Origin of the sequence: Vibrio hangzhouensis, from assembly GCF_900107935.1 — a bacterium.
Classification (GTDB): Bacteria; Pseudomonadota; Gammaproteobacteria; order Enterobacterales; family Vibrionaceae; genus Vibrio; species Vibrio hangzhouensis.
The window spans coordinates 56,122-106,389 of record NZ_FNVG01000016.1 but is presented as its reverse complement, the minus strand read 5'-3'; the positions used below and the strand labels follow the sequence as shown (position 1 = coordinate 106,389).

The 50,268-nt window shown below is 48.6% G+C and carries 46 protein-coding genes (1 of these 46 only partly in view); 24 read left to right on the top strand and 22 right to left on the bottom strand.

Going from position 1 to position 50,268, the window contains the following annotated elements:
• Positions 1-297 precede the first annotated feature (297 nt).
• From C4S60_RS15935 to C4S60_RS15920, 4 genes are read left to right on the top strand one after another with little or no spacing between them, the layout of a single operon-like run.
• Positions 298-855, top strand: a complete 558-nt coding sequence (locus tag C4S60_RS15935) for an AAA family ATPase (protein ID WP_103881347.1) — start codon at positions 298-300, stop codon at positions 853-855.
• Positions 856-875: 20 nt separating this feature from the next.
• Positions 876-1,811, top strand: coding sequence for a virulence factor BrkB family protein (locus C4S60_RS15930; protein WP_103881346.1), 936 nt, complete (start codon positions 876-878; stop codon positions 1,809-1,811).
• Positions 1,783-2,217, top strand: coding sequence for a D-aminoacyl-tRNA deacylase (gene dtd, locus C4S60_RS15925; RefSeq protein WP_103881345.1), 435 nt, complete (start codon positions 1,783-1,785; stop codon positions 2,215-2,217). The genes C4S60_RS15930 and dtd overlap by 29 nt, the downstream gene beginning before the upstream one ends.
• Before the next feature lie 37 nt (positions 2,218-2,254).
• Entirely contained in the window at positions 2,255-3,175 is a 921-nt protein-coding gene (locus C4S60_RS15920; protein WP_103881344.1) for a bifunctional GNAT family N-acetyltransferase/hotdog fold thioesterase, read from the top strand.
• A gap of 51 nt (positions 3,176-3,226) precedes the next feature.
• Here the strand turns inward: C4S60_RS15920 and C4S60_RS15915 are convergent, their stop codons facing one another.
• The 4 genes from C4S60_RS15915 to hslR all read right to left on the bottom strand — a co-directional run bounded on the left by C4S60_RS15915 (position 3,227) and on the right by hslR (position 8,478).
• Positions 3,227-5,119 carry an AsmA family protein gene (locus C4S60_RS15915; RefSeq protein ID WP_160111373.1) on the bottom strand — a complete coding sequence of 631 codons (1,893 nt, stop codon included), beginning with the start codon at positions 5,117-5,119 and terminating at the stop codon, positions 3,227-3,229.
• 110 nt (positions 5,120-5,229) lie between these two features.
• Positions 5,230-6,858: a phosphoenolpyruvate carboxykinase (ATP) gene (gene pckA, locus C4S60_RS15910; protein WP_103881342.1), complete on the bottom strand. Its 1,629-nt coding sequence runs from the start codon at positions 6,856-6,858 to the stop codon at positions 5,230-5,232.
• A 342-nt stretch (positions 6,859-7,200) separates the two neighbouring features.
• Positions 7,201-8,076, bottom strand: coding sequence for an Hsp33 family molecular chaperone HslO (gene hslO, locus C4S60_RS15905; RefSeq protein WP_103881341.1), 876 nt, complete (start codon positions 8,074-8,076; stop codon positions 7,201-7,203).
• A gap of 15 nt (positions 8,077-8,091) precedes the next feature.
• A complete protein-coding gene (hslR, locus tag C4S60_RS15900) occupies positions 8,092-8,478 on the bottom strand; it encodes a ribosome-associated heat shock protein Hsp15 (protein WP_103881340.1) in 387 nt (128 codons plus the stop codon).
• 237 nt (positions 8,479-8,715) lie between these two features.
• On the opposite strand from hslR, the gene gspC reads away from it, so the two are divergent.
• The 12 genes from gspC to C4S60_RS15840 all read left to right on the top strand — a co-directional run bounded on the left by gspC (position 8,716) and on the right by C4S60_RS15840 (position 20,087).
• Positions 8,716-9,642: a type II secretion system protein GspC gene (gspC, locus tag C4S60_RS15895; RefSeq protein WP_103881339.1), complete on the top strand. Its 927-nt coding sequence runs from the start codon at positions 8,716-8,718 to the stop codon at positions 9,640-9,642.
• Positions 9,643-9,709: 67 nt separating this feature from the next.
• Complete coding sequence (gene gspD / locus C4S60_RS15890) at positions 9,710-11,695, top strand: type II secretion system secretin GspD (protein WP_425275142.1); 1,986 nt, start codon at positions 9,710-9,712, stop codon at positions 11,693-11,695.
• A gap of 2 nt (positions 11,696-11,697) precedes the next feature.
• Entirely contained in the window at positions 11,698-13,191 is a 1,494-nt protein-coding gene (gspE, locus tag C4S60_RS15885) for a type II secretion system ATPase GspE (RefSeq protein WP_167390988.1), read from the top strand.
• Positions 13,192-14,421 carry a type II secretion system inner membrane protein GspF gene (gene gspF, locus C4S60_RS15880; RefSeq protein ID WP_103881337.1) on the top strand — a complete coding sequence of 410 codons (1,230 nt, stop codon included), beginning with the start codon at positions 13,192-13,194 and terminating at the stop codon, positions 14,419-14,421.
• 59 nt (positions 14,422-14,480) lie between these two features.
• On the top strand, positions 14,481-14,924 hold the full coding sequence (gspG, locus tag C4S60_RS15875) for a type II secretion system major pseudopilin GspG (RefSeq protein ID WP_103881336.1): 444 nt from the start codon (positions 14,481-14,483) through the stop codon (positions 14,922-14,924).
• Positions 14,925-14,974: 50 nt separating this feature from the next.
• Positions 14,975-15,580 carry a type II secretion system minor pseudopilin GspH gene (gene gspH / locus C4S60_RS15870; protein WP_103881335.1) on the top strand — a complete coding sequence of 202 codons (606 nt, stop codon included), beginning with the start codon at positions 14,975-14,977 and terminating at the stop codon, positions 15,578-15,580.
• Entirely contained in the window at positions 15,564-15,920 is a 357-nt protein-coding gene (gene gspI / locus C4S60_RS15865; protein WP_103881334.1) for a type II secretion system minor pseudopilin GspI, read from the top strand. Before gspH ends, gspI begins: the two co-directional genes overlap by 17 nt.
• Entirely contained in the window at positions 15,907-16,602 is a 696-nt protein-coding gene (gene gspJ / locus C4S60_RS15860) for a type II secretion system minor pseudopilin GspJ (protein WP_103881333.1), read from the top strand. Before gspI ends, gspJ begins: the two co-directional genes overlap by 14 nt.
• The gene (gene gspK / locus C4S60_RS15855) at positions 16,599-17,624 is read left to right on the top strand and encodes a type II secretion system minor pseudopilin GspK (protein ID WP_103881332.1); all 1,026 of its coding nucleotides are present in this window, start codon (positions 16,599-16,601) and stop codon (positions 17,622-17,624) included. The genes gspJ and gspK overlap by 4 nt, the downstream gene beginning before the upstream one ends.
• The gene (gspL, locus tag C4S60_RS15850) at positions 17,593-18,825 is read left to right on the top strand and encodes a type II secretion system protein GspL (RefSeq protein WP_103881331.1); all 1,233 of its coding nucleotides are present in this window, start codon (positions 17,593-17,595) and stop codon (positions 18,823-18,825) included. Before gspK ends, gspL begins: the two co-directional genes overlap by 32 nt.
• Positions 18,826-18,833: 8 nt before the next feature.
• Positions 18,834-19,328 (top strand): type II secretion system protein M, encoded by a 495-nt coding sequence (locus tag C4S60_RS15845; RefSeq protein ID WP_103881330.1) that lies wholly within the window; start codon positions 18,834-18,836, stop codon positions 19,326-19,328.
• Positions 19,329-20,087, top strand: coding sequence for a type II secretion system protein N (locus C4S60_RS15840; RefSeq protein ID WP_103881329.1), 759 nt, complete (start codon positions 19,329-19,331; stop codon positions 20,085-20,087).
• Between the two features lie 30 nt (positions 20,088-20,117).
• On the opposite strand, the gene cysQ is transcribed toward C4S60_RS15840, so the two are convergent.
• The 4 genes from cysQ to C4S60_RS15820 form a co-directional block, all read right to left on the bottom strand.
• A complete protein-coding gene (gene cysQ, locus C4S60_RS15835) occupies positions 20,118-20,945 on the bottom strand; it encodes a 3'(2'),5'-bisphosphate nucleotidase CysQ (protein WP_103881328.1) in 828 nt (275 codons plus the stop codon).
• Position 20,946: 1 nt separating this feature from the next.
• Positions 20,947-21,504, bottom strand: a complete 558-nt coding sequence (gene nudE / locus C4S60_RS15830; protein WP_103881327.1) for an ADP compounds hydrolase NudE — start codon at positions 21,502-21,504, stop codon at positions 20,947-20,949.
• Positions 21,505-21,722: 218 nt separating this feature from the next.
• Positions 21,723-22,349 carry a Fe-S biogenesis protein NfuA gene (gene nfuA / locus C4S60_RS15825; protein WP_425275140.1) on the bottom strand — a complete coding sequence of 209 codons (627 nt, stop codon included), beginning with the start codon at positions 22,347-22,349 and terminating at the stop codon, positions 21,723-21,725.
• A gap of 66 nt (positions 22,350-22,415) precedes the next feature.
• A complete protein-coding gene (locus C4S60_RS15820; protein ID WP_103881326.1) occupies positions 22,416-23,003 on the bottom strand; it encodes a ComF family protein in 588 nt (195 codons plus the stop codon).
• 187 nt (positions 23,004-23,190) lie between these two features.
• Here C4S60_RS15820 and bioH point away from each other — a divergent pair, with 187 nt between their 5' ends.
• Both bioH and C4S60_RS15810 read left to right on the top strand, forming a co-directional pair.
• Positions 23,191-23,961, top strand: a complete 771-nt coding sequence (gene bioH / locus C4S60_RS15815) for a pimeloyl-ACP methyl ester esterase BioH (protein ID WP_167390987.1) — start codon at positions 23,191-23,193, stop codon at positions 23,959-23,961.
• A gap of 154 nt (positions 23,962-24,115) precedes the next feature.
• Positions 24,116-24,565 (top strand): ATP-dependent Lon protease, encoded by a 450-nt coding sequence (locus C4S60_RS15810; protein ID WP_103881325.1) that lies wholly within the window; start codon positions 24,116-24,118, stop codon positions 24,563-24,565.
• A gap of 48 nt (positions 24,566-24,613) precedes the next feature.
• Here C4S60_RS15810 and C4S60_RS15805 read toward each other — a convergent pair whose 3' ends face one another.
• Complete coding sequence (locus C4S60_RS15805) at positions 24,614-26,935, bottom strand: Tex family protein (protein WP_103881324.1); 2,322 nt, start codon at positions 26,933-26,935, stop codon at positions 24,614-24,616.
• Between the two features lie 272 nt (positions 26,936-27,207).
• Here C4S60_RS15805 and C4S60_RS15800 point away from each other — a divergent pair, with 272 nt between their 5' ends.
• Positions 27,208-29,088, top strand: a complete 1,881-nt coding sequence (locus C4S60_RS15800; RefSeq protein WP_103881323.1) for a putative ATP-dependent zinc protease — start codon at positions 27,208-27,210, stop codon at positions 29,086-29,088.
• A gap of 62 nt (positions 29,089-29,150) precedes the next feature.
• On the opposite strand, the gene C4S60_RS15795 is transcribed toward C4S60_RS15800, so the two are convergent.
• Positions 29,151-30,260, bottom strand: coding sequence for a CNNM domain-containing protein (locus tag C4S60_RS15795; RefSeq protein ID WP_103881322.1), 1,110 nt, complete (start codon positions 30,258-30,260; stop codon positions 29,151-29,153).
• A 320-nt stretch (positions 30,261-30,580) separates the two neighbouring features.
• On the opposite strand from C4S60_RS15795, the gene hupA reads away from it, so the two are divergent.
• Together hupA and C4S60_RS15785 are read left to right on the top strand one after the other, a co-directional pair.
• Positions 30,581-30,853 carry a nucleoid-associated protein HU-alpha gene (hupA, locus tag C4S60_RS15790; RefSeq protein ID WP_006073404.1) on the top strand — a complete coding sequence of 91 codons (273 nt, stop codon included), beginning with the start codon at positions 30,581-30,583 and terminating at the stop codon, positions 30,851-30,853.
• Positions 30,854-31,056: 203 nt separating this feature from the next.
• Positions 31,057-31,749, top strand: coding sequence for a DUF1481 domain-containing protein (locus C4S60_RS15785; RefSeq protein WP_103881321.1), 693 nt, complete (start codon positions 31,057-31,059; stop codon positions 31,747-31,749).
• A gap of 40 nt (positions 31,750-31,789) precedes the next feature.
• Here the strand turns inward: C4S60_RS15785 and purD are convergent, their stop codons facing one another.
• Together purD and purH are read right to left on the bottom strand one after the other, a co-directional pair.
• Positions 31,790-33,079: a phosphoribosylamine--glycine ligase gene (purD, locus tag C4S60_RS15780; protein WP_103881320.1), complete on the bottom strand. Its 1,290-nt coding sequence runs from the start codon at positions 33,077-33,079 to the stop codon at positions 31,790-31,792.
• Between the two features lie 85 nt (positions 33,080-33,164).
• The gene (gene purH / locus C4S60_RS15775) at positions 33,165-34,757 is read right to left on the bottom strand and encodes a bifunctional phosphoribosylaminoimidazolecarboxamide formyltransferase/IMP cyclohydrolase (protein ID WP_103881319.1); all 1,593 of its coding nucleotides are present in this window, start codon (positions 34,755-34,757) and stop codon (positions 33,165-33,167) included.
• 291 nt (positions 34,758-35,048) lie between these two features.
• Here purH and zntR point away from each other — a divergent pair, with 291 nt between their 5' ends.
• Positions 35,049-35,444, top strand: a complete 396-nt coding sequence (gene zntR / locus C4S60_RS15765; RefSeq protein WP_103881317.1) for a Zn(2+)-responsive transcriptional regulator — start codon at positions 35,049-35,051, stop codon at positions 35,442-35,444.
• Positions 35,445-35,549: 105 nt separating this feature from the next.
• Here zntR and C4S60_RS15760 read toward each other — a convergent pair whose 3' ends face one another.
• The 10 genes from C4S60_RS15760 to C4S60_RS15715 all read right to left on the bottom strand — a co-directional run bounded on the left by C4S60_RS15760 (position 35,550) and on the right by C4S60_RS15715 (position 47,178).
• Positions 35,550-37,193: a methyl-accepting chemotaxis protein gene (locus tag C4S60_RS15760; protein ID WP_103881316.1), complete on the bottom strand. Its 1,644-nt coding sequence runs from the start codon at positions 37,191-37,193 to the stop codon at positions 35,550-35,552.
• Between the two features lie 281 nt (positions 37,194-37,474).
• Entirely contained in the window at positions 37,475-37,771 is a 297-nt protein-coding gene (gene fis / locus C4S60_RS15755; RefSeq protein ID WP_006073423.1) for a DNA-binding transcriptional regulator Fis, read from the bottom strand.
• Positions 37,772-37,794: 23 nt separating this feature from the next.
• On the bottom strand, positions 37,795-38,763 hold the full coding sequence (gene dusB, locus C4S60_RS15750; protein WP_103881315.1) for a tRNA dihydrouridine synthase DusB: 969 nt from the start codon (positions 38,761-38,763) through the stop codon (positions 37,795-37,797).
• 200 nt (positions 38,764-38,963) lie between these two features.
• Positions 38,964-39,845 carry a 50S ribosomal protein L11 methyltransferase gene (prmA, locus tag C4S60_RS15745; RefSeq protein ID WP_103881314.1) on the bottom strand — a complete coding sequence of 294 codons (882 nt, stop codon included), beginning with the start codon at positions 39,843-39,845 and terminating at the stop codon, positions 38,964-38,966.
• A 106-nt stretch (positions 39,846-39,951) separates the two neighbouring features.
• A complete protein-coding gene (gene accC / locus C4S60_RS15740; RefSeq protein ID WP_103881313.1) occupies positions 39,952-41,295 on the bottom strand; it encodes an acetyl-CoA carboxylase biotin carboxylase subunit in 1,344 nt (447 codons plus the stop codon).
• A gap of 15 nt (positions 41,296-41,310) precedes the next feature.
• Positions 41,311-41,781: an acetyl-CoA carboxylase biotin carboxyl carrier protein gene (gene accB, locus C4S60_RS15735; protein WP_103881312.1), complete on the bottom strand. Its 471-nt coding sequence runs from the start codon at positions 41,779-41,781 to the stop codon at positions 41,311-41,313.
• A gap of 59 nt (positions 41,782-41,840) precedes the next feature.
• A complete protein-coding gene (gene aroQ, locus C4S60_RS15730) occupies positions 41,841-42,290 on the bottom strand; it encodes a type II 3-dehydroquinate dehydratase (RefSeq protein WP_103881311.1) in 450 nt (149 codons plus the stop codon).
• Between the two features lie 275 nt (positions 42,291-42,565).
• Entirely contained in the window at positions 42,566-44,515 is a 1,950-nt protein-coding gene (acs, locus tag C4S60_RS15725) for an acetate--CoA ligase (protein WP_103881310.1), read from the bottom strand.
• 187 nt (positions 44,516-44,702) lie between these two features.
• Entirely contained in the window at positions 44,703-45,329 is a 627-nt protein-coding gene (locus C4S60_RS15720) for a 3'-5' exonuclease (RefSeq protein WP_103881309.1), read from the bottom strand.
• 22 nt (positions 45,330-45,351) lie between these two features.
• Positions 45,352-47,178 (bottom strand): DUF294 nucleotidyltransferase-like domain-containing protein, encoded by a 1,827-nt coding sequence (locus C4S60_RS15715; RefSeq protein WP_103881308.1) that lies wholly within the window; start codon positions 47,176-47,178, stop codon positions 45,352-45,354.
• Positions 47,179-47,419: 241 nt separating this feature from the next.
• Here C4S60_RS15715 and C4S60_RS15710 point away from each other — a divergent pair, with 241 nt between their 5' ends.
• Positions 47,420-48,607, top strand: coding sequence for a 3-phenylpropionate MFS transporter (locus tag C4S60_RS15710; RefSeq protein WP_103881307.1), 1,188 nt, complete (start codon positions 47,420-47,422; stop codon positions 48,605-48,607).
• Positions 48,608-48,678: 71 nt separating this feature from the next.
• On the top strand, positions 48,679-50,268 hold the 5' end (the start) of the coding sequence (locus C4S60_RS15705) for a hybrid sensor histidine kinase/response regulator (protein ID WP_103881306.1). 1,839 nt of this gene lie beyond the right edge of the window; only the first 1,590 of its 3,429 coding nucleotides appear in the window; the start codon lies at positions 48,679-48,681; its stop codon lies off the right edge, out of view.

Genomic DNA, 50,268 nt, shown 5'->3' with positions numbered 1-50,268 from the left:
GGTGTGTCTTGCGGGTCGCCGCACCGCCCATGTGAGACTGGGACATCGCCAGACTTTATTTCCACGCCTCAGCATCTGCTGGGGCGTTTTCGTATTTAGCATATGTTAACTCTAATGTTTTACTTAAAAAGGCAGAGTGTGTCTTGCGGGTCGCCGCAGCGCCCATGTGAGACTGGGACATCGCCAGTTTTTGCTTCTTCCTAATTGCTACTTTTGTGAATCACCAAACTTATTGCAATCTCGCTACTCAGCGTTTAATGATAAACTTTACTTATACATTTGAATTGATTCTGATTTATGAGTAAACACTTTCCATTTATTGTTTCCGGGGGACCGGGATCGGGTAAAAGCACCTTGCTTGATGCCATCTCGCAACAAGGTTTCATGACTTATCCTGAAGTACCTAGATTGCTTATTGAGGAACAGTCACAACTTGATGATGGTATATTGCCCTGGCGGCAGTTAGGGCCTTTTGCTGAACTCTGTTTTGTAAAGATGTTGCAGCAGCGTCAATTAGCTCAGACCCATGCAGTTATGAGCTTCGTCGATCGTGCTATCGGCGATATTTGTGCCTACCTTTCGTTGGGTGAATTGGCGATACCGGAAACAATTCAGGTGCAGGCTCGTCAAGATTATCAGCCCATAGTTTTGTTCTGCAAACCTACAGTTCAGACTTACGTTCAAGATGAAGTACGTCCCTATCCGTTTGAACAAGCGCTAGTCATTCATGACGAGTTGTTGCGCCAATATCAGACGCTTGGTTTTCATGTGGTCGACATTCCTTTTATGGCGATAGATGAGCGAGTCGAGTTTGTACTACAACTGTGTCAGAATTACGTTGATTCATTGAGTTAGCATGGAGTGCTAGTGTATTTATGATTGAACATCTTCCCGAAAGGCTGACAGGTACCATAAACTCAGTCTTAGTTTTTTGTCGTTACCTGTTACAACGAATGGCGCATGACAGGATTAACGTGAATGCTGGCTATTTAGCCTACATTACGCTTCTGTCTATCGTTCCAATGCTGACGGTCTTATTGTCGGTATTGTCTTCTTTCCCTATATTTTCAAATGTTGGGGGAGTCCTGCAAGATTTCATCATTCAGCATTTCGTGCCTGCTGCAGGAGATGCAGTTTACTCAGCGCTTATCGAGTTTGTTTCTAACACAGGCAAAATGACGGCGATAGGGAGTGGATTTCTTTTTGTGGCTGCTTTGGCGCTGATCTCTAATATAGACAAAAATCTCAACTACATCTGGCGAGTAAGGCTAAAGCGTCGCGCCGTATTCTCTTTTTCAATGTATTGGATGATTCTCACCTTAGGTCCGATACTCGTTGGGGCTAGTATTGTCGGAACGTCTTATGTGACTTCTCTGAAGATATTGGAGCATGATGCGCTGAGTGGAGCCTACAGTCTGTTTATCAACTGGCTGCCTGCTTTTTTAGCCTTGTTTGCGTTTACGGGATTGTATTTGTTGGTTCCCAACAAGAAGATTTACCTGACTCATGCATTGGCAGGAGCCGCGGTGGCGACGCTATTGTTTGAGATTAGTAAGAAGGGTTTTGCGTATTACATTACACAGTTCCCTTCTTACCAGCTTATCTATGGCGCAATCGCGGCAATTCCTATTTTATTTCTGTGGATTTACTTATGCTGGATTATTGTTCTCATCGGCGCGGAGTTTACAGCGGCTCTGGGTGAGAAAGAGCACTGGAACCCAGAAAGTGCCGTGTTACAATCGACGACTGACAAGACACAAAGTAAAAATAAGGAACCGCTGAGTGATAGCACTGATACAGAGAGTGAGTGAGTCCTCTGTTAAAGTTAACGGGGATATTGTCGGTGAAATCGGCAAAGGTCTATTGGTGTTGCTTGGCGTGGAAAAAGAAGATGATGAAGCGAAAGCTAAACGTCTGGTAGAGCGCGTAACCACCTATCGTGTATTTGAGGATGACGCTGGTAAGATGAATCTCAGCGTTAAAGATGTCGGTGGGAGCGTGCTAGTGGTATCGCAATTTACTTTGCCTGCCGATACTAAAAAAGGGACCCGTGCAGGTTTTTCTCGCGGAGCACACCCATCGGATGCTGAACGCTTATATGATTATTTCTCCGATCGCTGCTTAGAGGTACTGCCGACAGAGCGTGGGCAATTCGCAGCCGATATGAAGGTCTCGCTGGTCAACGATGGCCCCGTGACCTTCTGGTTACAAGTGTAAAAGAGTAAAGCACCAGTTTACATGCGAAAGGATATCTATGTTTAAACTCATTACTCCAAAGACAGAGAATCAACTGACGAAATACTATCAGTTTCGCTGGCAAATGTTGCGTGAACCTTGGCGACTTCCAGTGGGCTCTGAGCGAGATGAATATGATGAAATGAGCCATCATCGAATGATCGTTGATGGTCGAGGCAGACCTATGGCCATTGGTCGCCTGTATATCACGCCGGATAACGAAGGTCAGATCCGCTACATGGCCGTGAAGAGCAGCCGTCGCAATAAAGGCATGGGCTCGTTAGTTCTGGTGGCACTTGAGTCGTTTGCTCGTCAGGAAGGGGTGAAGCGATTAGTCTGTAATGCGCGTGAAGACGCGATCTCTTTCTATGAAAAGAATGGCTTCAGTAGTCAGGGTGAGGTCAACGATCAACGCGGTCCAGTGCGTCATCAGCAAATGGTCAAACAGTTGGACCCGTTGGCCAAAGTTTTGAGGCGCCCAGAATGGTGTGCCGAGTTGCAAGAGCGCTGGGAGCAGCAGATCCCTATCAGTGATAAAATGGGGATAAAAATCAATCAGTATACGGGTTATCGATTTGAGTGCAGTGCACAACTGAACCCGAACCTCAATCCTCATAACACAATGTTTGCCGGTTCTGCGTTTACCCTGGCCACGCTGACCGGGTGGGGGATGACATGGCTGTTGATGCGTGAAAGAGGTTTGGTGGCAGACATTGTATTGGCTGATAGTCGAATTCGATATCGTCACCCCGTTGAGTCCAGTCCGGTTTCTGTCACTTCTTTGGATGGAATTAGCGGTGACTTGGACAGACTTGCGGCAGGTAAAAAAGCCCGCATTGTTATAAATGTGACGATTTACAGTGGTGATACACCGGCAGTCGAGTTCGTTGGCACCTATATGCTGTTGCCTAATTACCAGGACAAACTACTGTCTAGCTAATCATCGCAGACACCAGTTGACCATTGTTCAGGTCAACTGGTGGGAGTCGTTCTACTCAAAGCACGGTGCCGTTTTTGATGACGTTACCCTACCTGTCAACAGTTCTATGTTATAAGAAGCGCCGCATTCTTCATGGAGTGTTAACACCGCATCTGATAACGATTGTGTTCGCAAATCAACAACCGCCTCCGTATTGCCTTGAATTGTATCTCCGGCGACGGAGAATGGTGCGAGTGCAATAATGCCTCGGTCAGCACTCAGTTTAATGGGCGATACTTCCAGTTTATTTATCGAGTCATCGTGTTGAGTTTGCAGTGACGTGTCATACAGCGTGGCGGTCAGTTCTCCGGATAGCGTCTGTGATAGCGCGACTTTATCGGCGATCAGTGCGCTTATCGACAAGTTGAGATCAGCGAGGCCAGTGATGTTGAGGGTATCATCTGAGGTGACGAGGTTTGTTAGGGCTAATGGTAGAGAAAACGCTTTTGCTTGCAGAGTGAAGGGTTGGCTCGGTGCCGTGAAATCTAACGCTGCGGTGGCCGATAGATAACCATCACTAAAAGGAACAAACAGTTTGTTCAATTGCCATTTGCCTTCTCTGCTTTCGGTATCGAGCAAAAGTTGATTTGCCAGAATGTTGTCGATACTGGCGCTGTTCGCAGAGGCTATAGCTTTACCATGCCATAATCCCCATTGGTAGTTATCTTTGAGGACAAGCTGGCTTGCTTCCAGATTGACCCCCGTAATTTGCCAGAAGGGCTTTTCGATCAGCTGGATCCACTGAGTTCGATTGATGTTTAACTTATCAATCGAAATATGCTTAATATCCTCAAAATTGATCTGCTGCAACAAGGCCAGCAGTGAGGGTTGTTGTTGTTCCTGATACAGTTTCAGACCATCAATCATTACGCTGTTGAGTTTGATTTCGTTGGCCGTCAACTCACCGGATAACTGTATACGCCCTTGCTCAAGGTTGGTATCCATATCGCGAAGTTCTATTTTATCTTCCGAGATATACAGTTCGGCTGTTGGCTCGACAAAGGCCAGTCCCTGCCAAACCAGTTGATCGGCATCTACTGATATATAGGCTTGATTTTGAGCCCAGATAGGTTGGCCGAGATGGACATTTTCAATGGAAGCACTGACATTCTCTAGTACGGTATCCTGATACTTAAGTGTTGAGTTAAGGATATCGAGACTGTTTATATGACCAATCAATTGTTGAGTAAGCTCGAGAAGTTGGTCATCTTGTTGGGTAAAATCATAATCGAGCTGATTAACAGTTGCGTTGACCAGCGACCATTTACCCTCTTCAAGCTGTGCCTGGGTAGAGATCTTCGCGTTATTCCATCGAAAAGAGGCGCTATAGAGTTTGCTTTCACTACCATCGATGACGCCATCCACAAATAGGTCATCGATAGCGGAGCCCTTGTAGTAGAGTTGCGACGCCTCCAGTTGGAATGTAGCTTTAGAGTCCATGATTGAATGACTGGCCCGAAGCTCTCTGACTTGCAGACGAAGATCGTTGATGATCACATTGCCATCGCTGTAATCCACATGATCCAGAGCTAGATTTCGGATCGGCCATCTCTGAAGCCAATTTTGTGCCCCCGACGTATCGTTGATGGTGGTGCCGTCAATTAATAACTCGTCAATGGTAACGGGTGCCGAAACAGAGGGGGTGAAACCGAACCATAATGCCAGTTTGTTGGCGCGGAAAGGCGCAACGCCTGGCACATCAAAATGTGTGTTGCGAAATGTCAGTTGATTGGGGTAGTGATATTGGATTGACTCACTGGAGATCTGTATACCGAATACAGAGTGTAGAGTTTGAGTAATCATCGGCTTGGCATACTGAGTATGCAATAAACCAAACACGATGAGTACAGTGAGCAAACTCAGTGCGAGTAACGCGACAAACAGAGCAATGAACTTTCTTATCACGGCTTTCAGATCCAACCTTATAACATAAACAACAATTTAGCGTGAATAACACAAAAAAGCCCCTCAAAAAGAGGGGCCAGAGTTAAAAAGTTGGATTTCTATTCAACTTATTAGTCTAACTGAGGGCCAGCAGCAACCAGAGCTTTGCCTTCCGCATTATCAGTGTACTTGTCAAAGTTGTTGATAAAGCGTTTTGCCAGGTCTTCAGCTTTGCTTTCCCATTGCAGCGGATCTACATACGTTTCACGAGGGTCCAGGATGCCTGGATCAACACCTGGTAGCGATGTTGGGACCTCTAGATTGAAGACAGGGATATTTTTCGTATCGGCATCTTCAATTGACCCATCGAGGATAGCATCGATAATACCGCGAGTATCTTGAATAGAGATACGCTTACCACTGCCGTTCCAACCGGTGTTTACCAGATACGCTTCAGCACCTGCCGCTTCCATACGTTTGACCAACACTTCTGCGTATTTGGTCGGGTGAAGCGTTAGGAAGGCCGCACCGAAACAGGCCGAGAAGGTTGGTGTAGGCTCAGTGATGCCGCGCTCAGTACCGGCCAGCTTCGCAGTGAAACCAGACAGGAAGTGGTACTTTGTTTGCTCTGGAGTCAGTTTAGACACTGGTGGCAAGACGCCGAATGCATCAGCAGACAGGAAGATCACTTTGTTTGCGTGACCGCCTTTAGACACTGGCTTAACAATGTTCTCGATATGGTGAAGTGGGTACGATACACGAGTATTCTCAGTTTTTGAGCCATCGTCAAAGTCGATGGAGCCATCGTTGCGAACAGTAACGTTCTCCAGCAAGGCATCTCTGCGAATGGCATTGTAGATATCAGGTTCTGCTTCTTTTGACAGGTTGATGGTCTTCGCGTAACAGCCGCCTTCGTAGTTGAAGATACCGTCATCATCCCAACCGTGTTCATCGTCACCGATCAGTGCACGCTTAGGGTCGGTAGACAAGGTGGTTTTCCCTGTGCCTGACAGACCAAAGAAGATCGCGACGTCGCCCTCTTTACCCATATTGGCAGAGCAGTGCATGGATGCGATGTCTCTCAGTGGAAGGAAGTAGTTCATCATTGCGAACATGCCTTTCTTCATCTCACCACCGTACCAGGTACCGCCAATTAGCTGCATTCTTTCTGTCAGGTTGAATACCGTGAAGTTTTCAGAGTTCAGACCATGCTGTTCCCATTTTTGGTTGGTGCATTTTGCCCCGTTCATGACCACAAAATCAGGCTCAAATGTGGCGAGTTCTTCTTCGGTAGGACGAATGAACATGTTTTTAACGAAGTGTGCCTGCCATGCCACTTCCGTAATGATTCGGATACATAGGCGGGTGTCAGGGTTCGTACCGCAGTATCCGTCAATCACAAATAGGCGTTTGTTAGAAAGTTGACCTGTTACCAGTTGTTTCAGGTCATCCCATGCCTCTTTGGACATAGGTTTGTTGTCATTTTTAACTTTATCTGATGTCCACCACATTGTGTCACGAGTGGTGTCATCATTAACGATAAATTTGTCTTTTGGTGAGCGACCAGTAAAGATACCCGTATCTACAGCAACGGCGCCAAGTTCGGTGACCACGCCTTTTTCGTAGCCTTCCAGACCCTCGCGAGTTTCTTCCTCGAATAACTGTTCGTAACTTGGGTTGCGTACAATGTCAGTTACGCCAGTGATTCCGTACTTGGTAAGATCGATTTGTGCAGCCTTGTTAATGTCCATAACGGTCATAGGTGCTCCTTATTGGATTTTTGTAGGGATTTTAAAATTTTTGTAATTCGTTATTTATAATTTGTTTTTTATTTTGAACTCCATGCTAGCAACGGAAATCCGAGAAAACAGGGATGGAGCTCAAAAATTAGTCATCAGTTATTGATGGTTTTAAGTGTTTTGTCACATATTGGTTCGGGGGCCATTTCTCCTAGATGCAAACCTTTGCGTTAGATCAAATGTAACATAAGTATTAGTGAAATGGTTAGACGTTATGTTCAAAGGTATTGGTTTTTTGTTAAATAAATAATAAAAAAGCCAGACCGCAAGCGGGCTGGCTTTGTAACATATTTTTAACACTCGTTAGTGGACGGTTTTGTTCTCCGATTGAGCATCTGCAAACAGAGCTTTTACTTCCGGCTCATCAAACGCGTAGGTCGTACCGCAGTAGTCGCAGTGCAGTGCAACCTGACCTTCATGGGCAAGAATGTCGAAGATTTCTTCCTGGGCGACGGTGACAATCGCAGCCGCACTGCGTTCGCGCGAGCAGCTACAGTGGAATTCCACTTCTTTTGGTTCAAACAGTTGTACTTTATCCTGGTTATACAGGCGATAAAGCAGTTCGTTTGCACCCAGACCAAACAGCTCCTCGTCTTTGACGGTGTTGGTCAATTGTTCCAGGTGTTCGAAATCCTCTGGGGAACCCGTGCCATCAGGCATGACCTGCAGTAGCATGCCGGCAGCGTGTTGTTTACCCTCGTGTTCTCCGGTTCGGATCCACAAGCGCGTCTTCAGCTGTTCAGAACGCTCGAAGTAACCTTCAAGGATTTCGGGGAGGTTGTTGCCTTCTAAACCTACAACACCCTGGTAACGCTCACCTTTATCTGGTGTGATCGTGATGACCAGATAGCCTTTACCCATCATGTCGTGAATGGATGCATCATCGGCAATGTCGCCTTCCCAGCGCGCAACGCCACGAAGCTGTTGATTGTGGTCGCCATTGATCACCGCAAGAGATACCGGTCCGTCACCTTGCAGCTGCATGGTGATAGAACCTTCGAACTTCAGGGTAGCCGTCAAAAGGCTGGTGGAAACAAGAAGCTCACCTAGCAGAGTCTGTAGTGGTGCCGGATAATCTTTGCTGGATAGGATCTCCTGATAAGCAGTATCTAGCTGCACGAGCTCTCCGCGCACAGATAACTCTTCGAAAAGATAGCGATTTAGTGTGTTGTTAGCCATTTAGGAAGCTCCAGCTTATTGATGTTTAAACTTAATAATGTCTCGACGCTGTTTTTTATCAGGTCGACGTTCAGGGCTTGGGTTGTGCGCGTTTAGCTTTCTTTTCAAAGCATTATCTTCTCGTTTTGCAATACTCTCTGCCGTTTCGGTGTAGAGAGTCTGGGCTTCCGGTGCTCCTCTGCGTTGATCGGAGATACGCTCAATAGTGACGGTCTTCTCTTCGTTACCTTGACGAAGCGAGATGACCGCACCCAATTCCACAATTTTACTTGGTTTCGAACGCTGCCCATTATAGTGGACTTTACCGCCATCGACCATGTTGCGTGCAATGCTTCTGGTTTTGTAGAAGCGAGCTGCCCATAGCCATTTATCCAGGCGAACAGCTTTCTCTTCGGAACTCATAGGGAATCCTGCTTTCTAACTTGATATCAGCCTGCCCGCAAAGGCTTGCTGATAAGTTTATAGTGCGAATATCACAGTAAATGGTGTTTAGATCTAATATTTTCAACCCCATTACATGGATTGCATTACTGTGACTATAGTTATGATATAGTCTGTCAATTAACCCAATAAAAACTGTTGCTTATGATTAAACACAGCAACATGGAAAAAAACTAAGTAAGGCAGGAAGTTAGGAGAGTGAAAGGATTATCCATATCGGCGACGAGTATCAACGCTTCTTCTCTAACCTCATTTTTGCGTCGTTGCCTGCAGTATCAGTCTCAAATTAGTCTGGTGCTTACCTTATTACTGCTGGGACTGTCCGCATGGATAGCTGGTATCCTCCTGTGGCAGTTGTTCCCGCAAACTCACTCGGTCAGTCGTTGGGTTGCGCCCGTCGTCACCAGTACGGCCTCTTCGGTTCCGTCTAATACGCTTCAGTCGTCTGACATTAATAACGCCAACATTTTTGGTCTGTACAGCCGTGAGCAGAAAATCATTCAGGCTCCAGTGGTTAAAGACGCTCCCAAAACACGCCTCAATGTGGTGTTGGTCGGTTCTGTGGTCAGCAGCAACCCGAATCTGAGCTTGGCTGTGGTCGCGAATCGTGGCAAACAGGGCACCTACGGTATCGGAGAACAGATTGAGGGCACACGGGCAACCGTCAGTGCGGTGATGATTGACCGTATTATCATATCTAACTCGGGTCGTGACGAAACGGTGATGTTGGAAGGGCTTGAATATAAAAAACTTGAGTTGAAACAGCCTCCACAGGGCGCAGCATCGAACATTGCGGGCAATAACCCTGTTGATGTTGAAGAGAAGCTGGCTGCAATTCGTACTACCATCACTCAGGATCCCCAGCAAATATTCCAGTACGTTCGCCTTTCTCAGGTGAAACAAGACGGCGAAATCAAAGGGTATCGTGTAAGTCCGGGCAGAGATCCTGAGTTATTCAACGCTGTCGGGCTGCAAAATGGTGATATTGCCATAGCGCTGAACGGTGCAGATCTGACAGACCCGGCCGCAATGGGACAAATTTATCAATCCATTACTGAGCTTACCGAACTAAACTTAACGGTAGAACGCGATGGACAGCAACATGACATTTTTATTCAGTTTTAGTCATGCATAAAGCATTACAAGGGAGCAACAAGTGAAAAGTTGGCTAAGAACAAGTACCTGGTTATTGATGGGAAGCCTCATGGCGGCTCCAGCGGTATCAGCCAATGAATTTAGTGCCAGTTTTAAGGGTACGGATCTTCATGAGTTCATTAATATTGTCGGGCGCAACCTCGACAAGACCATCATTGTCGACCCTTCCGTCCGCGGTAAAGTCGATGTTCGCAGTTACGACGTGCTCAGTGAAGAGCAATATTACAGTTTCTTCCTTAATGTGTTAGAGGTGTATGGCTTTGCTGTCGTTGAAATGGACAATGGGATCCTCAAGGTCATTAAAGCGAAAGACGCCAAGACTTCGGCGATCCCTGTGGTGGGTGATGAAGATTCTGAGTCCGGCGACAGCGTGGTAACGCGTGTAGTCGCTGTGAAAAATGTATCGGTCAGGGAGCTCTCACCACTGCTACGACAACTCAATGACAATGCTGGTGCCGGTAACGTGGTGCACTATGATCCTGCTAACATCATCCTGATCACAGGTCGTGCCGCGGTGGTGAATCGTCTGGCTGATATTATTCGCCGAGTTGACCAGGCTGGTGACAAAGAAGTGGAAGTGGTGGAGCTTAAGAATGCCTCTGCAGCAGAAATGGTGCGTATTGTGGATGCCCTCAATAAGACCACGGATGCGAAAAATGTCCCTGCATTATTGCAGCCTAAGCTGGTGGCGGACGAGCGCACTAACTCTATCCTGATTTCTGGGGATCCTAAGGTACGGGCTCGCCTACGTCGACTGATCCGTCAGTTGGACGTAGAAATGGCCACCAAAGGCAACAATCGGGTGCAATACCTGAAATACGCGAAAGCGGAAGAGTTGGTCGATGTGCTCAAAGGCGTCTCTGACAACTTGCAAAAAGAAAAACAGGCGGGCTCTAGTGGTAGCGGAGCGAATCGCTCTGAAGTGATGATCAGCGCCCACCCTGACACCAACGCGTTGGTACTGACTGCACCGCCCGATATTATGAAAGCACTGCTGGAGATCATTCAGCAACTGGATATCCGACGCGCTCAAGTGCTGATTGAAGCATTGATCGTTGAGTTGGCTGATGTGGATGGTGCTAACCTGGGGGTACAGTGGGGATCGTTGTCCGGTGGTGGCGTCGTACAGTTCTCGAACACCGGTGCATCTGTCGGCAGCGTCATGCTTGGCATGGAAGAGGCGAAGGATAAGAAAACTACCGAGACGCGTGTCGATGCAGATGGTAATCCGTACAATGTAGAGACAACCACAACTGGTGATTTTTCTAAGCTTGCCAGTGCGCTGGGTGGTGTTCAGGGTGCCGCAGTCGGGATTGCGCTTGGTGACTGGACCGCGCTGATTACCGCTGTTTCAAGCCAGTCCAATTCTAATATTCTGTCTTCTCCAAGTATCACTGTGATGGACAATGGTGAAGCGTCATTCATCGTAGGTGAAGAGGTGCCGGTTCTGACTGGTTCTACGGCGGGCTCAAACAATAGCAACCCGTTCCAGACTGTTGATCGTAAAGAAGTGGGCATTAAGCTGAAAGTGGTTCCTCAGATCAACGAAGGGAATTCGGTGCAGCTGAATATCGAACAAGAAGTTTCGAACGTACTAGGTGCAAACGGGGCAGTGGACGTTCGCTTTGCTAAACGTCAGTTGAATACGTCCGTGATGATCCAGGATGGTCAGATGCTGGTTCTGGGTGGTTTGATCGACGAACGTGCTGCAGAAAGCGAATCGAAAGTTCCGTTTTTGGGCGACATTCCATACCTTGGTCGTTTGTTTACGTCCACCAGTACCACGGTTGAAAAGAAAAACCTGATGGTATTCATCAAGCCGACCATTATTCGTGATGGCATGACATCAGATGGGATAACTCAGCGTAAGTACAACTACATTCGTGCGGAACAGCTGTTTAAAGCTGATAAAGGTTTGAAGTTGATGGATGACGGTTACATTCCTGTTTTGCCGGAGTTCAACCAAACCAATCGCTATCCGTCGGAGATACAGGCGTTTATTGACCAAATAGAAGCTAAGTAGTCATGGAAAATATGGAACATCGCCCTTTGGTGAGTCGATTGCCCTTCAGTTTTGCCAATCGTTTTAAAGTGGTGTTTGAGCCCCATGATGAGGGCTCGGTGCTTTATTATGTTGAGCCACTGGCGTTAAATGCGCTGCAGGAAGTGAAGCGGGTTGTTCGTCAGCCCTTTTCATTGCAAGCGCTGGCTTCTGAGGAATTTGATACCAAGCTGACACAGGCATATCAACGAGATTCTTCGGAAGCACGTCAGTTGATGGAAGATATTGGCGCAGACAGTGATGACTTTTTCTCTCTGGCAGAAGAGCTGCCACAAGATGAGGACTTACTGGAATCGGATGACGATGCCCCAATAATCAAGTTGATCAACGCCATGCTAGGTGAAGCGATCAAAGAAGGGGCCTCGGATATTCATATTGAAACGTTCGAGAAAGTTCTCTCCATTCGCTTTCGTATCGATGGCGTTCTGCGTGACGTACTCGCACCGAGCCGTAAACTGGCTCCCTTGCTAGTTTCTCGTGTTAAGGTCATGGCGAAACTCGACATTGCGGAGAAGCGCGTGCCTCAGGACGGACGTATTTCATTACGTATTGGTGGACGGGCCGTTGATGTGCGTGTCTCAACGATGCCATCCTCGCATGGCGAGCGAGTCGTGATGCGTTTGTTGGATAAAAACGCGACCCGACTCGATTTGCACAGTCTGGGAATGACGGACGTTAACCACGCCAGTTTCCGCCATCTGATCCAACGGCCTCATGGCATTATTCTGGTGACCGGTCCAACCGGTTCAGGTAAGTCCACTACTCTGTACGCAGGGCTGCAGGAAATTAACAGTAATGAACGCAATATTCTGACCGTGGAAGATCCAATCGAATTTGACATCGATGGTATCGGGCAGACTCAGGTTAATCCTAAAGTTGATATGACGTTTGCGAGAGGTTTGCGTGCCATACTGCGTCAGGACCCAGATGTGGTGATGGTCGGTGAGATCCGCGATCTTGAAACGGCGCAGATTGCGGTGCAGGCTTCGTTGACTGGCCACCTGGTGATGTCGACTCTGCATACCAACACAGCAGTCGGGGCGATCACCCGAATGCGGGACATGGGCATTGAGCCGTTCTTGATTTCTTCTTCGCTACTGGGTGTGTTGGCACAGCGCCTGGTGCGTACTTTGTGTAATAACTGTAAGGCACCCTATCAGGCCAACAGTGCGACCAAGCAGTTGTTTGATGTCGATGAGCACCAGGAACTGGTGTTGTATAAAGCGGTAGGCTGTGAAAAGTGCAATCACAAAGGCTATCGCGGGCGTACTGGTATTCATGAGTTGCTGATGGTGGATGATACAGTTCAAACCCTGATTCATGATGAAGCTGGCGAGCAGGCGATTGAGAGAGCTATCCGTTCACACACACCAAGTATTCGAGATGACGGATTCCACAAAGTCAAAAGTGGTGTGACGTCGCTAGAAGAAGTCATGCGGGTAACCAAGGAAGCGTAAGTGGCGGCGTTTGAATACAAAGCACTGAATGCCAAAGGCAAACAGGTAAAAGGGTTAGTGGAAGGCGACAATGCACGTCAGGCTCGTCAGCGCTTGAAAGAGCAGGGCATGATCCCCGTCGATATTGTTGAAGCCAGAGGTAAAGCGACCCAACGTAGTAATGGTACTGTGGCCAGGCCCGGGTTTAAGCGAGGCATCAGTACGCCAGATTTGGCTCTGATCACCCGTCAACTGTCAACGTTGGTGCAGTCCGGCATGCCGCTGGAAGAGTGTTTAAAGGCCGTTTCTGAACAGTCAGAGAAGCCACGTATTCGCACTATGCTGGCAGCGATACGTTCTAAGGTCACCGAAGGTTATACCTTGTCAGACAGTCTGGCGGAATACCCACATATTTTTGATGAACTGTTCCGTGCCATGGTAGCCGCAGGGGAGAAGTCGGGGCATCTCGATTCCATTCTTGAACGTCTGGCTGATTATGCCGAAAACCGTCAGAAGTTACGCTCCAAACTGCAACAAGCGATGATCTACCCAGTAGTGCTGGTGGTGTTTGCCGTGGCAATTGTGGCGTTCCTATTGGCGGCGGTAGTCCCCAAAATCGTCGGTCAATTTGTACAAATGGGTCAGGAACTACCGAAATCGACGCAGTTTTTGTTGTCCTCCAGCGACTTCATTCAACAATGGGGACTTATCCTGCTGGGGCTGTTTCTGATGATGATGTACCTCTTTAAGGCGGCGTTGAGAAAGCCGGCGATACGGATGAGCTGGGACACGAAAGTGCTGAATATGCCCCTGATAGGCAAAATTGCCCGAGGCTTGAATACCTCACGCTTTGCCAGAACACTCGCCATTTGTACTTCCAGTGCCATTCCCATTCTTGAAGGGATGAAGGTGTCTGTGGATGTCATGACTAACCATTTTGCTAAGAAGCAGGTTTCCAACGCAGCCGACAATGTTCGAGAAGGTGCAAGTCTGAGAAAGGCACTCGAGCAGACCAAACTATTTCCACCAATGATGTTGCATATGATTGCCAGTGGCGAGCAAAGTGGAGAGCTTGAGAATATGCTGACCCGTGCAGCGGATAATCAGGACCAGAACTTTGAGTCCACGATCAATATCGCCCTGGGTATCTTCACGCCAGCACTGATCGCCATCATGGCTGGGTTGGTGCTGTTTATTGTGATGGCTACCTTAATGCCTATTTTGGAAATGAACAATTTGATGTCTGGTTAGTCGAACCAGATAACGAAATCTAATCCCTCTGTTGAGAGGCGTTTTCTTTGGAGTAATAAATGAGAAAGACAAACAGAAAGCAGGCTGGCTTCACCTTACTAGAAGTAATGGTGGTTGTCGTTATTTTAGGTATTCTGGCGAGCTTTGTGGTTCCTAATCTATTGGGTAACAAAGAAAAGGCAGACCAGCAGAAAGCCATTACCGATATAGTGGCGTTGGAGAATGCGCTGGATATGTATAAGCTGGATAACAGTGTTTACCCAACGACCGATCAGGGCCTGGAAGCATTGGTGGCAAAACCAAGTAATCCAGAGCCACGAAACTACCGTGATGGTGGTTATATTCGTCGTTTGCCGAACGACCCTTGGGGTAATGACTATCAATACCTGAGCCCAGGTGATAAAGGTACCATCGATATCTTTACCTTGGGTGCGGATGGTCAAGAAGGCGGTGAAGGTGCAGCGGCGGACATTGGTAACTGGAATCTTCAGGATTTTCAGTAGGAATTGATGAGTAGGGCGAAACGCGCCCTACCTTTTTGTAACGGTAGTAGATGTTAGCGATATCTCGTACACGGCCCCAGGGCTTTACATTGCTTGAGATTATGCTGGTACTGGTGTTGCTCTCAGTCAGTGCCGTTGCTGTGATATCAACCTTACCACAGCGCCAGGATGATCAGTTAAAACAGGATGCTCAGCGCCTATACCAAAGACTTCAGCTGTTTAACGAAGAAGCCATGTTAGCCGGCAAGGACTTTGGTATACGTGTTGATGAAGATAAGAAACAGTATGTGTTTCTGGAATTGAAACCGGACGGATGGCAGCTGGCAGAACTCAACGGCATCCCGGGACAAACACAGATGCCTGATGGACTGGCGATTAAGTTGGATTTGAGTACTGGCGTCTGGGAAGACGATGATCGTCTGTTTGAGCCTGGCTCGCTATTTGATGATGATATGTTCGCGGATGTGGAAAAAAAGAACAAGCCCGAGAAGCCTCCTCAGGTGTTTATTCTTTCTAGCGGAGAAATAACGTCGGGTGTGTTTGTCATTGAACCGATAAATCGTGCAATGAAAGCACAGTCCTGGTATGTGGAAGTTAAGGAGAATGGGCAGGTAATAGTGATGGATGACAAGGATTGGAATGAAAAACGTCGCTAAAGGAATGACCTTGCTGGAAGTTCTGATTGCTTTAGCTATTTTTGCGACGGCGGCCATTTCGATCATTCGCTCTGTGAGTCAGCATATCAATACCTTAGGTTATCTGGAAGAAAAAGCGTTTGCCGCAATGGTGGTCGATAACCAGATTGCCAAGGTCATGTTGGATACCTCAACACTAAAGGCCAGTAAAGGTACGGAAAAGCTGGCTGATCGCGAATGGTTCTGGAGTGTGACCCCAATTAAAACGTCTGACAATCTGCTCAAAGCGTTTGACGTCAGCGTAGCCAAAGACAAAAAAGCCAGTCCGATCGTGACGGTGAGGAGCTATGTTGACAGGTAGCCGCTCGAGAGGATTTACCCTAATTGAAGTTCTGGTGGCCATAGCCATTTTTGCCAGCTTGAGTGTGGCGGCTTATCAGGTCGTCAATCAGGTACAGCGAAGTAATGAGCTTTCGCAGGCGAAAAGTGCTCGATTGCAAGAAATCCAGCGCGGCTTTGTATATCTGGACAGCGATTTTCGTCAAATGGCTTTGAGACAGTTTCGTCATGAAGGTGAAGCGTCACTACCTCAATTGATTCTGTGGCAGCAGAACCTACTGGAGTCGGAAACCAAAGGATTGTTGTTCACGCGTCTTGGTTGGTTGAATCCTCAGAATCAGTTCCCACGAGGGGAAGTGGCAAAAATCGGCTATCGTTTAAAACAAGGTCATCTGGAGCGGTTATGGTGGCGTTATCCAGATACAGCGGTGGGTGAGGTACCGGTCGTGTTGCCGATTCTGTCCGGGGTCGATGACTTTAACATGCGTTTTTATAATGGTGAATCCTGGGTCAGTGAATGGCAGACCGAACTGGCTTTACCGCAGGCGGTAGAAATCAAGCTGCAATTGGAAGATTACGGAGAGATCTCGCGTATTTACCTGACTCCGGGCGGCTCGTTGAACGCGACATCTCGTGGAGGGTCGGGCAACAGTCAGGGCGGTAGCGGGAATCAAGGTGATAACAATCAAGGTGGCAACTCATGAAGAGAGTGATGCCAAATGCCCAAAAAGGGGTTGCACTGATTGTTATTCTGTTGCTTTTAGCCATCATGGTATCGATAGCGGCTACCATGTCTGAACGTCTGTTCAGCCAGTTCACGCGAGCTTCGAATCAAGTAAATTACCAACAGGCATATTGGTATGCGGTTGGCGTTGAGGCGCTGGCGGCGGTTGCCATTAAAGAGAGCTACAAAGATAACAAGGACAGCATTAACCTGAATCAGCCATGGGCACTGGAAGAGCGAACTTACCCTCTGGATTACGGTGAGGCCACTGGATACATTCGGGATATGCAGTCATGTTTTAATGTCAATGCGCTGTCCACCGTTGCTCCAAATGACAACAGTGCGACTAAACCCTTTCTGGTTCGTTTTTTTCAACGATTGCTGGAAGAAAGTGACGTTGACAACTATCAGGCGGAACAGATTGCTGACTCGACCTGGGAGTTCGTGAATGAAGAGACCAGTGTTCGTTCAGTCTCTGGTGTCGGAGACAGCTACTATGAGTCATTATCTCCAGCATATTTGGCAGCTAATGGATTGATTGCGGACAGCACAGAGCTGCGAGCGATCAATCAAATGACGGGAGAAGCAATGATGGCGATCGAACCGGTAGTTTGTGCCTTGCCGACCTCGAGCTGGCAACTGAACGTGAATACCATTGCCGAAGAGCAGGCAGCCTTGTTGTCGGCATTATTTGCGCCCAATTTGTCGATTGACAATGCCAGACAGATGATCGAAAACCGGCCTTTTGATGGTTGGTCAGGAGTGGATAAGTTTCTGGCTGAATCACAAATGGGCGGTGTGGATGAGAGAACCCGGCAACAGGCTGCGTCTTATCTCACAGTAGACAGCGTGTATTTCGAATTAGATACGCAAATCGTCGTCGATGAATCTAGACTACGATTAAGATCCTTATTTTTTAGCCAAGACAGGCAAGACGTGACAGTCGTCCGTCGTCGTTTCGGAGGGTTTCGTGAGCGAGTTTCTAACCGTTCGCCTGAATAGTCAGCCAGGAAGTCCAGTTCACTGGGCCGTTTGGTCGACTAACCAACAGGAAGTGATAGCGAGTGGTGAGCTGGAAGGCTTAGCGCAGCTGGATAAGATCAAAGAATACAGTCAACAGCGGGTTACTTTGTTGATGTTGTGCGCACAGGATGTACATTTTGCACGAGTGTCGATCCCTGCGGGCGGTGCTCGTCAATTTGAAACCATGCTGCCATTTTTGGTAGAGGATGATATTGCGCAGGATGTCGAGGAACTGCACTTTACCATTCTCAATAAACAGGGTGGTTCAGCCTCTATCTGTGCGATTGACAAGCGTTACCTGAGCAGTGTGCTTAGTGCATTCTCAGAGCAGGGTATTGAGGTGAAAAAAGTGGTGCCTGACGTACTGGCATTACCTCACTCTGAACAGGTTACCGCATTGGAAATAGATGGACAGTGGCTATTCCGAACGGATGCCTGGAGCGGCATGACAGTGGATGATAACTGGTTGTCGTCGGTTATTCAGTCGGACTACTTGATGTCTCAATCTGATGACGCGGCCACAGATGTGGTGGTGAGCAGTTACTCACAGGTACCTAGCGATATCATTGAACACTCAGAGCATTTGACTTGGCAGACGCTACCTGTAGAGCCTCCGATGGCGCTGTTGTCTCAAGGGGTGGTAGGCAGCCATGTGACCTTGTTAAGTGGAGAATTTAAGCCAAAAGCCTCGTACCTGAAATATTGGAAAGTCTGGCAAAAAGTGGCGATTGCCAGCGCGATTCTGATTGTGGCGCTGATCGCAGAGCAAGTGGTGCTCGTCAACCAATATGAAGCGCAAGCCAGTGCCTACCGTGCCGAGAGTGAACGTATATTCAGAGCGGTATTCCCGGATAAAAAACGGATTCCCACAGTCAGCTACCTGAAGCGTCAGATGCAGGATGAATTGGGACGTCTTGGAGGGGGAGATATAACCAGCGCTTCGGTACTTGAATGGTTGTCGAAACTGCCTGATACGGTTGGGCAGGTTAATGGCATGCAGGTAGAAAGTTTTACATTTGATGGCAATCGAAACGAAGTACGCATGAACGTGACCAGTAAGGACTTTGCCAGTTTTGAAGCGGCCAAAACCAAACTGGAGACGCAGTTTGATGTTTCACAAGGACCTCTGAATCGTAACGGTGAGGTGGTGATGGGTAACTTTGTGTTGAAAAAGAAATAGGGTCACATATGAAGGGATTATTACTTAACGCACAAAGTTGGTGGCTTAGTATCAGTCAGAGAGAGCAGCGTCTGGTGGTTGCCTGCTCATTGGTGATGATTGTCGGCATTATTTACTGGGGAATACTGGCTCCGTTTGCTCAGCGTACTGAGTTGGCACAACAGCGAATTCAATCGGAGCGACAATTGCTTTCATGGGTGAGAGAGCAGGCAGATGAGATTGTACTCAAGCGACAGGCTGGGGGCGTTAAGGTCTCGAATTTACCGCTGAATCAGACCATCACTTCCTCAACCAGCCGGTTTAATATCGAGCTGATTCGAATGCAGCCCCGAAACGATCAGCTGCAAGTTTGGATTAAGCCGATCCCGTTTGAGTTTTTCGTCAATTGGCTGTTTTATCTTCAGGATAATCACGGTGTGACGGTTGAAATCATGGATATCGATAAAGCCGACCAAAGTGGTGTTGTTGAAGTCAATCGACTGCAATTCAAAAGGGGAAGCTAAGTGAAACGAGTGACTAAATACGCATTACTGTGCACAGGTGTGTTTACCGCAAGTGCGATTTATCACTTGCCAGCCCGAGTGGCCATCAGTTATTTACCACTGCCGATAGGACTTTCTGTCGATGGCGCGCAAGGTACGCTCTGGCAGGGAAGCGCTCAGGATGTACGTTTTCAGCGTTATCAACTTGGGGAGCTCACGTGGAGTTTTTCCTGGGCGAGCCTACTAACGTTTTCACCAGAATATGCGTTAAGGTTTGGGCGGGGCAGCGCTCTGGGTGTGGCTGGCAAAGGTAATGTCGGTATGAGCTTTTCTGGACCTTATGTGGACAGTTTGCTGGCATCGATACCCGCAGAAACGGCGTTGCAGCTCGCGCCTTTGCCACTACCTGTCAGCGCGGGAGGTCAATTGGAATTAGCCATTAATTCCCTTCAATATCAGGCTCCGTGGTGCTCGGCAGGTAATGGCAGTCTGTCCTGGAACGCCGGTTATGTTGAAACGCCAATGGGCAGTTTGAGGTTTGGTCCAACGATTGTTGATCTGGCATGCAGCGACAGTGTGTTATCGGCAAAAGGCAGTCAAAGTAGTCAGCAGATATCGAGCGAGTTTTCTGGCCAACTGTCACCCAACCGGCAATATCAGTCGACCGCATGGTTTAAGCCAGAAGGCGAGTTTCCCGCGACTATGCGTCAGCAGTTGGGCTGGCTGGGTAACCCAGATAGTCAGGGGCGCTACTCGTTCAATTATCAGGGACGTTTCTAGCGAAATAAAAAGGAGGCAAACGCCTCCTTGTTATTTCTGAATCAGTATCTGGTCCCAAGGCAAACTCTGATCGCCCAGAACGATGAAGTTGGGATTTTCCAGAGTTTCTCGCTGATTGTAGGACAAGGGTTTCAACTCTGTGCTCAGTATTGAGCCGCCTGCTTCTTCGACGATGCATTGAGTGGCAGCGGTATCCCACTCTCCCGTAGGTCCCAGGCGCAAGTAACAGTCTACGGCTCCTTCAGCAACCAGGCACGCTTTTAGCGCTGCGGAGCCCAGAGGTACCAAATCATAGTTCCAGGCTGTGCTCATTCTCTCGGTGATTCGGTTGATGTTTTGGCGGCGACTGATAGCTATGGCGATAGATTGATTGGGCTTTTCATGCGTCAGGACTTTGATACGCAGACTTTCATCCAGATCAGGAATCTTCCACGCCCCTTTGTTTTCATAAGCGTAATAGGTTACGCCAGACACGGGCGCATAGACGACCCCCATGATTGGTTTATGATTGCGAACCAGTGCGATGATCGTTGCGAAGTCGCCACTGCGAGCTATGAACTCTTGTGTGCCATCGAGCGGGTCTACAAGCCAGTATTCGCTCCACTGTGAACGTTGCGCTAAGCTGATATCCGCGGCTTCTTCCGAAAGAACCGGAATATCGGGCGTCAATTGTGACAATTTTTCGCAGATCAGTTTGTGTGCCGCCAGATCCGCAGATGTTACAGGGGTGGCATCATCCTTGGTAAACGACTCATATTGCTTATTTTCGTATATGTCGAGGATAACCTGCCCAGCTAACCGAGCGATATTGATCACGTCCGGCAGATGGTGAGATAGATCTTTATTTAATGCAGTCACGTTATAGTCCTAAATCTGACTTGAGTCTTAGCATCAACAGCAGTGCCGTGATGCTGCGCGCCTCGGAAAAATCCAGGTGCGTCAACAGTTCTTCAGCCTGAGCTAGTGGCCACTTCACCACTTCCAAAGGTTCGGGCTCGTCACCCGTCAGTTGCTCAGGGTAGAGATCCTGAACGACAAACAGTGTCATACGACTGGAAAAGTACGAGGGCGCAAGAACCACCTCTTTGAGTGGTGTCAGTGTGTGGGCACCAAAACCGATTTCTTCTTTCAGCTCTCGAACCGCAGCTTGTTCAGGTGATTCTCCGTGGTCAATGAGCCCTTTTGGAAAGCCTAACTCGTAGCGCTCTGTACCCGCAGCAAACTCACGCACCAGCAAAATATCTCCTTGCTCGGTGATGGGAACCATCATCACGGCATTTCGACCGCTAGGTTTCATTCGTTCGTAAGTGCGCTTAGCTCCGTTTGAAAAGACTAAGTCTAACGCCTCAATTTTAAACAGCCTAGATTCCGCAACGGTCTTTTGGGCTAAGATCTCAGGTCCTTTTTTGGACGGCATGGGCTTTCTCCTTAGCGTTGTACCTTTAATACGTTTAAAACGTTGAGCCTGAGGTACAGAAATTATTGTAGTCGTATTACCCAAGTCACCTTCTGGTTACTTGGCTATTAATATATATAGGAATTAGGCCATCGCCAAATAGAACCATAAAAAAACAGAGCGCAAAGGTTTCCCCCGGCGCTCTGTTTTAATCAGACTGTCTGTTAGGGCAAACGGATCTAGTAGTAAGAATGCTCACCACGATCATGTTCGGTCATGTCTCTGACTGCAGTCAGCTCACCAGCAAACTCTTGCAGTAGCTGTTTTTCAATGCCTTCTTTAAGGGTGACATCGACCATCGAGCAGCCATTGCAACCGCCACCAAACTGAACAATGGCAATGCCATCTTCGGTGATTTCCATCAGGCTCACATGGCCACCGTGGCCCGCTAGTTGAGGGTTTACCTGTGTTTGGATTGCATACTCGACACGCTCCATAAGCGGGGCGTCGTCAGCCACTTTACGCATTTTTGCATTCGGCGCTTTCAGAGTGAGTTGAGAACCCATTTTGTCAGTAACAAAGTCAATCTCTGCTTCTTCCAGAAAAGGCAGCGACAGTTCATCGACATATGCAGACAATGCTTCGTATTTAAATTCGGTGTCGTTGGACTCTACCGCCTCTGGTGGACAGTAAGAAACGCCGCACTCTGCATTCTGAGTACCCGGGTTAACGACAAAAACACGGATGTTCGTTCCCTCTGGCTGTTGAGCCAGTAGCTTGGCAAAGTGACTTTGAGCACTTTCTGTAATAGTAATTGGATTTGACACGACGAATACCTGAGTAATGTTGTAGGTTATTGCCACCATTCTACTCTTGTCACGAGTAGATGCCAAAATTATTTGCCTGCAAAGTGCTCAGCTTGAAGAAGCTGTTCACTTTTGTGAGGGTTTTGGCGTGCGGCACAGACAATAAATATCGATTTTTTCTACTCCTACATCAAGCAATAATTCGCTTAGGTGGCAAGCAGTTGCGCCAGTTGTGACGACATCATCAATAATCGCAACGTGATTTATGTCAGGGGCAGTTCGCAGCGAAAAGGCGCGGCGAACATTGTTGAGTCTGGCTTCTCTGCAGAGGTTTTTTTGGGTAGGTGTGTTGCGATGTTTGCGGAAAACTTTGGTATAGGTCCGTTCGACCGGGAGGTATTGCGAGAGCTGGTGTGCCAGCAGCTCGCTGAGATTGAATCCGCGCCATAACTCACGGTGATGTAACATTGGAACGGTAACCAGAGTCCGAGCGGATTGTTCAACTGTCTGGCTTAGCATTTGTGCCAGTGGGGCCAGTAACCAGACACGCTTGTGCTGCTTTATCTGCCTGATAAAACTCGATAATGGATAGCGATAATCACCCAGGCAATATAGCCTTTGCCAAGGCGGTGGGGACAGTAAACAGTGCCCGCAGGTAACGGCGCTGGTGAGCATCTCGAGTCCACAGCGAGCACAGCGCGGTGTAGATTGCATCAACAACGGCTCGCAGTGATGACACCATAAATTGTGTCCCAATGGCTGCTCTATGGGCAGCCCGCAGATATGACAAAGCGATGCAATCACCGGGTTGGACCTCTTGTCTGTGAGTTGATCTTTGCGTATTTCTCTTTAGCATGAAGGAATACGATCCGTGGCAAGTTCCAATTGAGTAGGAGAAAGCGTGAGTTCAGCAGCAAAAATACATTGGCAGCGAGAAGGACAGGGGCCCGATTTGGTTCTGGTCCATGGCTGGGGAATGAATGGCGCAGTCTGGTCACAGTGCATTGGTGAACTGACTCAACACTTCACTGTACACTCCGTGGATCTACCGGGTTACGGATTCAGTCATGAGGTCAAATATCAGTCCCTGGACGAGTTAACGGACCTGTTGCTTGAGGGAGCACCCACACGAGCGATTTGGTTGGGGTGGTCTCTTGGCGGTCTTATCGCTACGCACATCGCCAGTGAATTTCCCGAGCGTGTAGCCCAACTGGTAACGCTGGCCAGTTCCCCTAAATTTTCTGAGGGTGAGCAGTGGCGGGGTATTAAAAAAGAGGTGCTGTCGGCGTTTACGTCGCAACTGACCGACAATTTTAAACTGACCATTGAACGGTTTATGGCGCTACAGGCAATGGGGAGCCCCAGCGCTCGTCAGGACGTGAAGTACCTCAAGCAGGCGGTGCTGTCACGCCCAATGCCTTCGCCACAAGCCTTGATGCTGGGATTGAACTGGCTAGAAAATCTGGACTTGCGAGCTCAGCTCTGTGGACTGTCTATGCCTGTGCATCGCTGGTATGGCCGTCTGGATGGGTTGGTGCCGGTGCGCATTGCCAGACAATTAGACGCGCTGTCTGAACAGCATTTTTCTCATGTGTTTACTGACTCATCCCACGCCCCTTTTATTACGGAGCAAGAAGGGTTTATTGACCGGGTTAAAGCGTTGCTTCTCTGATCTTTGCCGGATTTTTACACAAAACAGGTAAAGAACTGCGGTTTGTTTCCGATACTGTATATACTCAAGTGACCGTTGAGTAAGGTCTATTTCACAAAAAGAGCTAAGTGTTGAGGTATTGGCTGTAATCACTCATGTCAGAGGAGAGTGACGGATGATCGTGTCGCCCAACAGTATCAGTGCCCCCGTGATCGCGCCGTCGGTGAATCCGCAGACGGAACAGGTCGCCCGTGACAATAAAGTGCGTGAACCTGTGGTTGCTCCGGTTGAGCTGGCCAGAACGAATGCGGAAAGGCAGATCAATGAAGATGAAAAGCGCCGTAAGCGCTCGGCCTGGGATCCGGCAGAACATCCGGAGTATGAGACGGAGGAAGTCAACGAACGTCCTAGTGATCCTATCGTGCGTTTGTTCGAACTGCTTGCCCTGACGACCTACAGTGACTCTCAGGGAAGAGGCTATGCGATGCGCTTTCGCCTACCGAAGTGGGTCCTTGAGGAAGCCATCCTGGCCGGAAAGATGGCCCAACGACGCACAGTGATTAAGTATCACTACGGGCATTCAGTGGCCCCCAACACGCCATCCGACATCATTGCGGTGACCTGAGATCGCGCGATAAGAAAAGAGCACCGTTATGGTGCTCTTTGAGTTTGGCTACTTTTTGGCTTTGGCAAACGCTGCTGCAAATGCGCCGCCCATCGCGCTGTTTCCTGATTCTTGGCGTGGCGCACGTTGACGTGGTGCTCCCCTTGAATCTCGCTGCCCCGATTTGTTGCCTCGAGCTGCTCGGTTGTCCTGACCCGGCTCGTCATTGAGACGCATGGAAAGACCAATTCGCTTGCGTGCGGCATCCACTTCCATGACTTTGACCTTAACTATGTCTCCCGCTTTAACGACTTCACGTGGATCTGCGACAAATTTGTCGGTAAGAGCGGAAATGTGGACCAGTCCATCCTGATGCACGCCAATATCGACAAAGGCGCCAAAATTGGCGACGTTGGAGACCACACCTTCCAAGATCATTCCAGGCTCGAGGTCAGTAATTTTATTGACCCCTTCGGCGAACGTCGCCGTTTTGAATTCAGGGCGTGGGTCGCGTCCGGGCTTGTCCAATTCTCGAATGATGTCGCTCACCGTCGGTAAACCGAAAGTGTCATCGGTATAGTCGATGGCGCTAACGGTTTTCAGGAAGCTGCTGTCACCAATGATAGACTTCAGTGGGCGTCCAGTTTTTTCGGCGATATTTTTTACCACAGGATACGCTTCCGGGTGAACGGCAGAGGCATCAAGAGGGTTTTTGCCATTCATGATGCGCAGGAAGCCAGCACACTGTTCAAAGGCTTTAGGGCCAAGGCGTGCCACTTTTTTTAGTGTGGTGCGGGCTTCGAAGCGACCGTTTTCATCACGGTAGTCAACAATATTTTGCGCCAGTGTTGAAGACAAACCGGCCACACGGGTAAGCAGCGCAGCGGAAGCAGTATTCACGTCGACACCCACCGCGTTTACGCAGTCTTCTACTACGGCATCAAGACGTTTAGCGAGCATGGTTTGGCTAACATCGTGCTGATACTGACCCACGCCAATCGATTTAGGATCGATTTTCACCAGTTCGGCCAGCGGGTCTTGCAAACGTCGGGCGATGGACACCGCACCGCGCAGAGAAACATCCATATTGGGAAATTCCTTTGCGGCCAGCTCTGATGCCGAATACACCGAGGCTCCCGCTTCACTGACAATGATTTTCTGCACTTTTAAGTTGCCACGCTTGATCACATCGGCAGTAAAACTGTCGGTTTCACGTGATGCGGTGCCGTTACCGATGGCAATGAGATCGACGTTAAACTGACGAACCAATTGCTCGATGATTTGAGCGGATTTGTCGTATTGTTTCTGAGGAGGGTGTGGGTAGATAGTCTCGGTCGCCAACACTTTGCCGGTTGGATCGACGATAGCGACTTTACAGCCGGTGCGCAATCCGGGATCGAGGCCCAGTGTAGCTTTTGGTCCCGCTGGCGCTGCCATTAAGAGATCTTTCAGATTCGTAGCAAACACAGTAATAGCATCGACTTCAGAGCGCTCTTTTAGTGCGCCCATTAGCTCGGTTTCCATGTGCATAGAGACTTTAATGCGCCATGCCCAACTGATCACCTGTTTACGCCAAGCGTCGGCGGGGGCCTGGCTGAGGTGGATACCATAGTGTTCGGCGATCAGTGTTTCACAGTAGGACTCACGAGCATTTTCTTCGTTGGCAGGATCGGCGTTGACCGATAACTGCAGGTAGCCTTCGTTGCGGCCACGCAGCATGGCAAGCGCGCGGTGAGATGGTACCTTACTCATTGGCTCATCATGTTCAAAATAGTCTTTGAACTTCTCACCTTCTTGTTCTTTACCTGTTACGACACGTGAGCGCAGCTCGGCATGGCGATTAAGATGCAGACGCACTTTTTCTAGTAAATCGGCATCTTCAGCAATGCGCTCCATGATGATCGCACGCGCGCCATCCAGAGCGGCTTTGCTGTCGGCAATGCCTTTTTCACTGTCGATGTAACCAGATGCAGCATTTTCTGGCTCGTGGCTTGGGTCAGTCCACAGCAAATCGGCTAATGGCTCAAGGCCTGCCTCGATGGCAATTTGGCCTTTAGTGCGACGTTTTGGCTTGTAAGGTAGGTAAAGATCTTCAAGGCGGGTTTTGTTGTCAGCGGCCTCAATGTCTGCACGCAGTTCGTCACTGAGCTTACCCTGTTCATGGATGGATTTCAGAATCGTCTGACGTCGGTCGTCCAGTTCGCGTAAATAACTTAAGCGTGAATCCAGAGTGCGCAGTTGGGTATCATCCAACCCTCCCGTTACTTCTTTTCTATAGCGAGCGATAAAGGGTACGGTGTTGCCGTCATCAATCAGCGTGACAGCAGCTTCAACTTGCTTAGTGCTGACGTTCAGCTCTTTAGCAATCAGTTGACAGATAGCTTGGCTCATCCGTGTATTCTCTTGTTGTGGTTAGGGAAAGGAGTGCCTTTCCTTTGATATCTATAGGATATAAGGGCATGAGCGGGCTTTTGCAATTGTTCGGTGATTTTTCTCTGTCACTCACGCGTGAACCTTCTCTGTATTTTGCTAATTTATTGATAATCGCGTGGATATTCCGTTAATTTTCTGTAAAGCTAAAAATGGTCGGCAATGAATTGCGGTGACCATTGTCTTAAGGCAAACAGGTATAACTAGTCGGTCAGTGAATGGACGTATTAAAAATGAAAAGAACAGCAACGAAGTTGGCGTTAATACTCGCCGCGATGACCTGTGGGTGGGCTCAGGCAGCTCCCGATCTGTCTACAACGCAGTCACCGGTTCTGTCTATTGAAGACAAACTGGTGTTAGGGCGTTTGGAAAGTGTTTATTATCAGGATATTGATGCGCTTCAAGGCATACCGTTTGTTGGGAAAATTGATACAGGTGCGGACACCACATCAATGCATGCCGAGGACGTCAAAGTCACCAGCAGTAATCCAAAGTATCAAAGTTTGAGTAATGAGCAGCTACTGAAGACCATAGTCGATGAATACGGCGGCTCTGCCAGCGACTGGTGGCTGGAAGAATTTGATAACGAAGAACGTAACTTTCAGGGCAAAGTCAGCTTCACGTTGCGCCACCCCTACACCGGGGAGAAAGTCGCAATGGAGCGCCCGTTGACGCGAACCAGTGTGATTCGTAGCCGTACCAGTTCCACCCCTATCTACCGTCCCGTAGTGACATTGCCTTTGACCATTGCCGGAAAAACAGTGGAAACCGAAGTCAACTTAACCGATCGCAGCGGTTTTAGTGCCCCGATCCTTATCGGCAAAACGTTTCTCGCCAATCACGCCTGGGTAATGGCGGGATATGATTATCTTCAGGAGCAACGAGATGCTCAGGTAATTGGTCGCCGTGAAGCGGGTGATGTGGATGGTGTACCGGTTGATGTTAGCTTGTCGCTGAAAAGCAATTACAGCATTCTGAGTGCACAGAATATTGAAATCAAAGACAATAGAGTCAGTTTTGATCTGGTCGGTAAAGACGAGAGTAAAAAGCGACTGACCTATCCGTTAGTCAAACAGCTGTCCATCGGCGGCAACGAGTATCCGGTCATCTATGTGCCATTCAACGGTGGCAAAGGTTTCCAACAAACGATTCAGGTTTATCTTAAAGACCGCTCAAAATACAGCACGCAACTTCGACTTGGTCTCGACACACTGAGTAAAAATTTTGTGGTTGATACAGGAGCGAAAGGTAAGCTGGATAGGAAACAGAGTTTCGCTGCGCGCATGAAAGACAAGCCTTTGTTGGTGTCTCCGGTCGAAAACCTGATCCTTGATGGGCACAAGCTAGATGCCACGCCTTCTTTCTCAGTAAGCACCCCTCTGCTTAAAGTGGCCAGTTTTGAAATGATCGAAGCCAAAGGGCGCGATAAGGTCGAGTACTACCTGTCGAATGATCAAGGGAATCTGGAAAAGGTGCGCAAGACCATCTTGAGGAAAATTAAGGTGGGAGATACGGTTCGTCCGGTAGTTGACGGTGAATTCATTGTGGGTGGCGAGGAGTTTACGGTGGAGTTCGCTCTGGAGGCGCTGGATAGTGATGAAGGAGAAACACCCTATTTCATCATAGGTAAGAAGGCGACGAAAGCCGGAGTATTGGTTAATACCCGTAGTGAGAACCTGTTGGATGCCTATCCAATCTTCACCGCCGGTCACATTGAAAACGCCACGGTTGAAGGTTTGCAGTTCCCGGTGAAGTTGGATACGGGAGCGGATGTGAGTTCGATGAATGCGGTGAACATCAAACAGTTTGAGAAAGATGGCAAGAAGATGGTGACGTTCACCTATGCTAACGATATGGGTATGAAGCAGGAGTTTACCCGTGAAGTGGTGGATGTCATGCGTATTAAAGCCAAAGCAGGGGAGAAGGCCAATGTCCGCCCTGTGGTTGAAATGCGTGTCAAGTTGGGCCAGGTAGAAAAGAACATCCGGGTCAACTTACAGGATCGCTCACGTTTTCATTACAGTATGATTTTAGGCAAGAACTTCCTCAAATATGGCGTGCTTGTGAGCAGCGATGAAAACTTCCTGCTGGGCAACGAAATTGGCAGTCACTGACATGATTTGAAGTGGTGAATCTACCAAGTTAAAAGGCAGCGTTGTAACGCTGCCTTTTGTTTTTATGACTCTTTTTTATTGATGTCTTCGCCAGAGCCTTGTTCCGGCTCATTGGCATCGTCTTCATCTGAGCCGTCAATCATGCTGTGCTTTTCTTTCCAGTGCTCCCAGCGTTGGTAGGCGAGCTGCTGCATGTCGGTGGTCTTGTCGGCTTCGTCAACAATCTCTTGACCTAGCAGGTGCTCGAAGATGTCTTCCAGAGTAATGATGCCCTGAATGGTACCGTATTCATCGACGATCATGGCAATCTGCAGACGAGCTGCCATCATTTGTTCAAATGCTTTTGGAAGCATGATGGTGTTAAACAGCACCTGAATCGGTCGCATTACCGAGCCAAGCTGTTTGTCACCACACCCTTGTTGCTGAAGCTTAAACAGCTCGAGACGATGAACAAAGCCAAGAATGTTGTCTTTTTGCTGGCTATAAATCAGCGGACGCGAAAACGGTGTTTCTTTGTGCTGTTGCAAAAATTCGTTAATCGTCATTTCAGCCGGAACACGGAATACCACAGGTCGAGGGGTCATGACCTGTGTGACCGGAATATCCTGAATATTGAGGATATTGTTCAGAATATTGGATTCACCTTCCGCAAACTCGCCACTTTCTTTGGCGAGCATTGCCATGGCAGAAAGTTCATCGCGCATTTTCGGTGCTTCATGACCACGGGCCAGACGTTTGGTGATTTGCTCTGAGAACCAAACAAAAGGCGTCAGAGCCCAGACCATCCAACGAAGTGTGGTCGCCGCTACCGGAGCCAGTTGACGCCAGTATGTGGCTCCAATGGTTTTCGGTACGATTTCCGACAAGACCAGAATGCCTAACGTCAGCACAGCAGAGAACACACCTAACCACTGGCTGCCAAAGACTTTAGCTGCTTGCGCCCCTGCGCTGGCAGCACCAATGGTGTGAGCGATGGTATTCAATGTCAGGATGGAGGCAAGAGGACGATCGAGTTCTGCTTTTAGTTTCGACAGCTTGTCAGCAGCAGGGTGTCCCTTTTGTCTCAACTGCGCCAGATAACTCGGCGTGATACTGAGAAGCACCGCTTCTAGTACTGAACAGATGAAGGAGACGCCGATAGCGACTGTAATATAAACCGTTAAAAGAAACATTCATTTCCTAATAAGTGCACACATCAACCTAACTTTGCTGCGAAATGAGCCTGTGCATTGTTGGTGAGTGCTTAAAAAAAAGGTCGCCTCACAACCGATTTATCAGGCTTATCGCTAGTGTGGCAGTGCATTTATGGGACTTTATGAGTCAAATTACAAGGCTTGCAAGTCAATCTGCACATATTAAATTGTGAGTTAATGCTCATAAAACGGTTAAATCTACGTCATAAGCAATAAAGATCGGCGACAAACCTTTGCCAGATGGGGGCTTTATGATTTAGAGTGGGCTTTAACTCGATAACATGAAGAAGGGAAACCTAATGAACAAGACCCAATTAATCGACTTTATCGCTGAAAAAGCTGACCTATCTAAAGCACAAGCTAAAGCAGCGCTAGAAGCGACGCTTTCAGGCGTATCTGAAGCGCTAACTGAAGGTGACCAAGTTCAACTAATTGGTTTTGGTACGTTCAAAGTAAACCACCGTGCAGCTCGCACTGGTCGTAACCCAAAGACTGGTGAAGAGATCCAAATCGCTGCAGCGAATGTTCCAGCATTCGTAGCTGGTAAAGCGCTAAAAGACGCAGTTAAATAATCTCGACGGCACCGATGGTTACATCGGTGCTGTTTTCTTTCTCAGTGGTTGATCGATAAACGTGTTAGTGCTGCTAGCGCGATTACCCATCAATCTCTCTCCCCTCCGAATTGAAGTGAACGCCTGAACATTCGCGCTGTCTTACAGTGAGGAGAAGGTGTGTTGTTTGCCTACGCTGCTTTTATTTGAGGTTTAAGACATCCATGAAAAAAACGCTGTTGCTCTCACTTATCGCCGCCACGGTCGTCGGGTGTTCCTCTTCCCCTTCACCCAGTCTGAATCAGTTTTCAGAGTATACGGGTGGCCAGACGCTTGGCGATGCGACGAGTTTGTATTGGTATACAGAACGACTAACTCAGCCATACAGTGCCGCAGATTACGTCAATATGAATGATTATGGCTGGTACCAGTCCAATTATCGTTGGACGGGTGATACGCTGCGAGAGTTTGTGCGAGAAGGAGAGCAAAACGACCTTGAATCCGGTTCGGTGAAATATCGCATTCACGTTCGGTTTAATAAGGATGGTGAGGCGATCTATCAGCAATATCGCCGCAATGGTAAGGTGCTGCCTATCCGGCGCGCTCAGCTGGAAAACTATCAGCGTGAGGCAGGGCTGCTGGCTGAACGGGTGAAAGAGCAGGACAATGATGGTCTTGAGCTGATTCAGGGACACTGGGATGGCGAAACTCTGGAAACCTGCAATGGCATTGAGTTCAGTAAGATCAAGTTTGAGCAGAGTTTGCCGGACTTTGTAGTGCAGCGTCTGGCCGAAGTAGAAAGTTATGTGGCTTTTCTTGGTAGTACCCGCCTGACGGGCGCCAGAGTCGAGCAATTGCTGATGTTGGCTGATGGGTCCAGTGATTGTATTAAACGGCCACAATTGATTACCCAATAAAAAAGGCGCTCCACGGAGCGCCTTTTTTCTTTGTCTGGGGTTACTCACCCTGCTCGCGTGCAATGGCGCGATAGCCAATGTCGTTGCGGTGGAACATACCGTCCCAGCTGATTTTCTTAGTTAGCCCATAAGCACGTGCTTGCGCTTCAGAAACCGTATTGCCAAGTGCTGTTGCACAAAGGACGCGGCCGCCATTAGTGACCACATCGCCGTCTTTATCAGTTGTGCCTGCGTGGAACACTTTCTCACCTTCAACGTCAGTCGTTGGTAGGCCTGAAATCACGTCACCCTTATTGTAAGATGCTGGGTAGCCGCCTGCCGCCAGAACGATACCGATAGAGGCACGTGGATCCCATTTAGATTCTACCTGGTCTAGCTTCTTGTCGATGGCTGCTTGGCACAGCTCAACCATGTCAGATTGCATACGCATCATGATAGGTTGGGTCTCAGGGTCACCAAAACGACAGTTATACTCGATAACCTTTGGTGTACCGTCTTTATCGATCATCAGACCCGCGTATAGGAAACCTGTGTATGGGTTACCTTCTGAAGCCATACCGCGAACCGTTGGATAGATAACTTCTTCCATGATGCGGTTATGGATTTCTTGCGTCACCACTGGAGCTGGCGAGTAAGCACCCATGCCACCCGTGTTGGGACCTGTGTCTTTATCGCCGACACGTTTGTGGTCTTGACTGGTTGCCATTGGCAGAACGTTTTCACCGTCAACCATCACGATGAAGCTGGCTTCTTCACCATCCAGAAACTCTTCGATCACCACGCGGCTGCCTGCTTCACCAAATGCGTTGCCTGCCAGCATGTCTTTGATGGCGTCTTCCGCCTCTTCAAGCGTCATCGCAACGATCACGCCTTTACCAGCAGCAAGACCGTCAGCCTTAACAACGATTGGTGCGCCTTGCTCACGAACGTAAGCCAGTGCAGGTTCAATTTCGGTGAAGTTAGCGTAAGCGCCAGTTGGAATCGCGTGACGAGCTAGGAAGTCTTTGGTGAACGCTTTTGAACCTTCTAGCTGAGCGGCAGCTTGAGTAGGACCAAAGATCGCTAGACCGGCTTCTTGGAACGCATCAACCACACCAATCACAAGTGGTGCTTCAGGACCAACAATGGTTAGCTCGATGTTTTTATCTTGTGCAAACGCAACCAGACCTTGAATGTCTTCAACGTCAATCGCTACGTTTTCTAGCTTAGGCTCAAGCGCAGTGCCTGCGTTGCCTGGTGCGACGAAAACCGTTTCAACATTTGGATTCTGAGCCACTTTCCAACCCAGAGCGTGCTCACGACCACCAGCACCGATTACTAGAATATTCATAATTAATCCTTTCTAAAGTTTGGATTACTCTAAGCAGTTGGTGTTGCAGCGCTAATGCGGCTACAGCACCAAATGCGACGAGTAATTAGTGACGGAAGTGGCGCATGCCTGTGAAGATCATCGCCATGCCATGCTCGTCAGCGGCTGCGATAACTTCGTCATCACGCATAGAGCCACCTGGTTGGATAACGCACTTGATGCCAGCTTCTGCTGCAGCGTCAATGCCATCACGGAATGGGAAGAACGCATCGGATGCCATTACACAGTCTTCAACCTGCAGACCTTCGTCAGCCGCTTTGATGCCAGCAATTTTTGCAGAGTACACGCGGCTCATTTGGCCAGCGCCCACACCGATAGTCATGTCGCCTTTTGAGTAAACGATCGCGTTTGACTTAACATACTTAGCCACTTTCCAGCAGAATAGCGCATCTTTCAGCTCTTCTTCGGTAGGTTGACGTTTAGAAACCACTTTAAGGTCATCTAGCGATACCATGCCTTGGTCGCGGTCTTGAACCAGAAGACCACCGTTAACGCGTTTAACGTCAAAACCAGTTGTCTTAGTTGTCCACTCACCACACTCTAGTAGGCGAACGTTTTTCTTAGCCGCAACCACTTCTACTGCTTCAGCTGAAACAGAAGGAGCGATAATCACTTCAACAAACTGACGCTCAACAATCGCTTTCGCTGTTTCTGCATCGAGCTCTTGGTTGAAGGCGATGATGCCGCCAAACGCTGATGTTGGGTCAGTTTTGTATGCGCGGTCATACGCTTCAAGAATGTCTTTACCTAGCGCAACACCACATGGGTTAGCGTGCTTAACGATAACGCAAGCTGGCTCATCAAACTCTTTCACACACTCAAGTGCTGCGTCAGTGTCCGCAATGTTGTTGTAAGACAGCGCTTTACCTTGAATTTGGTGAGCAGTCGAAACAGATGCTTCTTCTGGATTTGCTTCTACGTAGAATGCTGCATCTTGGTGGCTGTTCTCACCGTAGCGCATGTCTTGTTTCTTCACGAACTGCTGGTTAAACGTGCGTGGGAATTTAGACTCTTCATCACCCTCTTTGTTCTCACCGTAAGATGGAACCATAGTGCCGAAGTAGTTAGCGATCATGCCATCGTAAGATGCCGTGTGCTCAAACGCGGCGATAGCTAGGTCGAAACGTGTCTCTAGAGTTAGAGATTTGTCGTTTGCGTCCATTTCAGCAATAACGCGGTCGTAGTCGTGTGCGTTAACAACGATAGTCACGTCTTTGTGGTTTTTCGCTGCAGAGCGCACCATAGTTGGACCACCGATATCGATGTTTTCCACGGCGTCTTCTAGTGTGCAGCCTTCTTTTGCTACGGTTGCAGCGAATGGGTATAGGTTTACCACCACCATATCGATTGGGTTGATGCCGTGAGTTGCCATCACCTCGTCGTCTTGACCGCGACGACCCAGTACGCCACCGTGTACTTTTGGATGTAGCGTCTTAACACGACCATCCATCATCTCTGGGAAGCCAGTGTAGTCAGATACTTCAGTTACTGCGATGCCTTGCTCAGCCAAAAGGCGAGCAGTTCCACCAGTAGAAAGGATATCAACACCGCGTTGTGCTAGTGCTTGTGCGAATTCAACGATACCAGTTTTGTCAGATACGCTGATTAAAGCGCGGCGAATTGGACGAGCGTTACTCATGCTTCTGTTTCCTCAAAGTCACAGATTGTGTTGCTGTGTACAGGACAAACGATTGGCTTGGCCTGCGGATTTAAAGATAGTTGCCAAACAGGACGAGGTCTTTCATGATTGAGGTGACCCAGTCGTCTGTTGGGCAAATACCCTTGGATTTTTACCACCGGGGTGGCGATGGCGCGTATTCTAACCAATCTATTACAAAAAAGCTCGCGCAATCGTTTGGCATAGGCAAAAAAAGTGCAAAAAAGCCTGTTAAAGAACACTTTTGTAACAAAGAGGTTAATTTATACGGTTATGTTTCAGATAGGTGAGTTAGCAAAACGCTGCAAAGTCACAGCGGATACGTTGAGATTTTATGAGAAAAACCAACTGATTGCTCCCGTAGGTCGCAGTGAATCGGGCTATCGCCTCTATAACGAGGAAAGCCAGAAACAGGTCAGCTTCATCTTAAAGGCGAAGGAGTTAGGGCTCAGTCTGGATGAGATCAAAGAGTTGCTGAGCATCAAACTTGAGGCCACAGAGCACAGTTGCGCGGAAGTGAAGGCCATCACTACGGCAAAACTGGGCATTATCGATGGAAAAATCGCTGAGCTAACACGGATTCGCTCTGCGCTGAAGAAAATTAATGATGCGTGCTGCGGACATGAACACGATGCGAGTCATTGTTCGATACTTGCGGCGCTGGAATGAGCTCAGTCTGAGAATATGGACGAGATTAATAGACTACGTTTGCCTCTTTAAATGCTGGCTTTGCGGAATTGGCGAACGATCATCTCGCTCGCCATGCACTATCCGTTAAGACACTTTGAATGTGCCGACTCCAGAGGTGAGCTGGTGGCCACTGTCCATCAGCTGTTCACTGGTTTGGGCGATTTTTTGCGCTTCTGCTGCTGACTGGCTGCCATGGTCGGCAATTTGCGTCAGGTTCTGGCTGATTTCGTCGGTGGCTAATGTCTGCTGCGCACTCGCTTCGGCAATTTGTTGGTTTAACGCGACAATGGTGTTCACCTGAGCATCGATTTGTTGCAGAGCCCATCTGGCTTTATCCGCTTGTTCTAGCGTGTCTTGAGACTGCTGTTGAGTCTGAGTCATGGAATGGCTTACATCGGAGGCCTGAGTTTGCAGTTTCTGGATGATTAGCTCAATCTCATCGGTACTGCGTTGAGTTCGTGTTGCTAAGGTGCGGACTTCGTCGGCAACCACCGCAAAACCACGCCCTTGTTCACCCGCACGAGCGGCTTCGATAGCGGCATTGAGTGCGAGCAGGTTCGTTTGTTCTGCGACTCCCCGAATCACTTCCAACACCGACCCTACCTCCTGAGTATCGTTGGTCAGCGCCTGAATGTTACGATCAGTTTCGCTGAGTCGGTCAGACAGGGACTGCATGTAAGACGTCGCCAGAATAATCACCTCGCTGCCTTGTTTGCCTTGTTCACTGGCCTGTCTGGCTGCCTCTGCGGCATGTTGCGCCGAATTGGCAACTTCCTGATTGCTGGCATGCAGTTCATTCATCGCTGAGGCGACGGTATCGACAGATTGCTGCTGAAGCTGAGATTGTGATGCACTGTGCTGAGCTACAGCATTGAGAGAGGCCGCCGCTTGGGTAATGTGTTCGGTGACGGGTTTGATGTCGCCAATGAGGGTTGCCAGTTTGTGGGTGAAGCGATTAAAAGCCGCCGCAATCTGGCTCAGTTCGTCATTGCCATTTTCTGGCAGTGTCTTCGTCAGATCTCCGTCACCGCTGGCGATATCATTGAGCGCAGTAAGGGTATCCCGACAAGGTTGCACAATGCTGCGGCTGATCCAGGTCGCGCAGACAAGCATGAACAACAGGGCTATACCCAGCGTAATAAGGACTTTCAGCATAACGTCCCAGATCAGCGTCTGGACATCGTCTACATAGACGCCGGTACCAATGATCCAGCCCCATGGGGCGAACATCTTGACGTAGGATATTTTTTCCACTGGCGCGTCCGAACCTGGTTTGGGCCACTGATAATGAACAACACCGGCTTGCTGAGCTTGCGCGATCTTGACCATTTCCACAAACAGCTTTTTCCCTGACGGGTCGGTAACCTGACTCAAGTTTTGCCCAATAAGCTTGGGCTTCATCGGGTGCATTATCATGGTAGGCGTCAGATCATTGATCCAGAAATAATCATTGGCTTCATATCGTAAGGCCTGAATGGCTCCGGCGGCCGCTTCCTGAGCCGCTTGTTTGCTCAGAGTGCCGGACTGCTGCTGAGAGTGGTAGTGCTCGATCAGGCTGTATGCACTTTCAACCAGATGGCGGGTTTGGGTTTGCTTGGCTTCGCTCAGAGACTGCTGATAGTCGATAAGTGCAAGCACAATGGGCACAATCAATGTGATCGAGAGCAGGGTAATTAACAGGTATAGTCGGGTTTGAATTGTGGATCGGCGCAAAAATGAGGCATTCATCCTAAGAACTCCTTTTTCTTAAAGGTGAACGCATTACCAACACTGTGCGTTGGCATGCTGACTGTTATTATTGTTTGGGGCCAGATTGATAACCCTGGTGATGATTATCGGATCTACGATACGACAGGAAATGGCGGGGGGCTATGCTCCAATAGTCTAAAGTTTGACCCGCTTGGCATTTATGGAATGGCATACTCTACAGGGTGCAGAGCACTGTGTGGATGATAATAAAAAAGCCAGAGCATCGGCTCTGGCTTCTTCACATTAACAATCCGGACGGATTAGTTCATGCCGTATTTCTTAAGCTTCTTACGAAGAGTACCGCGGTTGATACCCATCATTGTTGCTGCGCGAGTTTGGTTACCGCGAGTGTACTGCATGATGGTGTCTAGTAGCGGCTGTTCAACTTCCGCTAGAACTAGTTCATACAATTCAGTGACGTCTTGACCATTTAATTGAGCAAGGTAGTTCTTTAGAGACGCTTTGACAGAGTCACGTAGTGGCTTCTGTGTGATCTGGTCTTGAGATGTTACTGTAGTAACTGTCAATGGTTCTGAAGTCAAATTTTGTTCGAACATAATCGGTTTAGCTCTTCTCGTAATTATGATGCAACGTTTTCAAAATAGCCTTGCAATGCATCGAGCTGTTCGTTGGCAGCGTCGATAGCGTTGAAGGCACGGCGGAACTCACTGGCCTGTTCATGTTCTTTTAAATACCAGCCAACATGCTTACGCGCGATGCGTGGACCTAAATACTCACCATAGAACTGGTGCAGTGCCTGAACATGACCAAGCAAGATACCCTGAACGTCCTTAATAGGGCGCTCTGGCATCAGTGTGCCGTTTTCCAAATAGTGTTGGATTTCCTCAAAAATCCATGGCCGTCCTTGGGCCGGACGTCCAATCATCAAAGCGTCTGCACCGGTGTACTCCAGTACATGTTGGGCTTTCTCAGGGCTATCGATATCACCGTTAGCGATAACCGGTATTGAGACAGCCTGTTTTACCGCTCTGATGCTGTCGTATTCTGCCTCGCCTTTATACATACAAGTTCGGGTTCGACCATGAAGGGCGAGCGCTTGTATGCCGCAGTCTTCGGCAAGTTTTGCGATTTGGACACAGTTTTTGTTTTCTGTATCCCAGCCTGTACGGGTTTTCAATGTTACTGGAACATCTACAGCATCTACGACGGTACGCAAGATATCTTCAATGATATCCGGGTACTTGAGTAGTGCAGAGCCCGCGAGCTTTTTATTCACTTTTTTAGCAGGGCAACCCATGTTGATGTCGATGATTTGCGCACCGTTCTCAACGCTGAATTGTGCCGCTTCAGCCATAAGCTTGGGATCGGCGCCTGCTATTTGCACGGAGCGAATACCCGACTCGCCCTCATGCACCATGCGTTGCTGTGACTTAGCTGTTTTCCATAGTTTAGGATTGGACGACATCATTTCACTGACCGCCATTCCTGCACCATAACGAAGGCACAACTCTCGGAACGGTCTATCGGTTACACCTGCCATAGGTGCAACAATTAGGTTGTTCTTAAGTTGGTATTGTCCGATTTTCAAAACATCGCCACAGGTTTACACAAGCAAGGGCGCGCATTTTACGCATTTTTTCGGTGCGTGAAAAGACTAATATTTGAGCATTTACAATTTGTTTCTGCAAATTGCCTGATTTTCAGGCGTTTAGTGGTAAAACTATTCTGCATCAACAAAAAAAAGCAGTGCGTTAGCGGGCTAACGCACTGCTTTGTAAATAATAATGGTTACTTTTTACCCGAGATTCGGCACCATTCATTGAGCTCAACGATTGGGTCGATAGTCATCTCGTCACGGTAGTAGTTCGCGACATCTTCTGCCTGAGTGTCTAACACGCCAGACATGGCAAGCTGACCGCCATCTTTTACCAAGCCTTTAATGATGTCAGACAGATCACGAAGTGGGCCAGCGAGGATATTGGCAACGACCACATCCGCAATTAAGCCTTCAGGTTGGTTCTGTGGCAGGAATAGCTCTAGTTGGTCAGCGACGCCATTGCGCTCTGCGTTATCCTTTGATGCGGTCAGAGCCTGAGGATCGATGTCGATCCCGATGACTTTTGCTGCGCCAAGTTTGATCGCTGCGATAGCCAGGATCCCAGAACCACAACCAAAGTCGATAACGGTTTTACCAGCAAGGTCTAAAGATTCTAGCCATTCAAGACATAGAGCCGTAGTAGGGTGCGTACCTGTACCGAAAGCCAGACCCGGGTCTAGCATCACATTGACAGCATCTGGCTCTGGAACATCACGCCAGCTTGGGCAAATCCAAAGGCGTTCGCCAAACTTCATTGGGTGGAAGTTTTCCATCCACTCACGTTCCCAATCTTTATCTTCAAGCTGCTCAACTTTATGAGCAAAGCCCTCTGCGAGCATATTTGACGCAGTGATTTGCGCTAGAATAAGCTTGGTGTCCGCTTCTGCATCGTACAGTGCTACGATGTCAGTATCGCCCCACAGACGAGTCTCACCAGGTAACGGCTCAAAAACAGGGGTATCATGTGCATCCAGGAAGGTGACGGATAGAGCGCCAGTTTCTTCCATCAACATATCGCCGATTTGTTCAGCGTTTTCGTTGGTCGCATTTAGTTTGATTTGAATCCAAGGCATGAGTTGGGTCCTTGCTTGACGAATTTTGCGCAGAGTGTAGCAGATTCGCGTTGAGTGAGCATAAAAAAACCCACCGTAGTGGGTTTTTAGTATTTTTAGAAAGTGCCTAGCTCATGCCAAGCTTTTTCTCTAGGTAATGAATGTTGGCACCACCGTGTTGGAAGTTTTCATCATTCATAATCGATTCTTGCAGCGTGATATTAGTTTTAATACCTTCCACAATCATCTCACCCAGTGCGTTCTTCATACGAGCAATGGCAACATCGCGGTTCTCACCAAAGGTGATCAGCTTGCCGATCATTGAATCGTAGTGAGGAGGTACGGTGTAGCCTGTGTAGATGTGAGACTCCCAACGAACACCCATGCCACCCGGCGCGTGGAAACGCGTGATGGTACCTGGACATGGTAGGAAACGCTCAGGGTCTTCCGCATTGATACGACACTCGATAGCGTGGCCACGAAGCTTGATATCATCTTGAGTGAAAGACAGCGGCTGACCTGCTGCAACACGAAGCTGCTCTTTGATTAGGTCTACGCCGGTTACCATCTCTGTTACTGGGTGCTCTACCTGAATACGAGTGTTCATTTCGATGAAATAGAACTCACCGTTTTCGTATAGGAACTCAAATGTACCTGCACCGCGGTAACCAATTTCAATACATGCACGAGTACAACGCTCACCGATGTACTTACGCATTTCTTCAGTGATACCTGGAGCTGGAGCTTCTTCAACTACTTTTTGGTGACGACGCTGCATAGAACAGTCACGCTCACCTAGGTGAATAGCGCCACCTTGGCCATCAGCAATCACCTGAACTTCAACGTGACGTGGGTTTTCCAGGAATTTCTCCATATAAACCATATCGTTGTTGAAAGCTGCCTTTGCTTCTGCACGTGTCATAGCGATAGCTTCAATGAGGTCACCTTCGCTACGTACTACACGCATACCACGACCACCACCGCCACCAGAGGCTTTGATGATGACTGGGTAACCAATGCGTTTAGCGTGTGCTTTGTTCTTAGTTTCGTTGTCGTCCAAAGGCCCATCAGAACCAGGAACGCAAGGTACACCCGCTTTCTTCATCGAGTTGATTGCTGAAACTTTGTCACCCATCAGGCGAATCGTTTCTGCTTTTGGTCCGACAAAAATGAAACCACTACGCTCTACTTGTTCAGCAAAGTCAGCGTTTTCAGATAGGAAACCATAACCAGGGTGGATAGCAACTGCACCAGTCACTTCCGCTGCACTAATAATGCGAGGAATATTTAGGTAGCTATCGATACCGCGTGCAGGACCAATACAGATGGTTTCGTCTGCTAGTAGCACGTGCTTAAGGTCGCGGTCAGCCGTTGAGTGAACCGCAACCGTTTTGATACCTAGCTCTTTACATGCTCGCAGAATACGTAGTGCAATTTCACCACGGTTCGCGATTACTAATTTATCTAACATAATGAGCGCTCTCTATTATTCGATAATTACTAGAGCTTGATCGAACTCGACAGGTTGGCCATCTTCAACAAGGATTGCTGCAATCACACCAGACTTGTCTGCTTCGATTTGGTTCATCATCTTCATCGCTTCAACGATACATAGAGTATCGCCAGCGTTAACTTGTTGGCCTACTTTTACAAATGGCTTCGCATCTGGGCTTGGAGCGCTGTAGAACGTACCAACCATTGGAGAAAGAACTTGGTGACCAGCTGGCGCTGCTGCTGGCTCGTCTGCAGATGCCGCTGGTGCTGGCGCCGCAGGAGCTGCAGGTGCTGGCGCTGCTGCTGGAGCAGGTGCTGCTGCGTATTGAACTGGTGCTGGTGCTGCGCTTACCGGGCTGTTGCGGCTGATACGTACCGATTCTTCACCTTCAGAAATTTCTAGCTCTGCAATGCCAGACTCTTCAACCAGTTCGATTAGCTTTTTAATTTTACGAATATCCATGTTTCTTTCTCTTTGTCTTGTGAGTAAGACGGCTTAAGTAACAGCCGTAGAGTATTTGGTTATTTTGCTTTCAGCGTTTTTATGGCCGCTGAAAGCGCAAATTCATAGCCTTGTGAACCCAATCCACAAATGACTCCCTGTGCCACATCGGACAGATAGGAATGATGGCGGAATGTTTCTCGGGCATGAACGTTAGATAGGTGTACTTCGATAAACGGGATTGAAACACCTAGCAGCGCATCTCTCAGAGCCACGCTGGTATGGGTAAATGCAGCGGGGTTAATAATGATAAAATCAGTATTTCCGTACGCAGCATGAATCGCTTCAATTAGCTCATATTCACGGTTGGACTGAAGATGGTTGAGTTCAACGCCTTCGACTGCAGCTTGCTCTGTCAGGTTATCAACGATTTGTTGTAGTGTTTCACTACCGTAATGTCCAGGCTCTCTTACCCCTAACAGGTTAAGATTTGGGCCATTTAAAACTAGAATTCGTGACTTTGCTGTCATAATGTCGCCATCTTCGGTTAACGTGAAATAAATGATGATTATCTCAAGTTTACATAAAAATCAGAGGTTGTGAGAAGTTCAAAAACCACGGATTTTTAAAAATTGACCAAGATTATAGCTAATTCACAGCATTTAGCAGCAATTTACTGGTCTAATCACCTCTTATTTAGCAGGAAAATTGCCACACAGAGCACATTTTGACAGTGGGATGAAAAAACTTGATACAAAAAAACCGCCCAAAAACTGGACGGTTTGTTCGTGGCTTGTTGGCAGATTTATGCGAGTTCGGCTTTTTCGGCGATCAGTTTGTCCACCACGCTCGGATCGGCAAGCGTTGATGTGTCCCCTAAGTTGCTGGTATCGCCAGTAGCAATTTTACGCAGAATTCGACGCATGATCTTACCTGAACGGGTCTTAGGCAGGGAGTCAGTCCAGTGCAGCACATCCGGTGTCGCGATTGGACCAATTTCTTTACGTACCCAATCTTTCACTTCTTTGTGAAGCTCCGCGGATGGGAACTCGCCGTCATTCAGCGTTATGTAGGCGTAAATGGCCTGGCCTTTAATATCGTGAGGAATGCCCACAATAGCTGCCTCAGCGATCTTATCGAATGCGACTAACGCAGATTCTATTTCCGCTGTACCCATACGGTGACCAGATACGTTCAGTACGTCATCCACGCGGCCAGTGATCCAGTAATAACCATCTTCATCGCGACGTGCGCCATCACCAGTGAAATACATGCCTCTGAAAGTCGAGAAATAGGTCTGCTCGAAGCGGTCATGGTCACCATAAACGGTACGCATCTGCCCTGGCCATGAGTCGAGAATGACCAGGTTTCCTTCCGTTGCACCTTCTACAATGTTACCCATGTTATCGACCAAAGCTGGTTGGACACCAAAGAATGGACGAGTGGCGGAGCCCGGCTTTAATGCTGTTGCGCCTGGAAGCGGCGTGATGAGAATACCGCCAGTTTCTGTCTGCCACCAAGTGTCGACGATGGGTGATTGCTCATTACCAATGGTTTTGTAGTACCACTCCCACGCTTCAGGGTTAATGGGCTCACCCACTGAGCCCATAATTCTCAAACTGTCACGGGAGGTACCTTTCACCGCTTCATCCCCTTTGGCCATCAGGGCGCGAATAGCCGTTGGTGCGGTGTATAAGATGTTGACCTGATGCTTATCGACCACTTCACTCATGCGGCTCGTATCTGGATAGTTTGGAACACCTTCAAACAGGATGGTTTTCGCCCCATTCGCCAATGGGCCATAGACCAGGTAGGTGTGGCCAGTGATCCAGCCGACGTCTGCCGTACACCAGAAGGTCTCACCGGGTTGATAATCGAAGACGTACTTAAAGGTCATGGTCGCGTACACCAGATAGCCACCAGTGGTGTGCAGTACGCCTTTTGGTTTACCTGTTGAACCCGAGGTGTAAAGGATAAACAGTGGATCTTCGGCTTTCATTTCTTCTGGTGGGCAAACGTCAGATGCGTCCGCAGTCGCTTCATGCCACCAGACATCACGATGATCGTGCCAGTCCACGTCACCACCTGTACGTTTAAGTACCATGACTTTGCTGATGGTCTTCACTTCAGGGTTTGTCAGTGCCTCGTCGACGTTTTTCTTGAGAGGAACAGCACGTCCACCACGAACCCCTTCATCTGCAGTGATAACCACTTTCGCATCTGAGTCGATGATGCGGCCTGATAGTGCCTCCGGAGAGAAACCGCCAAAGACGACGGTGTGTACGGCACCAATTCGAGTACAGGCCAGCATAGCAATTGCTGCTTCCGGCACCATGGGCATATACAGACACACCACGTCGCCTTTGTGAACACCTTGCGCTTTAAGTGCATTGGAGAACTTACAGACTTCTTTATGCAGCTCGTTAAAAGTCAGCGTTTTATCATCTTCAGGGTTGTCACCTTCCCAAATGATGGCAACCTCATCGCCTTTTTCAGCCAGATGTCGGTCAATGCAGTTTGCTGACACATTAAGCGTGCCGTCTTCAAACCAGCGAATATCTACGTGGCCAGTATCGAACGAGGTGTGTTTGACTTTGGTGAATGGCTTAATCCAGTCGACGATTTTACCGTGCTCGCCCCAGAAGGATTCCGGATCGGTGACTGATTGTTGGTACATGGATAGGTAAGTGTCGTTATCCGCGTGTGTATTGGTTTTAATATTGTCTTTTACCGGATAAACATGAACTTCACTCATTGCTACTCTCCTTGTGAATTGAGCTGTTACAGACTTGGGCTGAACTACATCGTGTATTAACTCTCGTCTAGATTACTGATTTCAGCAATTAGACTTTAGGCGTAGTGAAATAAAAACAATCAAAATGAATAGGTTAGCTAAGATGAGACTTGCGATAGGGCTCGCATTTTCAGGTCAGACCATTAAATTAGTTCTGTGGTCTGAATGGAGGAAGGGTTCCCCGGGTGAGTTTCAGGTAGACCATCGCAGCCGCTTTGGCGTCTTCAAGAGCATCGTGTTTGTGATAATTGGGGATCTGTAGATGACGGCAGATGGCCTCTAGGCTCAGATCAAAATAACCGTTGGGCAGCAACTTGAGCAGTTTATCATTGTAGATTTGGCTGACTTCAACCAGCTCATTGGGCAACGGAAACCCCAAGTGCTTTTTGGCAGCTCGGTCGAGGATCTTTTTGTCGTAGCGAATGTGGTACCCCACCAGAGGGCGATTGCCGATAAACGCGAGTAACGCCGACATGGCCTGCTTCTCACTGATGCCGTGTTTCAGCTCTTTGTGAGTAATATGATGGATCTTTACTGAGTCTTCACTGAGGGATTTGGGGGCACACAGTCTGACTTCAAAAGGATCGCTGGTGATGATCCGGTTGTCGATGATTTTGGTCGCCGCAATAGTGACAATTTCCGCTACCTCTGGATCCAGACTGGTGGTTTCACAATCGAGTGAGACATACTCATTGGGCGTCTTACTGGAAAATAGCTCAGCGTAGCCTGTTCCTCTGAGCTTATATTGCCAGTATGTCCGGGTAATTATATTCATCGTACAGCCTCATCTCGCTGAATTAATGGCGTATCTGGTAGTGATACCCCAACCATTGCTTGAACTTTTTCACGACATGCAGTCCATGTCGGAGCAAATCTCGTTCCGGTCTCTCTAAATCATTAAGCTGAATCGCGTTGCTGGTATCGTGATGTGACAATTGCTGCTGAAGCCGGAGCTTAAAGAAGTGCTTCAGTGCTTCGGCCAGGTTTTCTGCGGTGGAGAGCTCCAATACGCGTTTTTGCACTAACTGGTCGATACGGTCGAAGGTGTTGGTTTGCTCAATGCCGTATTCCATGCAGATGGCGCGAATACCGTGAACAATCGGGAAAATCCCCCCTTGTTTGAGGTCAACACCTTGCTTCGAGGTTTTGACATTGCCAAACAGAGTCAGTGGCACCGCAAAATTCAGGGCTGGGCGAGTGAATTCGGTCAGGATTACTTCTTGCCCTTCCATCTGCTGTTGTAGGTGACGTTTAATTGGGGGCAGCAATTCAGCGTTGCCAGCAACCGCTCTGGCGTCGGCCAGAATCGCAATTTCCATGACATTTTCACTGTTGGCATGTGATACCAGGTGGTCGATGTGCGTTTTCCAGTCACTGCTGCTTCGCACCCAATGGGGGTTGCTGATCATCACGTTGCCTGGGCAGAGTGGGTAGCCTAAGCGGGCAAGAGTATGATTGAGCTGTTCCAGTACAGTTTGTCGATTGGGCCAGTCAAGGCCGTCCTCCAGGATCAGTGCATTGTCTTGGTCAGTTTTGAGGACCTGTTCCCCGCGCCCTTCTGAACCCATCACCAGCAAGCAACAATGACCGTGCATGGCGGGTGGCAGAACCAGTTCAAAGGCACGTTCAATGATCTGCTCATTGAGTGCCGAAACCAATTCCATCATGAAACGGGTACGAATTCCGTTGGTGACCAGACTGTCAACCAGTTGCTGCTGACGGTTGGAGGCAAGGGCGAGTTCATCAATGTTATTGGCTCTTGCAATACTCAGTGACAGGACGTGGGAGTGAGTGGAAAAGGCGCTGAGGATTTGGGTCATATCCAACATGCCTACTGGTGTTTTCCCATCACACACCATCAGTCTTTTTACCCGTTGTCGGGTCATGGTGACCATGGCATTGAACAAAAATTCTTCTTTTTCGACCTGATGGACTGGAAAAGTGGCAATCTGGCCGATGGCAGTGTTGTTGGGCTGTTGATCCAGCACTACGGCGTGCAGCATATTGGTTCGGGTTACAATACCAAAGGGCAAAGCAGCCGGATGCTTCGTCAGTCTCGTATCATTGCTGTCCAGTTCTATCAGTGCGGCATCCACGCCATGGCTGAGTAGCTGCTCAGTCACTTCCGTAATGGATAGATGTGAAGACAGAATCAGCGGAGGATGATAGATGTCTTCGTCTACTTTGGTGAGAATGAACTCGGCCAGATTTTGCTGCTTTTGAGCCTCTTCGATCAATTGCTGACGAGTGGCCAGACTGGTATCAAAGTAGGCGGCAAACTGACCATTTTCGTCGTACAGTGATAAGAATACGGATTTAGGGAGCAGATAGACCAGCGTGTCTTCCAGCGCAATATAATTGTGTTTGACCCGACCACCAAGTAAGGCTCTGACATCAAACATATCGTCATAAGTGTAGTGCGCATACACCTCTTGTGTTTGGGCATCGCGTTCTTCTACGGAGCCTTTGATGATGATAAACAGGCAGTCGCTTTCTGTTCCAGCTTTCAACAGGGTGTCTTTATCACGGAAGTAAGCGACGTCGAGAGCGGCTCTTAGCTGATTTTGTTGCTGCTCACTGAGTCGGTCAAAAGGGGGCGACGACATATTGAATTTGTCAGGCATAAAAGCAGGCTCCGTTTCCTGTGTCTATGTTGATAGTCTGGCAAATTCGACCATAACCTCCAGACGACTTTAGTCGAATACCAGCGCTGGAACGCCAGTAAGCGAATGATTGCGGATATGAGGAAATGGATTTACCAAAACAATTCCCTTTTTTGAATGTCACTGGCACGGCATAATAGCCGCGTTTTTATCCAGAGTTTTCTGTGTTTATTGTTCTGTCGTTGGTTTTAGGTTTGTTGTTATGTTGAGTCCATCCCCATTTGCCTGGGTCTCCCAATACTTATTTGGTTTCTTTTTTGCCTATGGCGTATATCTGCCGTTCTGGGCGTTGTGGTTTGAGGACCTGGGCGTCTCTGCTGCGGATGTGGGTTTGTTGATGGGGCTGGGCTTTGCCACCCGCTGCATTGCTAACCTATTGATCACGCCAAGAATCCATAAGGCAGAGAGTTTGATTCCTGCGCTTCGTTGGGCCACGCTGGCTTGTACCTTGTTTGTCGCTGTGCATTTGGCGGCCGGGCCGAGTTTTGTCATGCTTGCTGTTGTGACGGTGCTGTTTAATTTGAGTTTTGGGCCTGTGGTGCCGTTGTCTGATGCCATGGCCAATCACTATGCCAACCGCAATATGCTGGATTATGGCCGGACGCGTTTATGGGGCTCGATTGCTTTTATCGCCGGTTCTTCGGTCGTGGGGTATTTGGCTTCCCAATTTGGTGCCAACATGATTGTCTACACCGCGATCGCAGGTTTTGTGTTCTCCATGTTACTGGTGATGAGAAATCCGGCTTGTATGCCGACGTCACAAAGCGATAAAGATGTGGTGCGACCTAAGTTAACGGCACTTCTTAAAGACTGGTCTATTATTCGTTTCTTAGTGTTGATTGCCCTTATTCAGGGCAGTCATGCGGCCTATTACAGTTTCAGTTCCATTTACTGGAAAGAAGCCGGCCATCCAGAAAGCCTGATTGGTTATTTGTGGAGTTTGGGTGTGGTCTCTGAAGTACTGTTGTTTGCATTTAGTAACAAGTGGTTTGCGGGTTGGTCGCTGCGTACGCTGTTTGTCGTATCTTCGGTGGGGGTGATGGTTCGCTGGGGACTGACGGCATCAACGACGGCGGTGGGAGCGCTGGTAGTGATCCAACTGCTGCATGGTGTTACGTTCGCCATCGCGCATATTGCCGCTATCCAGTACATCCAAAAATCTGATGCAAACAAGATGGTTGCCTTGCAGGCACTCTACAACGCCATTCCGTTGGGGGCCTTTATTGCACTGATGATGGCTGTTAGTGGATGGGGTTATGAACGCTGGGGAGCGGGTGTGTTCTGGGGTATGGCTGTGATGGGACTGCTAGCGCTGTTTATCAAAGTAGAGCCTGCCAACAAAGCGCTGCGTGATATCAACGAAAATTCTCAGCCTGAGCCACAGAATTGATGCGCGACATTTGAGAAAAATACCGATAGCCCTTTAAATAATCATTAAGGAATTTAAAGGGATATCACACAATGCAAGGATGGATAGTCGTCCCCGTCTCCCTCGCGTACCTGGGCATCTTATTTCTCATTGCCTGGTACGGAGACCGACAGAAAAAATGGTTGTCGAATTGGCGACCGTGGGTGTACAGCCTGTCCATTGCTGTGTATTGCACGTCCTGGACGTTTTATGGCACGGTCGGTCAGGCGAGCGCTAACCCCTGGGCCTTCCTGCCTATCTACGTCGCTCCGATTATTGTCTTTACCTTGGGCTGGCGAGTGATCGCCCGCCTTATACTTATCGCCAAACGCGAACATATCACCTCTATCGCCGACTTTATTGCAGCCAGATATGGTAAGTCACAAGGGCTAGCCGTTGTCGTGACTCTGATTGCCGTTGCCGGGATCCTGCCTTACATCGCACTGCAACTGCGTGGCATCACTATGGGGCTGGACGTCGTTGCTCCCAATCTTGCCAGCGAACTGGGGTATCAGGATACCCATATATCATGGTTTGTGGTGGGGGCGCTGGCGATATTTACCATGTTGTTCGGGACGCGGCATATCGACAACACTGAACACCACCGAGGCATGATGATGGCAGTCGCCTTCGAGTCGATCGTCAAACTGGTGGCGTTTCTGGTTGTCGGTGTATTCATTCTTTATCTGGCCTGGCAACGCCCGGATATCCATCTGGCTGAACTGGCGTCCAGCACGTACCAATCCCCAAACCTGCCAACACTGTTGATTCATACGGCGCTGACTATGATGGCGATAGTCTGCTTGCCAAGACAGTTTCATACCATTGTGGTTGAAAATGAACGCGCTCAGGACCTGCATACTGCGCGATGGTTATTCCCCGCTTATCTGGTGTTAATGGGATTGTTCGTGCTGCCCATTGCCTGGGTCGGGCAGGGGTTGCTGATGGGGACCTCGCCGGATACTTATGTCATCAGTATTCCTAAATTTGCGGAAGCGAATAATATTGCTTTATTGGCTTTCCTGGGAGGGACCTCTGCGGCGAGTGGAATGGTGATTGTCTCTACCATTGCTCTGGCGATCATGGTATCGAATGATTTAGTCATGCCTTTGTTGTTGCGTCGAATCAAATTGGCGCATCGTTCCCACCGTCATTTATCTGGCCTGTTACTGGTCATTCGCCGAGCTTTGATCTGTTTGCTGTTGTTTGGTGCCTGGCTGTTTTATCAGGCGCTAGATACGATTCATTCGTTGTCGGCTATCGGTTTTTTATCCTTCTCTGCTATCACACAATTTGCTCCCGCATTGATAGGTGGTATGTACTGGCGACTGGGGAACCGTAAAGGTGTATATGTCGGACTGTTTGTCGGCTTCGCGATTTGGCTCATTACCTTGATGAGTGAGACAGGTCTGCTGGCGGGCGATGAAACCAGCAACTTACTGATTCGGGTGATCACACCGCCGGACTTTCTTTCGACTCTGAATATCGCCAGTTCGGACTGGGGGATGCTGATCAGTGTCGTGCTCAATGCGCTCTGTTTTGTTGCGGTATCACTGGCCACCCGAGCCAGTTTGACTGAGCGTTTGCAGTCGGCCTCATTCGTTGGTACGCCGTTGCCGGAAAGCGAAAATCTGAGCCTGTAT

Bases quoted from the DNA above. Each gene is read 5' to 3' on its own strand.
- C4S60_RS15935 (WP_103881347.1), top strand. From the start codon at position 298: ATGAGTAAACACTTTCCATTTATTGTTTCCGGGGGACCGGGATCGGGT.
- C4S60_RS15930 (WP_103881346.1), top strand. From the start codon at position 876: ATGATTGAACATCTTCCCGAAAGGCTGACAGGTACCATAAACTCAGTC.
- C4S60_RS15920 (WP_103881344.1), top strand. From the start codon at position 2,255: ATGTTTAAACTCATTACTCCAAAGACAGAGAATCAACTGACGAAATAC.
- pckA (WP_103881342.1), bottom strand. From the start codon at position 6,858: ATGACCGTTATGGACATTAACAAGGCTGCACAAATCGATCTTACCAAG.
- hslO (WP_103881341.1), bottom strand. From the start codon at position 8,076: ATGGCTAACAACACACTAAATCGCTATCTTTTCGAAGAGTTATCTGTG.
- hslR (WP_103881340.1), bottom strand. From the start codon at position 8,478: ATGAGTTCCGAAGAGAAAGCTGTTCGCCTGGATAAATGGCTATGGGCA.
- gspD (WP_425275142.1), top strand. From the start codon at position 9,710: ATGGGAAGCCTCATGGCGGCTCCAGCGGTATCAGCCAATGAATTTAGT.
- gspE (WP_167390988.1), top strand. From the start codon at position 11,698: ATGGAAAATATGGAACATCGCCCTTTGGTGAGTCGATTGCCCTTCAGT.
- gspG (WP_103881336.1), top strand. From the start codon at position 14,481: ATGAGAAAGACAAACAGAAAGCAGGCTGGCTTCACCTTACTAGAAGTA.
- gspH (WP_103881335.1), top strand. From the start codon at position 14,975: ATGTTAGCGATATCTCGTACACGGCCCCAGGGCTTTACATTGCTTGAG.
- gspI (WP_103881334.1), top strand. From the start codon at position 15,564: ATGAAAAACGTCGCTAAAGGAATGACCTTGCTGGAAGTTCTGATTGCT.
- gspJ (WP_103881333.1), top strand. From the start codon at position 15,907: ATGTTGACAGGTAGCCGCTCGAGAGGATTTACCCTAATTGAAGTTCTG.
- gspK (WP_103881332.1), top strand. From the start codon at position 16,599: ATGAAGAGAGTGATGCCAAATGCCCAAAAAGGGGTTGCACTGATTGTT.
- C4S60_RS15845 (WP_103881330.1), top strand. From the start codon at position 18,834: ATGAAGGGATTATTACTTAACGCACAAAGTTGGTGGCTTAGTATCAGT.
- nudE (WP_103881327.1), bottom strand. From the start codon at position 21,504: ATGCCGTCCAAAAAAGGACCTGAGATCTTAGCCCAAAAGACCGTTGCG.
- nfuA (WP_425275140.1), bottom strand. From the start codon at position 22,349: ATGGTGGCAATAACCTACAACATTACTCAGGTATTCGTCGTGTCAAAT.
- C4S60_RS15820 (WP_103881326.1), bottom strand. From the start codon at position 23,003: ATGCAATCTACACCGCGCTGTGCTCGCTGTGGACTCGAGATGCTCACC.
- C4S60_RS15810 (WP_103881325.1), top strand. From the start codon at position 24,116: ATGATCGTGTCGCCCAACAGTATCAGTGCCCCCGTGATCGCGCCGTCG.
- C4S60_RS15805 (WP_103881324.1), bottom strand. From the start codon at position 26,935: ATGAGCCAAGCTATCTGTCAACTGATTGCTAAAGAGCTGAACGTCAGC.
- C4S60_RS15800 (WP_103881323.1), top strand. From the start codon at position 27,208: ATGAAAAGAACAGCAACGAAGTTGGCGTTAATACTCGCCGCGATGACC.
- C4S60_RS15795 (WP_103881322.1), bottom strand. From the start codon at position 30,260: ATGTTTCTTTTAACGGTTTATATTACAGTCGCTATCGGCGTCTCCTTC.
- hupA (WP_006073404.1), top strand. From the start codon at position 30,581: ATGAACAAGACCCAATTAATCGACTTTATCGCTGAAAAAGCTGACCTA.
- C4S60_RS15785 (WP_103881321.1), top strand. From the start codon at position 31,057: ATGAAAAAAACGCTGTTGCTCTCACTTATCGCCGCCACGGTCGTCGGG.
- purD (WP_103881320.1), bottom strand. From the start codon at position 33,079: ATGAATATTCTAGTAATCGGTGCTGGTGGTCGTGAGCACGCTCTGGGT.
- purH (WP_103881319.1), bottom strand. From the start codon at position 34,757: ATGAGTAACGCTCGTCCAATTCGCCGCGCTTTAATCAGCGTATCTGAC.
- zntR (WP_103881317.1), top strand. From the start codon at position 35,049: ATGTTTCAGATAGGTGAGTTAGCAAAACGCTGCAAAGTCACAGCGGAT.
- C4S60_RS15760 (WP_103881316.1), bottom strand. From the start codon at position 37,193: ATGAATGCCTCATTTTTGCGCCGATCCACAATTCAAACCCGACTATAC.
- fis (WP_006073423.1), bottom strand. From the start codon at position 37,771: ATGTTCGAACAAAATTTGACTTCAGAACCATTGACAGTTACTACAGTA.
- prmA (WP_103881314.1), bottom strand. From the start codon at position 39,845: ATGCCTTGGATTCAAATCAAACTAAATGCGACCAACGAAAACGCTGAA.
- accC (WP_103881313.1), bottom strand. From the start codon at position 41,295: ATGTTAGATAAATTAGTAATCGCGAACCGTGGTGAAATTGCACTACGT.
- accB (WP_103881312.1), bottom strand. From the start codon at position 41,781: ATGGATATTCGTAAAATTAAAAAGCTAATCGAACTGGTTGAAGAGTCT.
- aroQ (WP_103881311.1), bottom strand. From the start codon at position 42,290: ATGACAGCAAAGTCACGAATTCTAGTTTTAAATGGCCCAAATCTTAAC.
- acs (WP_103881310.1), bottom strand. From the start codon at position 44,515: ATGAGTGAAGTTCATGTTTATCCGGTAAAAGACAATATTAAAACCAAT.
- C4S60_RS15720 (WP_103881309.1), bottom strand. From the start codon at position 45,329: ATGAATATAATTACCCGGACATACTGGCAATATAAGCTCAGAGGAACA.
- C4S60_RS15715 (WP_103881308.1), bottom strand. From the start codon at position 47,178: ATGCCTGACAAATTCAATATGTCGTCGCCCCCTTTTGACCGACTCAGT.
- C4S60_RS15710 (WP_103881307.1), top strand. From the start codon at position 47,420: ATGTTGAGTCCATCCCCATTTGCCTGGGTCTCCCAATACTTATTTGGT.